Source organism: Candidatus Sordicultor fermentans (assembly GCF_012728195.1).
Taxonomy (GTDB): Bacteria; Atribacterota; Atribacteria; order Atribacterales; family Caldatribacteriaceae; genus Sordicultor; species Sordicultor fermentans.
Genome location: NZ_JAAYFP010000107.1, coordinates 1 through 57508 on the forward strand (window position 1 = coordinate 1; position 57508 = coordinate 57508).

At 41.8% G+C, this 57508-nt stretch carries 62 protein-coding genes and 1 tRNA gene (1 of these 63 cut by a window edge); 8 read left to right on the forward strand and 55 right to left on the reverse strand.

Going from position 1 to position 57508, the window contains the following annotated elements; translation table 11 throughout:
- Both GXZ17_RS04985 and GXZ17_RS04990 read left to right on the forward strand, forming a co-directional pair.
- On the forward strand, window positions 1-439 hold a 439-nt coding region (locus GXZ17_RS04985), incomplete at its 5' end, for an ABC transporter permease (protein WP_409376186.1).
- Window positions 439-1209 carry an ATP-binding cassette domain-containing protein gene (locus GXZ17_RS04990; RefSeq protein ID WP_409376187.1) on the forward strand — a complete coding sequence of 257 codons (771 nt, stop codon included), beginning with the start codon at window positions 439-441 and terminating at the stop codon, window positions 1207-1209. The genes GXZ17_RS04985 and GXZ17_RS04990, both read left to right, overlap by 1 nt.
- 3 nt (window positions 1210-1212) lie before the next feature.
- Here GXZ17_RS04990 and rd read toward each other — a convergent pair whose 3' ends face one another.
- The 3 genes from rd to GXZ17_RS05005 all read right to left on the reverse strand — a co-directional run bounded on the left by rd (window position 1213) and on the right by GXZ17_RS05005 (window position 3283).
- On the reverse strand, window positions 1213-1371 hold the full coding sequence (gene rd, locus GXZ17_RS04995) for a rubredoxin (protein WP_409376188.1): 159 nt from the start codon (window positions 1369-1371) through the stop codon (window positions 1213-1215).
- Between the two features lie 78 nt (window positions 1372-1449).
- Window positions 1450-2343 carry a 2-hydroxy-3-oxopropionate reductase gene (gene garR, locus GXZ17_RS05000; RefSeq protein WP_409376189.1) on the reverse strand — a complete coding sequence of 298 codons (894 nt, stop codon included), beginning with the start codon at window positions 2341-2343 and terminating at the stop codon, window positions 1450-1452.
- Window positions 2344-2356: 13 nt separating this feature from the next.
- Window positions 2357-3283 (reverse strand): ROK family protein, encoded by a 927-nt coding sequence (locus GXZ17_RS05005; protein ID WP_409376190.1) that lies wholly within the window; start codon window positions 3281-3283, stop codon window positions 2357-2359.
- An 808-nt stretch (window positions 3284-4091) separates the two neighbouring features.
- Between GXZ17_RS05005 and GXZ17_RS05010 the strand changes: the two genes are divergently transcribed.
- The gene (locus tag GXZ17_RS05010) at window positions 4092-4730 is read left to right on the forward strand and encodes an NAD(P)-dependent oxidoreductase (RefSeq protein WP_409376191.1); all 639 of its coding nucleotides are present in this window, start codon (window positions 4092-4094) and stop codon (window positions 4728-4730) included.
- A gap of 8 nt (window positions 4731-4738) precedes the next feature.
- On the opposite strand, the gene mscL is transcribed toward GXZ17_RS05010, so the two are convergent.
- The 10 genes from mscL to GXZ17_RS05060 form a co-directional block, all read right to left on the reverse strand.
- The gene (mscL, locus tag GXZ17_RS05015) at window positions 4739-5188 is read right to left on the reverse strand and encodes a large conductance mechanosensitive channel protein MscL (RefSeq protein WP_409376192.1); all 450 of its coding nucleotides are present in this window, start codon (window positions 5186-5188) and stop codon (window positions 4739-4741) included.
- A 304-nt stretch (window positions 5189-5492) separates the two neighbouring features.
- Window positions 5493-5669 carry a hypothetical protein gene (locus GXZ17_RS05020; protein ID WP_409376193.1) on the reverse strand — a complete coding sequence of 59 codons (177 nt, stop codon included), beginning with the start codon at window positions 5667-5669 and terminating at the stop codon, window positions 5493-5495.
- Window positions 5656-6612 (reverse strand): flotillin-like protein FloA, encoded by a 957-nt coding sequence (floA, locus tag GXZ17_RS05025; RefSeq protein ID WP_409376290.1) that lies wholly within the window; start codon window positions 6610-6612, stop codon window positions 5656-5658. The genes GXZ17_RS05020 and floA overlap by 14 nt, the downstream gene beginning before the upstream one ends.
- Window positions 6613-6642: 30 nt before the next feature.
- On the reverse strand, window positions 6643-7998 hold the full coding sequence (locus tag GXZ17_RS05030) for an NfeD family protein (protein ID WP_409376194.1): 1356 nt from the start codon (window positions 7996-7998) through the stop codon (window positions 6643-6645).
- 103 nt (window positions 7999-8101) lie between these two features.
- The gene (locus GXZ17_RS05035; protein WP_409376195.1) at window positions 8102-9058 is read right to left on the reverse strand and encodes a shikimate dehydrogenase family protein; all 957 of its coding nucleotides are present in this window, start codon (window positions 9056-9058) and stop codon (window positions 8102-8104) included.
- A gap of 1 nt (window position 9059) precedes the next feature.
- Window positions 9060-9623 (reverse strand): glucose-6-phosphate isomerase family protein, encoded by a 564-nt coding sequence (locus GXZ17_RS05040; protein WP_409376196.1) that lies wholly within the window; start codon window positions 9621-9623, stop codon window positions 9060-9062.
- 32 nt (window positions 9624-9655) lie between these two features.
- On the reverse strand, window positions 9656-10681 hold the full coding sequence (locus GXZ17_RS05045) for an alcohol dehydrogenase catalytic domain-containing protein (RefSeq protein WP_409376197.1): 1026 nt from the start codon (window positions 10679-10681) through the stop codon (window positions 9656-9658).
- Window positions 10682-10707: 26 nt separating this feature from the next.
- Entirely contained in the window at window positions 10708-12243 is a 1536-nt protein-coding gene (locus GXZ17_RS05050) for a xylulokinase (protein ID WP_409376198.1), read from the reverse strand.
- The gene (locus GXZ17_RS05055; RefSeq protein WP_409376199.1) at window positions 12237-13262 is read right to left on the reverse strand and encodes a Gfo/Idh/MocA family oxidoreductase; all 1026 of its coding nucleotides are present in this window, start codon (window positions 13260-13262) and stop codon (window positions 12237-12239) included. The genes GXZ17_RS05050 and GXZ17_RS05055 overlap by 7 nt, the downstream gene beginning before the upstream one ends.
- A gap of 210 nt (window positions 13263-13472) precedes the next feature.
- Window positions 13473-14216, reverse strand: coding sequence for a GntR family transcriptional regulator (locus GXZ17_RS05060; RefSeq protein WP_409376200.1), 744 nt, complete (start codon window positions 14214-14216; stop codon window positions 13473-13475).
- 330 nt (window positions 14217-14546) lie between these two features.
- Here GXZ17_RS05060 and GXZ17_RS05065 point away from each other — a divergent pair.
- Window positions 14547-14622 (forward strand) — tRNA-Lys (locus GXZ17_RS05065).
- 431 nt (window positions 14623-15053) lie between these two features.
- Complete coding sequence (locus GXZ17_RS05070) at window positions 15054-15329, forward strand: site-specific integrase (RefSeq protein ID WP_409376291.1); 276 nt, start codon at window positions 15054-15056, stop codon at window positions 15327-15329.
- Here the strand turns inward: GXZ17_RS05070 and GXZ17_RS05075 are convergent, their stop codons facing one another.
- The 18 genes from GXZ17_RS05075 to GXZ17_RS05160 form a co-directional block, all read right to left on the reverse strand.
- A complete protein-coding gene (locus tag GXZ17_RS05075; protein WP_409376201.1) occupies window positions 15330-15467 on the reverse strand; it encodes a hypothetical protein in 138 nt (45 codons plus the stop codon). It abuts the gene before it with no gap.
- Window positions 15468-15538: 71 nt separating this feature from the next.
- Window positions 15539-16366, reverse strand: a complete 828-nt coding sequence (locus tag GXZ17_RS05080; RefSeq protein ID WP_409376202.1) for a hypothetical protein — start codon at window positions 16364-16366, stop codon at window positions 15539-15541.
- Window positions 16367-16380: 14 nt separating this feature from the next.
- On the reverse strand, window positions 16381-17211 hold the full coding sequence (locus GXZ17_RS05085; RefSeq protein WP_409376203.1) for a hypothetical protein: 831 nt from the start codon (window positions 17209-17211) through the stop codon (window positions 16381-16383).
- 53 nt (window positions 17212-17264) lie between these two features.
- Window positions 17265-18065 (reverse strand): dihydropteroate synthase, encoded by an 801-nt coding sequence (locus GXZ17_RS05090; protein ID WP_409376204.1) that lies wholly within the window; start codon window positions 18063-18065, stop codon window positions 17265-17267.
- Window positions 18040-19392, reverse strand: coding sequence for a bifunctional folylpolyglutamate synthase/dihydrofolate synthase (locus GXZ17_RS05095; protein WP_409376205.1), 1353 nt, complete (start codon window positions 19390-19392; stop codon window positions 18040-18042). The genes GXZ17_RS05090 and GXZ17_RS05095 overlap by 26 nt, the downstream gene beginning before the upstream one ends.
- 15 nt (window positions 19393-19407) lie before the next feature.
- A complete protein-coding gene (locus tag GXZ17_RS05100) occupies window positions 19408-20250 on the reverse strand; it encodes an FAD/NAD(P)-binding protein (protein WP_409376206.1) in 843 nt (280 codons plus the stop codon).
- Entirely contained in the window at window positions 20231-21223 is a 993-nt protein-coding gene (locus tag GXZ17_RS05105) for a 4Fe-4S dicluster domain-containing protein (RefSeq protein ID WP_409376207.1), read from the reverse strand. The genes GXZ17_RS05100 and GXZ17_RS05105 overlap by 20 nt, the downstream gene beginning before the upstream one ends.
- On the reverse strand, window positions 21220-22158 hold the full coding sequence (locus GXZ17_RS05110; protein WP_409376208.1) for a 4Fe-4S ferredoxin: 939 nt from the start codon (window positions 22156-22158) through the stop codon (window positions 21220-21222). The genes GXZ17_RS05105 and GXZ17_RS05110 overlap by 4 nt, the downstream gene beginning before the upstream one ends.
- Window positions 22151-22585 (reverse strand): hydrogenase iron-sulfur subunit, encoded by a 435-nt coding sequence (locus GXZ17_RS05115; protein WP_409376209.1) that lies wholly within the window; start codon window positions 22583-22585, stop codon window positions 22151-22153. The genes GXZ17_RS05110 and GXZ17_RS05115 overlap by 8 nt, the downstream gene beginning before the upstream one ends.
- On the reverse strand, window positions 22582-26979 hold the full coding sequence (locus tag GXZ17_RS05120) for an FAD-dependent oxidoreductase (RefSeq protein WP_409376210.1): 4398 nt from the start codon (window positions 26977-26979) through the stop codon (window positions 22582-22584). Before GXZ17_RS05120 ends, GXZ17_RS05115 begins: the two co-directional genes overlap by 4 nt.
- On the reverse strand, window positions 26966-27457 hold the full coding sequence (locus tag GXZ17_RS05125; protein ID WP_409376211.1) for a 4Fe-4S dicluster domain-containing protein: 492 nt from the start codon (window positions 27455-27457) through the stop codon (window positions 26966-26968). Before GXZ17_RS05125 ends, GXZ17_RS05120 begins: the two co-directional genes overlap by 14 nt.
- Window positions 27458-27461: 4 nt before the next feature.
- The gene (locus GXZ17_RS05130; protein WP_409376212.1) at window positions 27462-28373 is read right to left on the reverse strand and encodes a methylenetetrahydrofolate reductase; all 912 of its coding nucleotides are present in this window, start codon (window positions 28371-28373) and stop codon (window positions 27462-27464) included.
- The gene (locus GXZ17_RS05135; protein ID WP_409376213.1) at window positions 28370-29020 is read right to left on the reverse strand and encodes a methylenetetrahydrofolate reductase C-terminal domain-containing protein; all 651 of its coding nucleotides are present in this window, start codon (window positions 29018-29020) and stop codon (window positions 28370-28372) included. Before GXZ17_RS05135 ends, GXZ17_RS05130 begins: the two co-directional genes overlap by 4 nt.
- Window positions 29017-29379 (reverse strand): hydrogenase iron-sulfur subunit, encoded by a 363-nt coding sequence (locus GXZ17_RS05140; RefSeq protein WP_409376214.1) that lies wholly within the window; start codon window positions 29377-29379, stop codon window positions 29017-29019. The genes GXZ17_RS05135 and GXZ17_RS05140 overlap by 4 nt, the downstream gene beginning before the upstream one ends.
- Window positions 29376-30761, reverse strand: coding sequence for an ATP-binding protein (locus tag GXZ17_RS05145; RefSeq protein WP_409376215.1), 1386 nt, complete (start codon window positions 30759-30761; stop codon window positions 29376-29378). The genes GXZ17_RS05140 and GXZ17_RS05145 overlap by 4 nt, the downstream gene beginning before the upstream one ends.
- A 2-nt stretch (window positions 30762-30763) precedes the next feature.
- On the reverse strand, window positions 30764-31744 hold the full coding sequence (locus GXZ17_RS05150; protein WP_409376216.1) for an FAD-dependent oxidoreductase: 981 nt from the start codon (window positions 31742-31744) through the stop codon (window positions 30764-30766).
- A 10-nt stretch (window positions 31745-31754) separates the two neighbouring features.
- Complete coding sequence (locus tag GXZ17_RS05155) at window positions 31755-33449, reverse strand: formate--tetrahydrofolate ligase (protein ID WP_409376217.1); 1695 nt, start codon at window positions 33447-33449, stop codon at window positions 31755-31757.
- 120 nt (window positions 33450-33569) lie between these two features.
- Window positions 33570-34211, reverse strand: a complete 642-nt coding sequence (locus tag GXZ17_RS05160; protein WP_409376218.1) for a corrinoid protein — start codon at window positions 34209-34211, stop codon at window positions 33570-33572.
- 128 nt (window positions 34212-34339) lie between these two features.
- Here GXZ17_RS05160 and GXZ17_RS05165 point away from each other — a divergent pair, with 128 nt between their 5' ends.
- Window positions 34340-35116: a formate/nitrite transporter family protein gene (locus tag GXZ17_RS05165; protein ID WP_409376219.1), complete on the forward strand. Its 777-nt coding sequence runs from the start codon at window positions 34340-34342 to the stop codon at window positions 35114-35116.
- Window positions 35117-35284: 168 nt separating this feature from the next.
- On the opposite strand, the gene tsaA is transcribed toward GXZ17_RS05165, so the two are convergent.
- Window positions 35285-35773, reverse strand: coding sequence for a tRNA (N6-threonylcarbamoyladenosine(37)-N6)-methyltransferase TrmO (tsaA, locus tag GXZ17_RS05170; RefSeq protein ID WP_409376220.1), 489 nt, complete (start codon window positions 35771-35773; stop codon window positions 35285-35287).
- A gap of 268 nt (window positions 35774-36041) precedes the next feature.
- Here tsaA and GXZ17_RS05175 point away from each other — a divergent pair, with 268 nt between their 5' ends.
- Window positions 36042-36674, forward strand: a complete 633-nt coding sequence (locus tag GXZ17_RS05175; protein WP_409376221.1) for an HD domain-containing protein — start codon at window positions 36042-36044, stop codon at window positions 36672-36674.
- A gap of 6 nt (window positions 36675-36680) precedes the next feature.
- Window positions 36681-36809: a hypothetical protein gene (locus GXZ17_RS05180; RefSeq protein WP_409376222.1), complete on the forward strand. Its 129-nt coding sequence runs from the start codon at window positions 36681-36683 to the stop codon at window positions 36807-36809.
- Between the two features lie 215 nt (window positions 36810-37024).
- Here GXZ17_RS05180 and GXZ17_RS05185 read toward each other — a convergent pair whose 3' ends face one another.
- From GXZ17_RS05185 to mrdA, 23 genes are all read right to left on the reverse strand, one after another.
- Window positions 37025-37885, reverse strand: a complete 861-nt coding sequence (locus GXZ17_RS05185; protein WP_409376223.1) for a PAC2 family protein — start codon at window positions 37883-37885, stop codon at window positions 37025-37027.
- Window positions 37886-38033: 148 nt separating this feature from the next.
- Window positions 38034-39353 (reverse strand): replicative DNA helicase, encoded by a 1320-nt coding sequence (dnaB, locus tag GXZ17_RS05190; RefSeq protein ID WP_409376292.1) that lies wholly within the window; start codon window positions 39351-39353, stop codon window positions 38034-38036.
- A complete protein-coding gene (gene rplI, locus GXZ17_RS05195) occupies window positions 39350-39826 on the reverse strand; it encodes a 50S ribosomal protein L9 (protein WP_409376224.1) in 477 nt (158 codons plus the stop codon). Before rplI ends, dnaB begins: the two co-directional genes overlap by 4 nt.
- An 11-nt stretch (window positions 39827-39837) precedes the next feature.
- Complete coding sequence (locus tag GXZ17_RS05200; RefSeq protein ID WP_409376225.1) at window positions 39838-40746, reverse strand: YybS family protein; 909 nt, start codon at window positions 40744-40746, stop codon at window positions 39838-39840.
- Between the two features lie 5 nt (window positions 40747-40751).
- Window positions 40752-41003 (reverse strand): 30S ribosomal protein S18, encoded by a 252-nt coding sequence (rpsR, locus tag GXZ17_RS05205; protein WP_409376226.1) that lies wholly within the window; start codon window positions 41001-41003, stop codon window positions 40752-40754.
- Window positions 40990-41364: a single-stranded DNA-binding protein gene (locus tag GXZ17_RS05210; RefSeq protein ID WP_409376227.1), complete on the reverse strand. Its 375-nt coding sequence runs from the start codon at window positions 41362-41364 to the stop codon at window positions 40990-40992. The genes rpsR and GXZ17_RS05210 overlap by 14 nt, the downstream gene beginning before the upstream one ends.
- Window positions 41345-41728, reverse strand: a complete 384-nt coding sequence (gene rpsF, locus GXZ17_RS05215) for a 30S ribosomal protein S6 (RefSeq protein ID WP_409376228.1) — start codon at window positions 41726-41728, stop codon at window positions 41345-41347. Before rpsF ends, GXZ17_RS05210 begins: the two co-directional genes overlap by 20 nt.
- A 58-nt stretch (window positions 41729-41786) precedes the next feature.
- Entirely contained in the window at window positions 41787-43043 is a 1257-nt protein-coding gene (gene ahcY, locus GXZ17_RS05220; protein ID WP_409376229.1) for an adenosylhomocysteinase, read from the reverse strand.
- A gap of 14 nt (window positions 43044-43057) precedes the next feature.
- Window positions 43058-44251 (reverse strand): methionine adenosyltransferase, encoded by a 1194-nt coding sequence (gene metK / locus GXZ17_RS05225; RefSeq protein WP_409376230.1) that lies wholly within the window; start codon window positions 44249-44251, stop codon window positions 43058-43060.
- Between the two features lie 120 nt (window positions 44252-44371).
- Complete coding sequence (rsfS, locus tag GXZ17_RS05230) at window positions 44372-44725, reverse strand: ribosome silencing factor (protein ID WP_409376231.1); 354 nt, start codon at window positions 44723-44725, stop codon at window positions 44372-44374.
- Window positions 44700-45641 (reverse strand): LCP family protein, encoded by a 942-nt coding sequence (locus GXZ17_RS05235; protein ID WP_409376232.1) that lies wholly within the window; start codon window positions 45639-45641, stop codon window positions 44700-44702. Before GXZ17_RS05235 ends, rsfS begins: the two co-directional genes overlap by 26 nt.
- Window positions 45638-46195: a bis(5'-nucleosyl)-tetraphosphatase (symmetrical) YqeK gene (yqeK, locus tag GXZ17_RS05240; RefSeq protein WP_409376233.1), complete on the reverse strand. Its 558-nt coding sequence runs from the start codon at window positions 46193-46195 to the stop codon at window positions 45638-45640. The genes GXZ17_RS05235 and yqeK overlap by 4 nt, the downstream gene beginning before the upstream one ends.
- Window positions 46176-46745, reverse strand: a complete 570-nt coding sequence (nadD, locus tag GXZ17_RS05245) for a nicotinate-nucleotide adenylyltransferase (RefSeq protein WP_409376234.1) — start codon at window positions 46743-46745, stop codon at window positions 46176-46178. Before nadD ends, yqeK begins: the two co-directional genes overlap by 20 nt.
- Window positions 46746-46769: 24 nt before the next feature.
- Window positions 46770-48020, reverse strand: coding sequence for a glutamate-5-semialdehyde dehydrogenase (locus GXZ17_RS05250; protein WP_409376235.1), 1251 nt, complete (start codon window positions 48018-48020; stop codon window positions 46770-46772).
- Window position 48021: 1 nt separating this feature from the next.
- Window positions 48022-49152, reverse strand: a complete 1131-nt coding sequence (gene proB, locus GXZ17_RS05255; protein ID WP_409376236.1) for a glutamate 5-kinase — start codon at window positions 49150-49152, stop codon at window positions 48022-48024.
- Window positions 49145-50413 (reverse strand): GTPase ObgE, encoded by a 1269-nt coding sequence (obgE, locus tag GXZ17_RS05260; protein ID WP_409376237.1) that lies wholly within the window; start codon window positions 50411-50413, stop codon window positions 49145-49147. The genes proB and obgE overlap by 8 nt, the downstream gene beginning before the upstream one ends.
- A 14-nt stretch (window positions 50414-50427) precedes the next feature.
- A complete protein-coding gene (gene rpmA, locus GXZ17_RS05265; RefSeq protein WP_409376238.1) occupies window positions 50428-50688 on the reverse strand; it encodes a 50S ribosomal protein L27 in 261 nt (86 codons plus the stop codon).
- A gap of 4 nt (window positions 50689-50692) precedes the next feature.
- The gene (rplU, locus tag GXZ17_RS05270; protein WP_409376239.1) at window positions 50693-51007 is read right to left on the reverse strand and encodes a 50S ribosomal protein L21; all 315 of its coding nucleotides are present in this window, start codon (window positions 51005-51007) and stop codon (window positions 50693-50695) included.
- A 53-nt stretch (window positions 51008-51060) separates the two neighbouring features.
- Complete coding sequence (locus GXZ17_RS05275; protein ID WP_409376240.1) at window positions 51061-52542, reverse strand: ribonuclease E/G; 1482 nt, start codon at window positions 52540-52542, stop codon at window positions 51061-51063.
- A gap of 16 nt (window positions 52543-52558) precedes the next feature.
- On the reverse strand, window positions 52559-53128 hold the full coding sequence (locus GXZ17_RS05280) for a TIGR03936 family radical SAM-associated protein (protein ID WP_409376241.1): 570 nt from the start codon (window positions 53126-53128) through the stop codon (window positions 52559-52561).
- A gap of 1 nt (window position 53129) precedes the next feature.
- Window positions 53130-54914: a TIGR03960 family B12-binding radical SAM protein gene (locus GXZ17_RS05285; protein WP_409376242.1), complete on the reverse strand. Its 1785-nt coding sequence runs from the start codon at window positions 54912-54914 to the stop codon at window positions 53130-53132.
- Window positions 54905-56005 (reverse strand): FtsW/RodA/SpoVE family cell cycle protein, encoded by a 1101-nt coding sequence (locus GXZ17_RS05290; protein ID WP_409376243.1) that lies wholly within the window; start codon window positions 56003-56005, stop codon window positions 54905-54907. The genes GXZ17_RS05285 and GXZ17_RS05290 overlap by 10 nt, the downstream gene beginning before the upstream one ends.
- A protein-coding gene (gene mrdA / locus GXZ17_RS05295) for a penicillin-binding protein 2 (protein ID WP_409376244.1) crosses the window boundary here: on the reverse strand, window positions 55995-57508 show its 3' portion. Its footprint extends 241 nt past the window's final position; the window shows 1514 of its 1755 coding nt (coding positions 242-1755); its start codon lies off the right edge, out of view; the stop codon is at window positions 55995-55997. The genes GXZ17_RS05290 and mrdA overlap by 11 nt, the downstream gene beginning before the upstream one ends.

Sequence of the window (57508 nt, forward strand, 5' to 3'; positions counted from 1 at the left end):
GATTTTTGCCTTTATTCTCTCTCGTACCCCTTTCGGACAGCACACCTATGCCATAGGGGGAAATATCGATGCTGCTCGCCGAGCTGGTATCCCTGTGGACCGTCATCTTATAAAAGTGTATATGATTTCTTCCTTTTTTGCTGCCCTAGGAGGAGTGATGTACACCTTACGCTTTGTTACCGGGAGAGCAGACGCCGGAGCTGCTCGTATGTTAGATTCCATTGCTGCAGTAGTAATTGGGGGAGCCAGTTTATATGGAGGAACCGGAAACATGATAGGCTCTTTACTTGGAACTCTAATAATTGGAGTTTTAGAAACGGGAATGGTAAATTTAGGTTTACCCACCCATAATAAATATGTCTATGTAGGGGTAATTTTGATTTTAGCGGTTCTTATAGATCAATTTTTTCCTGAATTTGTAGAGAAAGGAGGAATATAATGACGGATAAAAACACTCCTCTCCTGGAGGTAAAAGATATTGTGAAGCGATTTGGAGGGCTAGTAGCAGTTAACCGGGTGAGTATGGAAGTTTATCCAGGAGAGGTGGTTGGCCTTTTAGGAGATAACGGAGCAGGGAAATCTACTTTAATCAAAGTGGTTTCTGGAGTTTACCAGCCAGACGAGGGAGAAATCTATTTTGAGGGAGAAAAAGTAAAGATCAATAACCCCATGGATGCCATAAAGCTGGGAATCGAAACCCTATATCAAGATTTAGCTCTGGCCGAAAACCTCAATGTTTATTCCAACATTTTTTTGGGAAGAGAAAAGGTGAAAAATCTGCTGGGAGCGATTCCAGTGTTAGACCATGAGTATATGATGGAAGAATCCCGAAAAGTCTTAAGTCACCTGGGGATTGAAATTCCTTCTCTGAAAAACCGAATCAAAAACCTTTCCGGAGGACAACGTCAATCAGTGGCTATCTCTCGCTCGGTCTACTGGAACGCCAAGCTTCTCATTCTGGATGAACCTACTGCTGCTCTGGGAGTAACCGAACAGAAAAAGGTACTGGATCTGGTGCGAACTTTGAGTTCTCAAGGAGTAGCGGTAATCATAATCAGTCACCAACTCTACGATGTATTTCAAGTAGCACATCGCCTAGTAGTTTTGCGACGGGGGGAGAAAGTAGGGGAGCGCCTGACCAAAGAAACCAACCCTGATGAAATAGTAGGACTTATGGTAGGCGCCGAATTAGTAGAAGGGAGCAAGTAAAAATCACTCTTTTTCAAATTGATCTTTACTTGCTCCACAAACAGGACAAACCCAGTCTTCTGGCAACTGAGAAAAAGGAGTACCTGGTTCTATTCCAAAATCAGGATCTCCCTCTTCAGGGTCATAAACATATCCGCAGATTAAACAAACGTACCTCTCCATTTTTTTGCTCCTCTCCAAATAATTTGATGGAGAAATGATAGAAGACTATAACCGGTTAGTCAAGAATCATTCACCAAATTATTTTACTTCTACCTGACTCAATTCTTCCCAAAACTTTATTATCGCTCCGTGGTCTTTCTCTCCCTCTCCTTCCCCGGAGAGAGCCACCATCACTTGTTCCACCACTCCAGTAAAAGGAAGAGAAACTTTCATCCTCAGGGCGGTATTTAGAGCATTTTTTAAATCTTTGAGGTGGAGGTCAATTTTAAACCCTGGAGTAAAATCTCTTTCCTGAAACCGGGGAACTTTCATATCCATGACTTTACTTCCTGCCATTCCATCTCTTATGGCCTGATACATAGTCTCTGCTTTGAGCCCCGCTTTGGCCCCCAGGGTAAAAGCCTCAGAAAGAGCAGCTAAATTTAGAGCCACAATTATCTGATTAACTAATTTAGTCACTTCCCCACTTCCTAACTCTCCCATATAGGTGATAGTTTTCCCTAAAACCTGGAAAATAGGGAAGCATTTATCAAATATTTCTTTCTTACCTCCCACCATGATGGAAAGCTCTCCTTTGATTGCTCCTTCTTCACCTCCACTAACTGGGGCATCTAGCATTTCTACCTCTTTAAGAGAAAGAGCCTCTCCTATTTTTCGAGTAGAGAGAGGGTCGATAGAGCTCATATCAATTACTATTTTCCCTCTCTCTACTCCCTCTAATACCCCTTTCTCTCCTAAAATCACTTCTTCTACTTCGGGAGAATCGGGAAGCATGGTAATCACTACCTCACTTTTCTCTCCCACTTCCTTGGGATTCTTTGCTGCTTGTGCTCCCTCTTTCACCATCTCTTCTACCTTGGCCTTAGTCCGATTATAAACCACTAAAGGGTAGCCAGCTCGCAAGAGGTTGTAGCTCATAGGTTTTCCCATAATTCCCAAGCCAATAAATCCTATTACCGGTTTCGTTGTCAATGCAATCCCCCTCTCAATAAATTGACTGACTGTATTCTCCTCTTTTTTGAAGAATGGGCAACCCCGCCGCTCCCATAACACTTGCTCTACCTCGAAATTGTCCTAAAAGCAGTGGAGGGATAATAGGTGTCCAGAAAAACCGATTTTCATATCCCTCTCTAATCATCTCTAACCACCACTCCCCCGCTTCTGCTACTCCTCCCCCTAAGATAATAACTTCTGGATCAAATATTTGCACCAGATTAAATAATCCCAGGCCTAAAAAGCCACTCGCTCTTTTAACCACCTCTTGATAGGGAGAAACCCCCTCTTGCGCCCGCTCAAAAATTTCCTCTCCTTTCACATGTTTTCCGCTCAAGTGGAAAGCATCTCTCTCCATAGCACTACCTGAGGCCAATGCTTCCAAGCCTCCTATGTTCCCACATCGGCACAGAGGACCATTAGGCTCAACCACTATATGTCCCAACTCAGCAGAAGCTTCATGAGCACCTCGGATTATATTTCGTTTCCAAATCAGGCTCCCGGCAATTCCTGTTCCTACACTTACATAAAGAACATCCTGAAAAGGACGAGCAGCACCAAAATATACCTCTGCCACAGCTCCGCTACGCACATCGTGCTCCATAAAAAAAGGAAGGGATAGTTTTTCTTTTAGAAGAGGGATGACCGGCACGTTACGCCAGTTCAGGTTCTCAGAAAAAACTATACCTCCCCTTTCCCAGTCTAAAAGGCCAGGAAGAGCAAGGCCTACTCCCAAACAATCACCTTTCCCCTTTTTTTTGAAATTCCGGATAAGGAGCTCCATATCCCCTATAACTTTCTCTACCCTCTTTTCTCTGTCTACAGGAATTTTTTCTTCAGCAAGAATATTCAGTTCCTCATCCACAAGGACTCCAGCAAGAGTAGTTCCTCCCAAATCAATTCCAATAGAAAAAGCCAAAGCACATATCCCCCTTTCTTTTAGCTTTTTAAAAGCTCTTAATCATTGTGGAATAAAGATGACGGAATTTCAAGGCTTTTCATCGAGGAAGTTGCAAGTCTTTGTAATCATTATACAGTTTTAAACTAAAAGCAACCAATTCAGACATAATTAAAAAATTTTTTCAACACACTCCCTGGAAATAGTCTATGGAAATGTCGCCCAAAGGAGATGTTTTTGCTTCCATAAAATGTCACCTCCATAGATCGAGAGTTAAAACACACGCTTCCATAAGTACTCACCATCGCATACTAATCTGTAAGCTATAGAGTCTCTAAGATTTACGATCTTTCTTATAAAATACAGGAAAGGATGGTGAAAAGTGCTCTCTCCAGGACTCGCGGGTACCAAAATTTCTTTAGATCAGGAGCTTCCTTTTTTGGTGGCATCTTTTCTCCAAGTATTAGCTCATAAACAAGTACTACTATGCTGAACATTAACTCCTAATCGGGAACTATGGAAAAAGCATTACTACTACAAAAAAACGTCATTCCAAATATTCTCAAAATACAATGCTTTTGCTTACTCCGACGAATATCAGAAATTTTCCCCGGAGTGTTTTCCACCTCACTAAAAGATAATCTGCATGTTCCATTTTTGATGATATTTACCAGTAAAGGCTCAACAAAACTGGATACCACACCTCTTTTTACAGTAATTCTCTGAGAACTATTTTGATAATTTTACAAAAGCACTATAATATTAGTGAAAATAATCCTTGCAGAGAGCATACCCAAATACCTCATATTTCTAAAAGGAGGAGTGAACTATGAAAATTGCAGTTGTGTGTGCATCGGGAAGAGCAGGCAAGTTAATAGTAGAGGAGGCAATGTCGAGGGGTCATGAGGTTACAGCGGTTGTCCGTGATCCTGATAAGGCGCCTCAAGCCACAAAAGTCATTGTGAAGGATTTGTTCGACCTGACCTTTGACGATATCAAGGATTGTGAGGTAATCATTGATGCATTTGGTACGTGGACACCCGATACTCTCTCTCAGCACAGCACTTCTCTTAAACACCTCTGTGATATACTCAGCGGCAAGCCGAATCGTTTACTTGTTGTTGGTGGCGCAGGAAGTTTATATGTTGACCCTGAACATACCATTCGACTCATGGATACCAAAGATTTTCCCGATGCATTCAAGCCAGTTGCTTCAAGTATGGCCAAAGCACTCGACGAGCTCCGCAAAAGAAATGATGTGAGATGGACTTATATTAGTCCGGCAGCTGATTTCCGAGTAGATGGTCCTCGCACAGGTAAATACACCCTTGGTGGTGAAGAGTTAATTGTAAATTCAAAAGGCGAAAGCGTCATCAGCTATGCCGACTATGCAGTAGCCATAATTGATGAAGCCGAAAAAGGCAATCATATTGGCCAGCGTATTTCTGTGGTTGGGGAATATGATTGACCATATTCTCATAGCTGAGAAGTACAATTAGGACAACGAATGGCCTGAATAGGAATGATAGTATGACAATAAGGACATTCTTTAGTAGCAGGAAGAGGGGCTTCCTCTTTGTGTTGGAATTGACTAATTGTTTTCACTACTAAAAATAAGGTAAAGGCAATTATCAGAAAAGAAACCAGATGGTTGATGAATAACCCATAGTTAACGGTTACGGCTCCAGCCTCTTTAGCGCTGGCAAGAGTCAGGTAAGGACCCGGAGGGTTACCTGGTTTCAACACCACAAAAAGATTGGAAAAATCTATCTCTCCTAAAAGGATACCTATAGGTGGCATAATCAAATCGGAAACCAAAGATTGAACTAACACCCCAAAAGCGCTTCCTATAGCAATACCCACTGCTAAGTCAATAATACTTCCCCGGCTAGCAAATTCTTTAAACTCTTTCACTAATTTAGGCATAGAGTCATCCCTCCTCCTTTTTATTATACAGCTTAGAGAGTGCAAAAAAAAGTATAACTTATTAAGAAATTAGAATGATTATCCTGAGAAAAAAATAGGATTGTCTACGGTATAAGATTATAAGAAAGAGACTAAAAATATAAAAGAATAAAAAACTACAAGAAAGAAAAGGCGTCTTCCTCAATGTAAGAGAAGCACCCCTTACAATCTTCCCAATATTAAAAGTAAAAACTAAAACAATCACGGCGGAGCAAGAAGCACTCCAGCATAGGGGAGGAAAATATTACATATGACCTCTGATTAACTATTTAATTATAAATCTATCTCTCGCTTTAAAATAATAACGATTTATTTCCTGCAAATAAGGATGAAGGCGAAAAGATAAAGGTGGGGAGAGAAGCTCATGTCCCATATACCACCCAGCTGGATCTTTCGCCTCTTTTATTTTACCTTTCTCACTTGCTAGTTCAGGTTTTTTCATCTTCTCTCTTTTCTCCTTTCTCGCCAAAGCTCTTCCTCATCTGGGTATCAGCCTGCAGATTCTGGAGAGAATAATAATCAAAAACCCCCAATTTCCCCTCTCTTAAAGCCTGAGCTATAGCCCGAGGAATCTCTGCTTCTGCCTCCACTACTTTAGCTCGCATCTCTTGGGTATAAGCCTTCATCTCCTGTTCTCTGGCCACAGCCATAGCTCTTCTTTCTTCTGCTTTGGCCTGAGCCACTCTTTTATCTGCCTCAGCTTGATCGGCTTGCAGACGAGCTCCTATATTCTGACCTACGTCTATATCAGCAATATCGATAGAAAGAATTTCAAAAGCGGTTCCGGCATCTAACCCCTTTTCTAAAACAGTTTTAGAAATACTATCAGGGTTCTCCAGAACTTCCTTGTGAGACGCAGAAGAGCCAATGGTGGTAACTATTCCTTCTCCCACTCGGGCAATTACCGTAGCCTCAGTAGCACCTCCTACCAGCCGATCGATGTCAGCTCTAACTGTGACTCGGGCTTTTACTTTGAGCTCGATCCCATCCTTAGCCACCGCTGTAACTTCAGGAGTCTCAATCACCCGGGGAAGAACACTCATCTGAACCGCCTCCAGAACATTCCTTCCGGCAAGGTCGATAGCACAAGCCCGCTCAAAAGAAAGTGGAATACCCGCTCTCTCTGCTGCAATCAAAGCATTCACCACCCGGTCTACATTGCCCCCCGCCAGATAATGAGCTTCCAGCAATCCTACATCCAGATCCAGACCAGCTTTGGTAGCTTTAACCAAAGGGAGAATAATGGAGGCCGGCTCAACTCTCCGAAGTCGCATACCGATCAAAGTAGTAATACTTACCTTCACTCCGGCTGCTAGAGCAGAAATCCACAACCCCACCGGAACTAAATAAAAGAAAATCACCAGAGCCACTATTACAATGATCAAAGGAACTAAATAATTTAAAAACTGCAATTTTTACCCTCCTTCCTCAGATTTAACTACTATAGTATTCCCCCTCACTCCTTCCACTCTCACCTTAGTACCGGGAGAGATAAATTCTCCCTCGGTTATAGCATCCCACCGTTTTCCTTCAATCTCCACTATTCCGACAGGACGGAGCATGCTTTTAGCTATTCCCGCCTTCCCTACTACCGAGGGTTCAGAGCTTTTTTCTTCTATTTGATAAACTTTCCCGGTTATTTCTTTCTTTAGCCCCAATCTTTGCCATACTGGACTTTGGGGAAGAAAAGCAAGAAGAACCAGAAATACTCCACCCATAAGGGCAACATAAAAAAATAATTGGTAAACAGCTTCCTGCCAGAACAAAATACTGGTTTCTCGAAGAACAAGATAAATGGATAGAGCTAATGCTCCCATCCCCGAAATTCCTGCTATTCCAAAGCCAGGTAGGAAAAGCTCCACAATCAAAAGAGTTGCTCCCGCCAAGAAGAAAATGAGAGGCTCCCACCCCGCTAAACCGGCAAGATAGCGACCTCCAAAAAAAAGAGAAAACGAAACCAGGCCAACAATACCCGGGACTCCAAAACCAGGAGTTAAAATTTCCATTAAAATTCCTACTAAAGCCAGAGTAAGAAGAATAGGAACTACCACCGGATTAGTTACCAATCGAGCCAGGTTCTCTGACCAGGAGGGAGAGAGTTCACGAACTGTTCCTTCTAAACCTAATTTACTTAATAGTTCTTCCCGATTAGCGGCTATTAAATCTCCAGCCCCATACTCCAGGGCTTGAGAAGCCCGGAGAGTTAGAAGCTCTCCCTTTTTTACCAATCCATCGATTTCAACATTGCGATCTACCATAGAAGCAAAAACAAGTGGATCTCTTCCTCGAGCCTCAGCCAGGGCTTCAATTTGAGCTCGAATAGCTGATACAGTTTTGGGGTCAGGTTTATCTATCTCTTCCGGAGTACCACTACGTGGCTCAGCTGCTCCCATAGTGGCATCAGGAGCAAACACGATGGTTTCACAGGCCAGGGCAATGAAGGCTCCTGCTGACCAGGCTCGGTGATTAATGAACGCCACAGTAGGACAGGAAGAAGAAATGATGGCGTCTTTAATAAAAAGCATAGCGTCCACCCAGCCACCTGAGGTATCGATTTCCAGAATCACTGCCTGCGCTCCAGCATCTTCTGCTTCCCGAAGAGCTCGTTTCACAAAACTGGCCAAGCCCCAATCTACCATTCCTAAGTCTGGAACGTCTTTAACTGGAACCCAGAATATAACCTGCTCTTCACTCTGAGGAAAGGATAAACCGGTCATCAGGAAAAGAAGGAGCATCATTCCCACTAACCAGCATTTACAGATTTTTCGCATTCTTCTCTCCCCCTTTTCCTGATGGATGAACCGCAGATTCATTATTAATGCTAACTGGGAAAAAGATTCTTTATTCCCGGATTAATGACCAAAGATTATCTCTTCAGTAAAGTCGGGGGGGACGAAAATCCTGAGAGATTTCCTCAATGCGCTGGAAAAGTTCTTTGCCAATTTCAATGTGGAAAACTTGCGCTATTACCTGGGTCCAGCCATGAAGGAAGTATATCCAGCCATCTTCTATTTTCAAGTTCTTTTTTTCTTTTTGAGCTAAAGCCTGGTGAATGAATTTTAAATCTCCCCGATAATTGAGTTCCCATATTAAACTATGAGGAGGAAATTCACAATTATCAGTAAGAGGAGAACCAGGACGATCTTTACCCAAGCCCGTAGCATTAACCACCAAAGAATAAGGCTTAACTCTTTTCAAAACCTGATCGTTTATTTCCGGTTGAGGAGAATGAACGTATTCAGCATTAATATGGGGATTAATTTTTCTCAAGATTTCTTCCATACCATAAAGGCGAGGTGTGCTACGGTTAGAAACATAAAGTTTACTGGGCATGTTTCCCTCTTTTTTAGGATCAAAGAGATATGCAGCAATGGCTCGAGCGCTACCCCCCGCTCCCATAATGAAAACTTCTCCCCCATGTTCTTTCCAAAAATCAGGGGGGATAAAAGCTTCCATAGCCAAACCACAGGATATAGGGTCTTTGGCGTGACCCTCCAGCCGCCCATCTTTTTTAGAAATAGAAGATAGTTCTCCAAACAGCTGAGCATAAGGATCTAAATAGTCAAACAGATCTTTAGCTGCCTCATAAAGGTCAATTTTGTGAGTGGTGACCAGAGCTCCCAGGGAGAGAGGATCATTCTTAATGAAGCTTACCACCTCTCGATAAACTTCCCGAGGAGCATGTATTTCAATGTCAATCCCCTTGAGCACCGCATTATTTAAACCCAACTCCTTAGCCCACAGGGGAAAAAGCTTCATAATAGAGGACTGATGAGTGGTAACTCCAATAAAATACATGGTAGGCTGAGAAGCGCGTTCTGGCAACTTCATTTTACCTGCTCCTTTTGGGGTTATCTATCAACACTACCTCTCCTTTTTCTTCCACCACCAGTTTGGGAAACCCTTTTTCTTCGATGGTCGCGTAATCATGACCAGCATCAGCGTGGAAAATGCAGTAAAAAATGAGAGGCTCCTGCCCTACGTTTGCTGTACGGTGAGACCAAAAAGGAGGAATGTAAGAAGAAGAACCAGGAAACATATCTAAAGCAGCCCAGTCTCCATCAGTAGACTCCATAAGCAACTTCCCTTTTCCTCGTAAACAAAGATAAATCTCTGCCGTTCCCAGTTGCTCGTGAAGGTGCCCTTTAGTTAGAAAGAATTCCTTTCCTACTTTTCCCGGATAAATAATGGTAGTACAGTGACCTAAATGTCCCGCTTCTTCCGGGATATCGGCATAAATTACTTCATAAACCAGAGGGTCACCGTTTTTTATCATTTCCTCCGCTTTTTCCCTATCTAGGAACATATTCTTAACATCACTCACCCGGCGAACAGTCTTTTTCCCCGGGGACAATTCCCCGGTAGAAAAATCTATTACCACATTAAAAGGCTTCATAATATCATCCTTTCTATTTTTGTTTTTTGTTTTCATTCTGGAACTATAACTACTTTAAGAGACTGTTGTCTCTCCATAAGAGATAAGCCTTCTTCTATTCTTTCTAAGGGCAAAACGTGACTTACAAGATAAGAAAGGTCCAATTGCTCTTGCAATAACAAATCCAGAGCGCTCCGAAAGTGAAAGTTGTTAGATTTTGTAGTCCCGGTTACTACCAATTCTTTGTAGTGAATTAAATTACTGGGAAGGGCAACTTCTTTTACCTGAGGAGGTAAACCACCAAAGAAATTAATTCTTCCATAAATTCCAGCTATCTCTAAAGCTTCTTTTTGAGCGTCAGGAGAAGGAGCAGCTACTACCACCACTTCCGCTTCCTTTATTCTCTCTTTTACTTTCTCCTTCCCCACCACTATGGTTTTAGCTCCTCTTTCTTGGGCTACCTTTAGGCGGTCTTCACTTAAGTCTGCCATCCAGACTTCTTTTGCTCCCTGCAGTTGAGCTAATTCTAAAAACATTAACCCAATGGGGCCGGCTCCATATATAAGAACTCGATCTCGAAAGCCCACCCCGAGAGGAAGAAAACCATGCACTACACAAGCTAAAGCTTCCACAAAAGCAATAGAGACCAAATCAGTTTCCCCGGGCAGGGGAAAAACATTTCCCTGAGATACTGCTTTTTGAGGAACTACCATAAACTCGGTAAACCCGCCATTTTCCGTTATTCCCAGAGCTTTCCCTTCCGGACAATGATGAGTAAGACCCTGAATACAGTAATAACACTTTCCACATCCGTAATTGGGAGCTATAGCCACTTTCATGCCCGGGGCCAGGTCATCTACTCCTTTTCCTACCTCTTCAATCACCCCTACCACTTCATGTCCTAAAATACGCTTTTCTCCTTCCGAAATATCAGCATGTCCCCGCCGAGCGATACGCAAATCTGTGCCACACAAAGCCACCGCTTTCACCCGGATTAAAACCTCTCCTTCCCCAGGTTGGGGCTCAGGAACCTCTATCACCTTTATCCCAGGAGGATAAGAAAATACTGCTGCTTTCAAGGTTGATCACGTCCTTTTAATTTGTTTCAGCTAAAAAGCTCTTTATGAGAATCGAAAACTTTACCCATCTTTTCCAGAGTATCAAGATAAAAAGGGAAAAGATTATCGTAAAAAGCACTCCATTCCTCTTGAGGAAAATGAGTTTTAATTTTTTGTACTGAATGGATAGATTTTTCTTTGAGGTCAGAAAATAATCCCACTCCAAAACCAGCCAGTAACGCTGACCCCCAGATGGCAAACTCTTCTCTATCTAACTCCACATAAGGCATACGCAGGATGCTAGCTTTTATCCGATTCCAGAAAGATGACTTAGCTCCTCCTCCTATTACTCGCACTTCCTGGAAATTTATCTCCGGTAGGAGCTTTCTAATTATAGAAAGGTAATAGGCATATTCGAAAGCTATCCCCTCAAGTATGGCTCGAAACAGATGTTCCCTACGGTGGTCCCAGCTAAAACCGGCAAATACTCCCCGGAAATAGGGCTCGCCAGGACAGTTTCTACCCCGAAGATGAGGGAGAAAAACCAGAGAGGAAGGAGAAGAAACAATTTTCTCCACCTCTTCATCAATCAACTGAAAAGCATTAGGCAACTCTGCCCATTCTCGAAAAAATTCATCTTTAGCCCACTCTAAGTCTAATCCTCCTCCATTTATATAAGCCATGGGGTAATAATATCCCTCTAATACCGCTCGAGGAAAAAGAATAGTTTTGTGCTCTAAATCAGGAACAAATCTATCTACTGAAAGGCTAAAACAAGAAGCGGTGCCGGCTACATCAAAAGCTGTACCCCTTTCTACCACTCCAGCGCCCAAATTATTAGCTGCCTGGTCTCCACAACCAGCAACCACAGGAGTACCGGCAGGGATTCCCATCTTTTCTGCCCACTCTTTTTTAATCTTTCCCACCACTTGCCAAGGTTTAACTATCAGAGGAAACTTACTTTCTTCCACTTCAAAAATTTCCATCAACTCTCTATCCCAGCAACCATCTTCCAAATGAGAGAAGCAGGAAAAATGAAGATAAGTATAGTCTATAAACGTTTCCTCACCCCGGAGACCACATAGCTTCTGGCTGACCCAGCAAGAAGGAACAGTAAATTTGTCAATTTTCTGATAAACTTCTGGTTGCTCTTTCTTCCACCACAAAATTTTAGGGCCATGATTAATGCTGGGTGCCATACCTGATCGCTTAATAATTAACTCTTCAGCTTTTTCTCTCATTAGCTCCGCATAGGGAGCACATCTCACATCTAACCAGGAATCATAAGGGGTAGCTGCTTCTCCACTTTCATCTACTCCCATAATCCCTGCCATTTGACCATCAAGAGCAATAGCGAGAATAGAAGAGGGAGAAACTCCGCTTTTTTCTACTACCTCTTTTACAGTCTCCACCACCGAGCTCAACATCTCATAGGGATCCTGAACAACACTTCCGTCTTTACCATAGATCAAATTAGATTTTTGCCGAGCAAGTGCTATTAAATTTCCTTCTTCATCGAAAAGGCCGGTTTTGGTAGCCGTAGTTCCTAAATCACTACCAATGAGATAATGCAAATCTACCACTCTCCTTCCCAGAGAACTGGACTTTGCTGACCGAGAGACTTATGAGCAAGCTCCACCACCTTTACCACTCTCTTACCATCAATAATAGAAGGAGATGGGTTTTGATCTTCTAAAACAGAACGGATAAAAGACTTCATTTCCTCCAGGTATCCTTCCCGAAAACGATCCCGCCAACTGGATTGATTATCCCGCCAGGATTTTTTATCCGAAGTATAAAGAACTGGACCCCTTGCTTCTGTTTCTCCTACTTTAATCATTCCTTCTGTTCCTAAAATCTCTATCCGGGCATCATAGGCATAACCTACCGGACACCCTCCATCTATCATTCCTAAAGGCCCCTCAACAAAACTCATAGTTAAAACATAGTGATCGTAAAAATCGGGAAACTCTTCTCTTATTTCTTGTCCTTTGAAATTCTTAGCTTCCAGGTGGAGGTGATGAGGCTTTTTGTCAACAAACCACAAAACTGAATCTATATCATGAGAGGAAACTTCAGCTAACATCCCTCCGCTTTTTTCTCTATCAAAAATCCAGGGAGCAGGAAGGCCCGGGCCTCGACCAGTAGATTTAATGAGAACTATATCTCCGATTTTCCCCTCTCTCACCATCTCCCATGCTCTCCGTATCCCCGGGTCATATCGGCGCATAAAACCGATCTGGAACTTTACACCAGCTTTTTCCACAGCTTCCTGAATTTTTTCTGCTTCCTCTAAACTTTGAGCCAGAGGTTTTTCACAGAAAATGTGCTTTTTAGCTCCTGCCGCCTTTTCTATCATTTCCCGATGAGTAAAAGTTAAAGAAGCAATACAAACGGCGTCACAATCTTCCTTTTCCAGAGCCTCATCCAAAGTGGAGTAAAAAGATTTAACCCCCAGGCTTGCGCTGGTCTCTTCGGCCCTCTTTAAATCTACGTCTACTACAGCCTTTAGATCTCCTTCGGGGATGTAATGAACCAAATTTTGGCCATGAACCATACCTGCTCTTCCTGCTCCTACCAAAACAAAACGAAGCTTATTCAATGAAGAATCACTCCTTCTCAATTTATTTATTAGTTACAATTCTTCCTTCTTTTTCCTTCAAGCTTTAAGTATGCTTCAGCTCCTCCTGGAAAAAAACAAATAACTATACCTCTGTAAACCACAATTTTTACTCTATCTATATTAATTCCTGATGCTCAAGCTGCTTCTCGGTTCCCCTTTACTGCATAGAGGGATTAGCTAAAATGCTTTTTACCTCTCCTTATATACGTTCACTCTGACCTTTCCTTTATCCCCCCTAAATCGGGAACGGAAGAAATCGATTATTTGCCCTTCTTCGGTAAAAGTAACATTTTCCATGAGAAGCATAGGGGCCCCCTTCTCAATATCCAGAAGCTCAGAGTCTACTTCATTGGCTACGATGGGCTCCAGACTTATTTCCGCTCGATGAGGCTTGAGACCATATTTTTCCGCCATGATACGATAGAGAGATTGATCGGTTAAGTCTTCTTCCACCAACGCCGGGCAGAGAGCTAAAGGGATATGATTATTAACTCTTACTATTGGCTCATCTTCAATAAATCGCAGTCGATCGATAAAAATAATTTCCTCGTCTTCCCCTATTTGGAGAAACCGGGCAATTTCTTTTCCTGCTTTCCGAATTTCCTTATTAAGGATAACAGTACGTAGTGAATAACCTTTTTCCACCATATCATCATAAAAAGTGGTAAAGTGCTGGATAAAACCATAATCAATCTTCGGCTTAGAGATAAAAGTCCCTCTTCCTTTTTCTCTTGTTAGCCAGCCCTCATACACTAATTCCTTCAAAGCCTGTCTAACTGTCGGGCGACTGATTCCATATTTTTCAGAAAGTTCTCTTTCCGAAGGAATCGGATCTCCAGGCTTGAGCTTACCTTCCTCAATTTCTTCTTTTATGATTTCTTTCAGCTGGTAATAAAGGGGAACTGGTATCTTGCGATTTAATTTCTGCTCCAAAATAATCACTTCTCCTCCTTAATTTTATATTCTTAAGTAAGAATATTAAGTGGTATTAACCATCTAAGAATAGATTAAGCTTTTTCCATAGAATTGTCAAGAAGTGAGAGAGCTGTTTGGAAAATCCCCATACCCTGATTAAAAGAAGGACGAAATAATGTTTCCCGTATTCTATATCGAGACTCACCAAGTATGGAGGTTATGCCTTAAATACGCTGAGAATTGCAAAATTTTCTTCACAGAGCTTTAAATTCATCTTCTCTTCTGGTAGAATAATAACGCTGTTGACAAAAAAGTAGCTTTAGGATATATTGTCAAGCGCTGAAGAGTGGGCCGTTAGCTCAGAAGGTAGAGCACCGGACTTTTAATCCGGGTGTCGCAGGTTCGATTCCTGCACGGCTCACCAGAGCTCTACAGAGCCTCTCTTGCGGCTTCTCTCCCCTCTTTAAAAACCCCTGAGTCCGACGACTATAAAATCGACTCCCAGAAAGAGGCGATTTCTGTGGGGCAGGTAGTAAAACTTCCGCAACCTGATAGCTGGGAAAGTTTCTTAGAGTTGTTCCTCTTTGAAAGGAAAGCAGAAGTAAAGCTTCTCGCACTATTTCCGATTATAAGTTTCATGCACAATATTCTTTAAGCGCTTTCCTCGTGCTCTACACTCTGATAAAGAATTAAGAACTTCCATCCTTAAGTATTTTTCTGATGATATCAAGCCTGCTACTTTCAATCTTCGTCGAAAATATCTTAAAGCTTTCCTTGATTTTTTAGTGAGAGAACGTTATTGAGAAAAACCCTATTGACTTTAAAAAGAGGAAAGATGAAGAGAGAGCTAGAGCAATACCGCTTGAAGTATTAAAAGAGCTACTCGGCGCTCCAGATAAAAAGAGTTATACTGGCTTTCGTGATTACTGTCTTATCCTTTTTATGCTGGATACTGGTATCCGCTCCGGAGAGGCACTGAAGCTCAAGAAAGAAGACTTTAACTTTGCCTCATTTGAGGTAACTATTCCTGAAGATGTCGCCAAAACAAGAAAGAAAAGAACCCTCCCCCTCTCTCCCGTAGTTGCTAAAGAAATTAAAAAGCTCCTCTTTCTGCAACCTCTCGAGTGTTAACTATTTTGCTAAGTTGATCAGTGCTCGTCTTTGCAGTACCTGATAGGCTATTCTTACTTTCTCATCTGCTTCCTTATCACTCACCCAGAAGCCTGCTTTCTGTGCCACTGTTTTTAGAAAAGAGGCTTCTTCTCTCATAAATAAGAAGCATTACCACCATTTTTGTGGCTAACTGCTTGTAAAAATAAGAAATAAGGTCCTATCCAAAATTAGTTTTGGTTATCAATAAAGGGAAAAATATCGTGTTTTCTGAGGTATAGATATCTATCTGCCATAACGTTAAGAGGTTTTTTAGTGAAAGTAAAATTATCTGCCATCATAGTCAATACAGGACTCAATTCTTTTTCCTTAGCTATTTCGCTCTCGCTAGCTTTGTGATATAGCTCGCTTCCTTTTTTCTCCAAATCTTCCCCCTTGTTAGTCCAGGAAACCAACCGTCTATTTTTGGCCAGAGAATGAGATCGCTCTCCAACAAGTTGTTCAGGAAATATACCACTTAAGAATAAAGCCAGGTCTCCCGCTCGTTTCAGAAAGACAAAGCGATAAGGCTCATCTACTATTTCACTCATTTCTACCAGAAGGTCAAAATCCATATCAGATAAAACTTTTTTGAAATAAATGCCTCTACCCCGATTGAGATAAATGGTAAATTGATTAACCCGGATAAAAGAAACTAGCAGCTCCACCAGATAGTCTCTGATCTCGTCCTGGGAAAGGACCTCTAAAACTTTTCGGCTATCAAAAACCGGCACTCGAGTTTTGTAACCTACTTGCTCTAGTGTATATGCATCTCTTTTTATGTCCCGGATAGCTTGACGGAGAAGAAGTTCAAAATATAGATAAGGACTGATGCGGACAAAAACATCCTCACTCTGGATTACCTTCTTAAAAATTTCCTCTTCTTCCAGCACCAAATCTAAAGAATCAGGATCCCGGGTCACCAGATCGATAAAATAGGTCTTATCTTTATCCTCTCCCACTAAATCAGCTAAAAATTGAAAGTCTCTCGGTGAAAACTTACTAAAAACTTTCCTCATTGAAACTCACCTTCTCAATATATTACCTCAAACTTCTCCAGATAAAAGGAAGATACATCCTGAATCTCTTCCTTATTCTTTAAATCATAAACGTAACGATGCACCTTTTTCTTCCAGAACTCATCAGTATTCAGATTTCCTTTTCTCCACATATCAAAATCATAAGCTCTTACCTGAAAACTTAATACATACTCATTATCTAAGATAAGCTGAACTAAAAACCAGGATGATTGAGGAAAAACTCTTTTTAAAGATTCAAACCCTATACCAATCTGGTTCCACACTCGTTGGTCAAGGGTAGGAGCCACCATATTCATTCTTAAATAAGCTTGATTACTATCATCAACATTTAAATCCAGGACTTCGTATCCCAATTTTCTGATAACTACAACAGTTTTCTGAATAGCCTCTTCTAAAGTTTCACTTTCGCCGATATTGCTCTCCAGAAGAGTAAAAGGAAGCTCCAGATACTTTTCCCCATTGAGATAAAAATTTACTTTCCACTCTCCAGGAGGGATGGTATTACGATAAATGGCGAGAGACAGCTCCCCGGTAGCACCTACATATCGATTGTCCTCTTCCACTATTAAAATGCTTTCATATACTTCTCCCCGGGGTGGTTGAAATTCCCAACGCAACTCATCTCCCTTGTGAACTTCGCTCACAAATACCCAGCAAAGTATCTTTTCTTCCTCAGTAATAAATATATCCCGGCGCTCAAGAGGTAGCCCATCCTGGTCTAATCCTACGCATAAAGCGTAATCTAAAATTACATCTTCATTAGCCAAGACAGGGTAGACTAAAATAGCCAGCCAGATAACAACTAAAACTAATCTTTTAGACAAAAGACTGTACCTCCGGTCTTTTTACTAAAGGGGGGATAAATTTTGATACCAGTTCAACCTTCCAATTTACCTGACCGATAAGCTGATAAATAATTCATGCAAAACTCATCATAGCCCAAAAGAACCTCAGTAGCGTAGATGCTACTCATTAGCTCCTGATCCAGAGGATCAATGATAGAAGCGTCCAAACCATAACCTCGAGCTAGAATAAGAAAGGTACGGTTAAGCAACCTCCGATTGGGCATGCCATAAGAGATGTTGCTGAGGCCACAAATAGTTCTAACTTCATCATATTTTTCTTTTACTATTTTCACTGTTTCAAGAAAAACTTTACCCTGAGAGTGATCGGTGCCAATAGGTACTACCAGGGGGTCTACAAAAAGTTTATCTCTTCCAATCTTATAAGAATCTACCGCTTCTATCAGCGTATCCACCAATCTCAGGCGGTCTTCTGAAGACTGAGGGACTCCTCCTTTTCCCATAGCCAAACCCACTACCAGAGCATTATAATCTTTCGCTAAAGGTAAAATAGCTTTTATTCTCTCTTCTTCAGCAGTGAAAGAATTAATCATTACTTCTTTTTTATTGTAAACTCGTAGAGCCCGGGCTAAAGCCTCGTCGTTGGCCGAATCAAGAGAAAGAGGAATGCTTACCTCATCCTGAATTAATTCCACAAGCCACGGTAGATTTTCTATTTCCTGGCTGGCTTCAGTTCCAGCATTCACATCTATAAAGTGAGCCCCTGCTGCCTCCTGCTTTTTAGCTTCCTGAATAAAAAAATTTTCATCCTTTCTTTCCAGAGCTTCTCGAACAGGTTTTCGAGTAGCATTAATTCTTTCTGCTACTATCAACATAAGCTTTTTCCTCCTCTTGGGGTAAAAATAATTGTTGAGCAAAAAGTGGAGCGAGGTAAAAAGAACCCGCCGTAACTAAAGGCAACTTCTCTTCTTGAGCAAACTGAAAAGCCAGATCTCGTGCTTGAAAAAGGTCTTTAACTATTTCTACCTCTATACCTTCCCTCTTTAGGTAAGGGGAGATTATCTGGGGAAGAATAGCTTTAGGATTTAAAGGTAGAGTGAGGAAAACGCGCGAGGTAAATCCTTTTAGCTCCTGGGCTATACCTATATAGTCCTTTCCCTCTAAAAGACCGAGTAAAAATACTGCTTTTTCCATTCCCAAAAAATCCTGGAGAGTCTTAATCAACTGAGAAAAAGAAGCCTGATTATGGGCTACATCAAATACCACCAAAGGCTCCAGAGAGAGAATCTGAATCCTACCCGGCCAGTACAGGTCTTTTAGAGCTCTACTTAATTTTTGTTGATCGAAAGATAAACCCCATTCTCGAGCGGCGAGAAGTGCACTAAGAAAATTAACTACCTGGTGGTCTCCTAAAAGAGAAAGACTGCACACACCTTCTCCCCAATCACCTATCGAAAAAGAAAATAGCGAGCCACTTTTCTCTCGAGATAAAATTTGCCACCGGCATTCTTTTTCTACCTCACTAACTGGTGCACTTTTTTCTTGTGCTTCCTTCAAAATGGTTTTTCGAGCTTCTTCTTCTTGAGGTAAGAGAACTAATTTAATACCTTTTCTTAAAATTCCTGCTTTTTCTCGGGCAATGGCAGAAAGGGTATCTCCCAGAACATCGGTATGGTCAAAGCTGATAGGAGTGATAACAGTAAGCTGAGGTTCACAAACATTGGTAGCATCTAATCTTCCTCCTAACCCCACTTCTATTACTGCCACATCTACTTTCTTCCGAGAAAAATAAAGGAAAGCTAAAGCTACCGACACTTCAAAATAAGTAGGCCTTCCCCAGGGAGAGTTTCTCATTTCCTCTACCACCGGTTTTATCTCCTCAACAAGGTTCGCGAGATCCTGAGCAGGGATCAGATTACCCTCCAACCGTATTCTTTCCCGAAAAGTCAGAAGATGAGGTTTAGTATAAAAACCACACTTCCACCCCCAGGCTAAAAAGAGCCGCTCCAGAAAATAAGCAGTGCTACCTTTGCCTTTCGTTCCCGCTACAAGAATGGAGGGAAAATCATTCTGGGGATTACTTAATCTATTTACCAGTTCTCTCATTCTATCCAGTTTTAAATCAGAATAGGAAAAACTGATTTTTTCGTAATTGATCAAACCATAGAGATACTTTACCGCTTCCTCGTAAGTCAAAGCCACTCCTTCTTTCCCTCTTCAGTATTCTTCTGGTAAATTCTGCAATACTTCATAAGAAAAAACCGGTCCTTCCTGGCAAACGTAGAAAGGCCCGATATTGCACCGGCCACATTTCCCCAAACCACACTTCATTTTCATCTCTAAGGTAGTGATTATCTGAGAAGGGGAAAAACCCATCTCCAGAAGAGACTTAATGGTAAATTTTATCATAATCGGTGGACCACAAACTATACTTTTCCACTCCTCTGCCTTTATTTTTACCTCCTCTTTTAGCACTTGAGGAACCAACCCTACTCTTCCCCTCCAGGAACTATCTCCCCGGTCTACAGTAACGAGAAGATGGAGGTCTTCTCTTTCCTCCCATTTTTCTAACTCCCACTTAAAGACCAGATCTTCGGGACTTCTTGCCCCGTAAAGGATGAATATTTCTCCAAACTCTCCCCGGTGCTGAGGAGAAAGAACGTAGTTAATGAGAGAACGCAAAGGAGCCAGCCCGATCCCTCCTCCCACAAAGAGAAGATTATGGTTTTTTAGCTCCTCTATGGGGAAGCCATTTCCATAGGGACCTCGCACTCCTATCTCTTCTCCCTGGTTCATCCGATGCAGAGCAGTGGTTACCGTTCCTATCCTTTTAATGCTGAATTCTAAAATTTCTCCATCGGTAGGAGAAGAAGTTATAGAAAAGGGGGCTTCTCCTCTCCCCGGAACAAATACTTCAGCAAATTGCCCGGGAAGATAGGAAAAGATTGAGTTCCCTCGCAAGCGGAAAGTCTTAATATCTCTGGTTTCCTCGATAATTTCCGCTATAGGTAAAAGAAGAGGTAGATAAGGATTATTAATTTCAGGTTCTGAAGCGGTCAATTTTTTCCACCATCCTCTCAATAGCCTCTCGAATGTCCCAGTTTACCGGGCACTTCTCTACGCACACTCCACAACCTACGCAGGCAAAATTTCCTTCTCGCTCTGGAAAATAGGAAAATTTGTGCATCACTCGTTGCCTCACTCGCTCTTTTCCCGTAGGACGGGGATTATGAAAAGAAGCGTGAAGGGTAAATTTGGGAAACATACAGCTATCCCAGCTGCGGAGCTGAAACCCTTTTAGTTTCCCTTCTACGTTTAAATCAAAGCAATAACAGGTAGGGCATAAAAATGTGCAAGCACCACAGTTTATACAATGCCAGCTGAGCTCATTCCATTCTTCATCTTCAAAATAACGGTAGAGTTCTTGAGGAAAATAAGAAGGAAGAAGAGAAGGAAGCACACTTTCGGCTTTTTTTTGAAGAGCCTGAATTTCCTCTTTTATTTTTTCTTCCACCTCTTCACTAAAGGAAAAAAGTTCTCCTTCTCCCTGGATATAAATATCATCTTCCCGAGGAACTAAAAATAAAGCTCCTTCATCTCTCCAGAAAGGGCCTCCTCCTACTGAAGAACAAAAACAGGTGGGCTCAGGTTGTAAACAAGCCATAATTCCCAAAGAAAGCGATTTTCTCCTCAGCCAGTAGTTTTTATCTATCGGGTTATTTAAAAAAATTTTATCAGTAACCTCAATAATCGCTCGAGCTTCGCAGGGAAGAGAAAAAAGGAAAGCCGGAGAGGCACTAATCTCTCTTTCTTTTATTTTCCACTTCTCCCCTGTCCAGAAGTAACGGTAAACTTCCTCCCCGGGAGGGAGAAGGATTTCCTTTCCATTTTTAACTACTTTTACTTCCCGGGGAAACCACTTTCCATACCTGCTTTTAGCCCGTTCGGTTAAAAATACTCTGTCTTTTTTATCTTCCACCCACTCCCACCATTTTTCCTTAGCTATTAATCCTTCATTCATCGCTTTCCTCATTTTATGAACTCCCCGGGGTCAGTTTCTCTGTAAGTTAAAAGAGGGGCATCTTCTTCAAGTGACAGCCCGGCTTCAAAAGAGAAATTATTTTTTATTATCATTTCTACTTTTAAAGGTAAAAGTCCGATTTTTATCTCCTCCGGACAGGCCCGCTCACAAGCTCCACACTCTACGCACCTTCCTGCCAGATGCATGCTTCTACCTAAATGGAAAAACAAATTATCAGAAAGAGTGGGAACTCCACTCACCCAGCGAGGTAAATCACTTTCTGCAAAGCACTCCTTACAGTAGCACAGTGGACAGGCATTGCGGCAGGCATAACAGCGTATACAACGACTCAACTCTTCTTCCCAAAATTGCCATCTCTCTTCCTCCGATTGGCCATTTATTTTTTCTAAGTAATCGGTGCTGGAACTTCCCCAGGGCTCTCTTTTTTCCCCTATTAGCTCATCATAAAGGGGAGGATTAGGATATCGGCAGCGAGAGCAAGTGTCTTCTAAAAAAGGAAATATCTCCCATTTTTTACCTTGCCAGAGAAAAGTGTCTTTCTCAAAGGAGAAATCTTCTTCTTTTATTTCTCCCAGCTCTTTTTCTAACTTGGTTTTGCTAATCATTCCCGGGCACGGTAATCCTATTATATGAACTCTCTCCCGGGGGAATTGTTTTTCCTGAATCAAAACCATTACTGCTCGAGCATCGCACCCTTTGGCCAGAAGAGCAATCTTTTTAGAGCTATCCCGGTAGGGTAAAAGATAGCGAGCTAAATTGGGGCTCGAGAAGTGATTCCACACCAGTTGCTCTGTATCTTCAGGAGAGGAAATCAAAACTGGTCTGGCCTGAAAAGGTAAAGACCCGGAGGTATAGCCAATAACCATATCTACTGTTTTTGTTTCCAAAAGCTCTTCGGATTTTCTTCGTATTTCTTTTTCAAACATGGAAGGTAAACTCCTTCACCAACTTTTTAGCTGGACCCAATTTTTTCACTTTTTCTACCGTTTCTTCTACCACTTGAGAAAACTTTTGTCCTTCAGAAGCTGAAACCCAGGAAAACTGCACTCGATCTTTTTCTATTCCTACCCATTGTAATAATTCATGGAGAATAAAAAATTTACGCCGGGCAAAATAATTACCACTCAGGTAATGGCAATCACCAGGGTGACAACCAGAAACTAAAACTCCATCTGCCCCTTCTCGAAGAGCTTTCAAAATATAAAGAGGATTAACCGCTCCCGAACAGGGAACACGAATCACCCGGATGTTGGGAGGATATTGAATTCTGCTTATTCCTGCTAAATCAGCACCAGCATAACTACACCAGTGGCACAGAAAAGCTACAATTTTAGGTTCCCAGTTGTTTTTCATAGTATATACTCCATCTCCGAGACTATTTCTTCCGGAGCAAATCCCGGCACCCGGATAGCTCCACTTTTACAGGTAGCACTGCAAAGGCCGCACCCCTTGCACAAAGCGGCGTTAACCTCGGCTATCCTTTGCTCCTGGTCTACTTTTACTGCCTGATACTGACAGACTTTTTCACAATCACCACAGGCAGTGCATCGTTCCTTAATCACCTGGGCAATTTGAGCTTCAGATTGAATGGTGTCTTTACTTAAAACATTCATAAGCCGGGAAACACAAGCTTTGGCTTGCAAAATACTTTCTCGGGCTGGTTTGGGGCTATGAGCCAGGCCACAAACATAAACTCCATCGGTGGCAAAGTCTACCGGGCGGAGCTTTACATGAGCTTCTAAAAAGAAGCCATCCTGGTTAAGAGGCACTTTAAATAGCTGAGCTATTTTCTCGTTACTCCTCTGTGGTTCTATTCCGGTGCTCAAAACCACTAAATCGCTATGCAGGATAACTTCTTCTCCTAAGGAGCTCCTGAGGTGCAGAGCAATATCTTCCCCCAGAGATAGAGAGGGAGGAAGGTCATCGGGAAAGGGGATGAAAACCACTCCTTTCTCCCGAGCTTCTCGATAATAGCTTTCTGCGAGACCATAACTTCTCATATCCCGATAAAGAATGTATACCTCAGTCTGAGGAGAGAGTTTTTTAAGAGTCAGGGCATTTTTCAAAGCCGTAAAACAACAAACCTTACTGCAATAAGGATGCTCCTCATCTCTTGAACCTACACACTGAATCATAACCACTCGTTGAGGAGACGATGATAGCCCCTCGTTTAGCATTTTTTCCAGTTCAGTCTGGGTAATTATTCTCTCATCTTCCCCATAATGAAATTCTCGAGGCTGATGTTCTGTAGCACCGGTAGCGATAATTACCCCTCCGTGACGGATAACTTTTTCTTCCCCTTTTATTCGTAATTTGCTTTCAAAATTGCCCACAAAACCATTAACCTCTATCACTTCTGCTTCCCGAAAGGTCTCTATATCCAGGTGTTCACTTATATCTCTCTCTAAACTGTTTTTAAATTCTACTAAATCTTCACCTTCTAAGGTAAATCGGTGATTAAAACCCCGCAGCTGCCCTCCCAGCTCTTTCTCTTTCTCTACAAGGTACACCCGCAAGCCTTGCCTCTGGGCTTCTTTTGCCGCTACTAAGCCGGCAATCCCCCCTCCCACAATGAGAACCGATTTATCTACTGACAAAGAAACAGGCTGCAACGGCTCTAAAAAGGAAGCTTTAGCTACCGCCATAGCTACTAAGTCTTGTGCTTTTTTTGTGGCTTCCTCCGGCTGGAGCTGATGTACCCAAGAACATTGGTCCCGGATGTTGGCCATCTCAAAAAGATGAGGATTCAGTCCTGCTTCGCGGAGAGTTTCTTGAAAGAGAGGTTCATGAGTCCGAGGGGAGCAAGAAGCTACTACTATTCTATTCAAATGGTATTCCTCTATTTTTTCCTTTATTCTCTCCTGAGTATCCTGAGAGCAGGTATAAAGATTGGCTTCCACATAAGCTACCCCGGGAAGCTTTTTCGCTTTCTCCACTACTTCTTCTATCTTTACCACTCCAGCGATGTTTATTCCACAGTGGCAGATGAATACTCCAATACGTAATGGTTCAGACTCCACATTTCTCTCCAGAGGATATTCTTTTTCCTTCACCTCCTGGAACCGAGAAGAGTGGAGAAAAGAAGCTACCTCACAAGAAGCAGCACTGGCCTCTATCACTGTATCAGGAATATCTTTTGGTCCACCTAATGTCCCTGCTACCCATATTCCTTCTTTTAAAGAGCGAATGGGGAAAAGAGAATCGGTATAAGGAAATCCTTCCGGGCTTAAAGAAAAGCCTAATTTTTCTAACTCTTCTTTTTGTTTCTCCTCTATCTCTAAACCCACCGATAGCACCACCAAATCAAAAACTTCTTTTTCTACCCCTCCCTGGGGATTAGAATAATAAAGTTCTAAGTCCCCATTATCCAGCTCTTCAACTTTATCTACTTTGCTCTGGACAAAACGGATTCCCTCTTTTTTAGCCCGTTCATAATAGCGTTCAAAATCTTTTCCGTAAGAGCGAAGGTCGATATAGAAAATGGTAACCTGAAAATCTTTCTCTCCTTCCAGCAATAGATGTTCTTTAGCTACCAGAGCTTCTTTGATAGCATACATACAGCAAACTGAGGAACAGTAAGGTTTTCCTCTATCCGGGTCTCGAGAACCCACACACTGGATGAAAGCCACTTTTTGGGGAACTTTTCCATCTCCCGGTCTTATTACTTTCCCTCTAAAAGGACCAGAGGCATTGAGAATACGCTCAAAATCGAGGCTGGTGATCACATTGGGATATTTTTTATATTTTAGCTCTCGGTAAGCTGAAGAGGGGTCAAAGGCATGGGCTCCGGTAGTGTAAATTATTGCTCCTACCTGTATTTCTTCTTCCCTGTCCTCCTCTTTATGGTTTATAGCTCCTCTCTGACAGGCTAAAACACACTGCATACACTCTGCGCATCCTCCACAGGTAAGGCACCTTTCTGCTTCACTTTGCGCTTCTTCGGTGCTGTAGCCCAAGCTCACTTCCGAGAAATTTCTAATCCTCTCTTCTGCAGGAAGCTTTTTCACTTTTACTTGCGGCTTTCTTTCCCTGTTCCAGGGAATATTCAAAGGTGCAGGAGGTCTTTTTTCTTCTGAAAACTTTTCACCCTGTAGAAAGCTGGAAATGGAAAGAGCGGCTCTTTTCCCCTGAGCAATGGCCTCCACTAAAGTAGCAGGGCCTAAAACCACATCTCCCCCGGCAAAAACTCCCCCTCGAGAAGTATGTAGGGCATCATCGACCATTATCGTTCCATAGGAAGTGAGCTCTACTTCTCCTTCTGGTATATCTACTCTTTGCCCTGTAGCTACCAGGAAAAGGTCTCCCTCCACTTCAAAACCAGCCCCGGGAATAATTTCCGGTCTTCTTCTTCCCGACTCATCAGGAGCACATAACCTCATAACATAAGTCTCCATAAAAAGATGTCCGTCTCTTTCTTCGAATCGGCGGGGACTGGCACAAAAGTAAAACTCTACCCCTTCTTCTTGTGCTTCTTCAATTTCCTCAGCTCGGGCGGGCATTTCTTCCCGAGAGCGGCGATAATACACAGAGACACTTTTTGCCCCCTGGCGAAGAGCGCTGCGAGCACAATCTATGGCCACGTTGCCTCCTCCAATTACCACCACATTTTCAGCTTCAGGAACATCATCTCCCTGGTTGAGAGAAACGAGATACCGAAGACCATCCCATACTCGAGGGTGATCCTCTCCTTCTATCCCTAATTTCATCCCTTTCCAGGCTCCTGTGGCTATGTATATAGCAGAGAAGCCCTCCTCAAATAGAGTAGAAAGAGAGAAATCCCTGCCCCACTCCTGACCATAGATTATTTTCACTCCCAAATTTTCGATAACTTTTATCTCTTCTCCTACCACCTCTCGAGGCAGGCGATAGGGAGGAATGCCAAAGGTCATCATTCCTCCAGCTTTTTTTCGCTTTTCCAGCACTGTTACCTCGTAACCTTTCCAGCTCAAAAAATAGGCGCAGCTCAAACCGCTGGGTCCTGCTCCAATTATGGCCACTTTTTTATCTTTTTTCTCTTCTGGCTCGGGAAGTGGACAGATACCTTTTTCTCTTCCATAATCAGCTAAAAATCGCTTAAGGTAAGGTATCCCTAAGGGTTCATCCAGGATACCTCGCTGGCAGTGCTCCATACAGGGGTGATGGCAGACTCTTCCACAGATACCGGGAAAAGGATTATCCAGATAGATAGCTCGTAGAGCTTCCTCTAATTGTCCTTTTCGTAGAAGAGCGATGTATCCTTCTGCCTTTTGTTCTAAGGGACAATTTGCCTGACAGTTGGGGACTCCTTTTTTTTCAATGGTGAAAGCACCAGGGAAAGCCTGGGGAAAATAACGAAATATGGCTTTTCTGTTACTCAGCTCTCCTTCAAACTCGTTGGGTAAATCTATGGGACAAACTTCCTCGCAATCGCCGCAACCGGTACATTTATCTTCTTCTACAAATCGAGTCTTTCTTCTCACTTTTACAGTGAAATTTCCCGCTTCTCCCTCAATGGACTCTACTTCCGAATAAGAGAGAACTTCAATATTGAAGTGCCTTCCACATTCTACCAACTTAGGAGAGAGAATACACATAGCACAATCATTAGTGGGGAAAGTTTTATCCAGGCGGGCCATTAGCCCTCCAATGGAAGGAGAAGACTCCACAATATACACTTTGAAACCAGAATTAGCTAAATCGAGAGCGGACTGGATACCCGCTATTCCTCCTCCCACCACCAATACTTTACCCACTTTATTTTCGGTCATTCTCTTTTTCTCCTTGTTCTCTCACCCAGGAGAGCTTCCGGACTTCCTCCTGGTACAAATCTACATATTCTTGAAAGGAGGGAATTTTCTCTTCCCACAGGTAATCAATCAAATCTCGGCGTAGTTTCTGGGTCTTTCGGTCTATATCCTCTACCATTTTTATCCAGTGGGTATCTACATAACCTTCTTCGGCGGCCATTTCTCGTAAAACTTTCAAAATATTCGTGAACTCTACATCTTGAGGGCAATGGGCAGTGCAGCGATAGCATCCCACGCACATCCAGATAAATTTGGACCGCAAAACACCTTCTCTCTCTCCTAAAAGCACCTGGTGAATTATACGCCGGGGATTAAAACCTTCTTCTACCTCTGCTACCGGACACCCGGCAGTGCAGATACCGCAGGAAAAGCAAACTAATAATCCTTCCCCTCCCGGGCGATTTGCTACCTGGTATTTAAATTGATAATCTACGACCATTATCTCAGCTCCTCTCCGGGCGAGGATACAGATTGGCCTCTTTTACTATTTCTGGAACTATGCTTTCCCAGGATATAGCCATAATATGCACTCCCCTCACTCCCTCTATCTTTTTCAGCTGTTCAATGGTTTCCGCGCAAATTCTTACTCCTTCCTCCTTGGGGTCTTTAGCTTTTTTCATTCTCTCTACTAAAGAATCGGGAACCACCACTCCCGGAACTTCATTTTGCATGTAACGCAGAGCAGAAAGAGATTTAACCGGAATCACCCCCGCTAAAATAGCAGCTTTTTTATCCAGGCCCGCTTTTCTTACCTCTTCCATAAACCGGGAGAAAATTTCCAGGTCAAAAACTGCCTGAGTTTGAATAAATTGTGCCCCGGCGGAGATTTTTTTAGCTAAGCGAATCACCCGGAATTCCAGAGGGTCAGCAAAAGGGTTGGCTCCTGCTCCTAAAAAAGCCTTTATTTCCCCTTTTAGGGGTTCCCCATTCTGGAAAACTTTTTCGTCTCTCATATTTTTTAAAATCTGGAGAAGCTGTATAGAATCCACATCAAAGACATTTTTGGACTGAGGGTGATTTCCCATACTCTGGTGGTCTCCGCTGAGGCAGAGAAAATTCTCCACTCCCCAGGCACAAGCACCCAAAAAATCACTTTGTAGAGCAATGCGATTTCTATCTCTGCAGACCATTTGCATCACAGGCTCTATCCCCTTATCTTTAGCTATCAGACAACTGGCAAAACTGGAGAGACGAACAATGGCAGTCTGGTTATCGGTGATATTCACCGCATCCACAAAACCACGGAGCCCATCACATTTTTTCTCTATTACCTCTCGATTTACCCCTTTGGGAGGCCCAACTTCCGCCGTAACAGCAAATTCTCCCCGACGAAGGATTTCTTGCAAAGCGCTCATAACCGGACATCCTCTCGTATCATCTTTCTCTGTCCTCCGTAGTGAGAAGTAGACCAATCCCGAGGAGGCTGAATGGCATAGAGGACTTCCAGTTTATTTTCTTTCTTCAGCCGATCGTAGATAAGCTGCCAGGCACAATCTCTATCAGGTTTTATTTCACATTTGCCACTTTTCGAGCCTCCACAGGGTCCATTCAAAAGACTTTTAGCACAACGAGTAACCGGGCAGATATAGCCGAAAAGATGTACGGTACAATTCCCACAACCCCAGCATCGCTCTTCCCACAGACCCTGTTCTTTGGGCATACCCATAAAGGTAGTATTGAGGCCCGGAAAAATCTTTTTCTCCGGAAAGTACTCAGCTAAAGTCTGTACCCCCACTCCACAGGCCAGAGAAATTATCGTATCCGCGTGTGTTATTTCTTCTTTGGCTTTCAGATTAAACTCCGGCTCACATTGTCTCTCTATAGTGGAATCTTCTGCTTCCCATCCCTTGAGATGCAAAAGAGAAGAAAGCTCCCGAGCTTCTTTTTCTCCTCCCGACATGCAGACTGTAACGCAAGTCCCGCAACCCAGAACTAATACTTTCTCTCCTGGCACTAAAAATGAAAAAATTTCTTTTATCGGCTTTCGTTCAGCTATGATCATTTTTCCCTCCAGATAAACTCCTCACTTACTTTTTCTATTTCTCCAACTTTACCGGAAGTGACAAAGGCTATGGCCACTTTTTTGGAAATATCAGCTTCCTGTAAAAGAGAATTTACTCTTTTTGTTTTGAGATAAGCTCCTCGGCTTCCTTTTTGATTGTGACAACTATCTAAGGGGCAACCAGCTAAAAGCAGGGCATCACTATTTTCCAGAATTTGAAAAATCATTTCCTCAGTTACCAAACCCAGACAGGGGATAGAAAAGACCTCTACCTCCTCAAAAGGTAGCAACTCTTTTTCTCCCCATCGAAGAAGAGCAGGGTATCCACTTTTATCGCAACCCAAAGCTACTACTTTCATCTTTTTCCTCCTAAAGAGATCACAGATATCCAGTCCTCAAGAGATAAACCCTTTGCTTCGATGGCATGAGCGGGGCAGAAAGAGGTACAGAGTCCACAGAGGTGGCAGAGTTCCCAGTTTATCCTGGTTTTCTTTTTTTGTTCTTCTATTTCTATAGCCCCCCAGGGGCAAGTGCGCAAACAAGTAAGACACAGAACACACTTTTCCTCATCTACCTCTATTCTACCTATCTCTCTTACCATTCCCTTTCTCAAGTATTGTTCTACTACTTGAGAAAACTTCTCCTCTTCTCCGGGAAGAGAAATAAAAATCCCTTCTATTCCCGAAGAAAAAGGAGAAATATTGGGGTTTTCAAGGGGCAAGATTTCTCCTTCTATTTTATCTCCCCGAAAGAAAGGAGCCAGATCAAAAGGAAGAATATTCCTCTCAGGCAGGAAAACCAGCCAATTAGCCGTTATTCTTTGCCTCAGTTTATCTCGCTCAGTAGTGAGCTCTACTTCTATCCCTCGCATGTCTAAAGTAGGTTGGGTAAGGAGATTTGAAAAATCTACTTTTTCAAAAATAACCCCGGAAGAGCGCGCTATTCGGTATTCTTTTTCTAAGCCTTCTCCGGCTACTAAAACTTCTTCTACTAAAACTAAAACCTCCGCTCTGTCTCTTTGCGCTAAAAGCCAGGAGAGATGGAATACCTGAGACCATTCTTCCTCACTTACGCCCTTTTTGGGGAGAATGAAAATGATGGTCTCTCCTGTAAATCTATTTTCTTCTACTTGCTTTTTCATAAACTCCAGGTTCACCAATCGCCGAGTATCCTGAATTTGCGAAGAAAAAGAAACTGGAGGTTTTTTTTCTTCAGAAGGCAACACTATCACTGCCCCGACACTTTCCCCGGAGGGAGAAAGATAAAAATTTACTCCCTCTCGCCGGAGAGAAAAAGAAGGAGGAGGAATTATTGTATCTATACCTCTCTCTTTTAAAGATTTTTCCAGTGCTGGAGATGCTTGAGGCAAAACTAAAACTCTATTTTCTGGTACTACCATCCGTGCTTCAAGAGGAAAAAGGGGTTGCGACAGAGACCGAACGATAAATTTTTCGAGGATAGAGAGAAAAGACTCCGGGAAAATAATTCTAACTTCTTCTCCGGGGAAAACTTGAATTCTGGAAGGATTAACTCCCCACTCCCAGGAAAGCAAAGATAACCTTTCTTGAGGAAAGGAAAGACTGTTCCCCAGGATGAAGATCCTATCGTAGTCGATAAAACTATCGGGTTTGTTTTCCCAATATCTTACCTCTATCTTCCAACCATTATTTCTCTCCATTTCCTCTATTAGAAAATCAGGAAAAGGGAGAGCATCATCTATTAACCAGAGAAGTTTACTCAAAGTTATCCTCTCCACACCCGCCAGATTTCTTCTGCTACCATTTGTGCTTCTTCCCGGGTGGTTTCAATGTCTTTAGGACCACAAGCTGTACCGCATACAAAAACTCCCTTGCAAGAGGTGTGTCCCTCACCGTAAGATTTTATAAAACCAGTAGAATCAAAGTTGAGCCCTAACCACCTTCCTATTTCTTTAGTGCCAGAGGAAGGAATCATTCCCACTGAAAGAATCACAGCATCGTAATCTTTTCTTTCCACTCCCTGTTCTTCAAAAACTAAAGACAATTTTCCCTCCCTCTCTTTTACCTCATAAGGTAGATGACGAATTAAATTAACTTTATCGGCTATTTCCCATAATTTTCCCTTTTTCTTTCCCAAAATTTGTAAATCCATATAATAAAAATCGATGTTAATTTGAGGATAGGAAAATTTCAGATTTTCCGCTATACGCAAAGCATAACGACAGCAAACTTGAGAACAATAACCCCGTTTCTCTTTGAAATTTCGAGATCCAGCACACTGGATAAAAGCTAAAGACGAGAAATCTCGAAAAGAGGAAATAATACCTTCGTTTAAGCCTCTTTCTATATCCCAGCCACTATAAACCCGGGGAAATTTCCCTCCCCCTAAAAGAGGGAGACTTTCAATCTCCAGAGGAGAAGCACCAGTTGCTACTACGAGCAATTGACTGGTAATTCTTTCTCCTTTTTCGGTCTTGATTTGAAACTCCCTACCGGATTTATCCAGAAAAGTTATTTTTCTGCCTTCTAAAACATCAAATTTTTTAAAGAAAAGCTCCTTTTGTAGATTAATAAACTGGCAAACTCCGCAATAAAGGCACTCATCAGTAGCCTTACAACCTAAATCAGTTGATAGCCCTCCCAGAGATGATTCTTCTATCACTAAAACTTTCAACCTATCCTGCAAAGTTTGAGCAAGAGTTAATCCCGCCACTCCTCCCCCAATTATTACTAAATCGTAAGTCATTTTTCCTCCCTTAAAAAAGACCTACTACTCTCCCCTGATGGTCAATATCCACTTTATTTCCTGCCGGTTCTGACGGCAGGCCAGGCATAGTGCTCATTTCTCCACAAAGAGGATAGAGAAATCCAGCACCAATAGAGGGGCGAATATCCCGGATGGGAAGCTTAAATCCTCGGGGTCTACCCTTTAACTTAGGGTCATGAGAGAGAGAAAGATGAGTCTTAGCCATACAGATGGGAAGTTTATCCCAGCCCAGATCGGTAAATCTTTTAATCCCTTCTTCTGCTTTTGGTTCATAGATTACTCCATCAGCACCATAAATTTTGGTAGCTATGATTTCAATTTTTTCTTTAATAGGAATATCTAAAGGGTAAAGAAAGCGAAAATCTTGAGGCTCATCACAGGCTCTTACTACTGCTTCTGCCAGGTTTCTTCCTCCTTCTCCTCCTTTTTCCCATACCTCAGATACTTCTGCAGCAAAAGCTCCATTTTCTAGAGCAATTCTCCTTACTGTTTCCACTTCTCTATCGGTATCAGAAGCAAAAAGATTGATAGTCACCACTACCGGTACTCCAAAAAGACGAGCATTTTCAATCTGCTTTATCATATTCTCCGAACCTTTTTCTACCGCTTCTACGTCTTCAGAAGTAAGCCCCGGGTCCAGAGGCCTACCAGCAACTACTTTATACTTTCCGCTGTGCATTTTCAAGGCCCGGATAGAGGTAACCATTACCACACAACTGGGAATTAAGCCACTGTAGCGACATTTGATATCCATAAATTTTTCCATCCCACAATCTGCACCAAAACCGCTCTCTGTAACCACGTAATCACTCAAACGGAGAGCAATCTGGTCAGCAATAATAGAGCTATTTCCATGGGCAATGTTAGCAAAAGGACCAGCATGAACAAAGCAAGGAGTATTCTCCAGAGTTTGCAAAAGATTAGGTTTAATAGCTTCTTTCATAAGAACAGTCATCGCTCCAGCACACTGTAAATCTTCAGCAGTAACTGGTTTTTTGTCCTTATTATAACCGATAACTATTCGTCCCAGTCGCGCTCGCAGGTCAAAAATATCAGTAGTCAGAGCTAAAATAGCCATTACCTCAGAAGCTACGGCAATATCAAAGCTACTTTCTCGAGGAACTCCATTAGTTTTTCCTCCCAAACCGATGACTATTTTTCGCAATGCCCGATCACTGATATCTACTACTCGAGGCCAGCTGATAGTAAAAGGATCGATATTCAATTTGTTGCCATGATGAAGATGATTATCGATGAAAGCAGCCAATAAGTTATTAGCAGCAGCCACAGCATGCGTATCGCCGGTGAGATGAAGATTAAAATCCTCCATAGGGACTACCTGCGAGTACCCACCTCCTGCTGCTCCTCCTTTAATCCCAAAAACCGGACCTAATGATGGCTGACGAATACAAACTATACTTTTTTTACCGATTTTATTAAGAGCCTGGGAAAGGCCAATAGTGGTTACTGTTTTACCTTCCCCCAGAGGCGTGGGAGTAATAGCGGTGACGTCAATGTATTTACTCTGGGGTTTTTCAGAAAAATTTTCTAACACTTCTAAAGAAACTTTTGCTTTATATTTACCATAGAGATCGATATCATCAGAAGATAATCCCAGACTTTGTGCTATTTCAGTAATAGGCTTCATTTGTGCTTTTTGAGCAATTTCTAAATCACTTAACATTTCTACCCTCCTAAATTTAAAAGTTAAATTATTTATTAATTAAAATAATTAATTAAGTTGATAACGACCAAGAGAAGAAAAGTATTTTCTCTTGGTCGTTAGAATAGAAAGCTATACAGCTCAGCTAATACCCAGTAATTCTTTAGCTTTATCCACAGCTGAGGCAGCATCAGGAGCATAACCATCTGCTCCCACTTCATCAGCAAATTTTTGAGTTACCGGAGCTCCTCCAATCATAACTTTTACCTGGTCTCTGATGCTTGCTTCCTGAAAAGCTTTAATGTTCTCTCGAATTTGTATCATAGTAGTAGTCAAAAGAGCAGACATTCCTACCAGCTGGGGCTGATATTCTTCTATGGCTTGAATAAACTTCTCCGCCGGCACATCTATACCTAAATCAATTACCTCAAAACCGGCTCCCTCCATCATCATGGCCACTAAATTCTTACCAATATCGTGAAGGTCTCCTTTTACCGTCCCAATGATCATCTTGCCCACCGGTTCTACTCCAGTTTCTGCCAGTTTGGGTTTGAGAATTTCCATCCCTGCTTTCATGGCCCGAGCAGCAATCAAAACCTCTGGAACATAAATCTCATTGGCTTTAAACTTTACCCCCACTTCGTTCATGCCTTTTATCATACCTTCATTTAAAATCTCTTGAGGAGAAAACCCCTCACTGAGAGCTTTTTGAGTAAGCTCTGCTACAGCTTTAGCATTACCGGCAAAAAGCTCTTTTGCTATTTGATCTAAAATTTCCGCCATTTTAGACCCTCCCTCTCTTAATTTTTTGCTATATTAGCATAAGATAATAGAAAAATCTATAACTATGCTATATAATTTTTCCATAAAATTAATTTTAGCTTTTATTTAATTTATAAGGAGGGTTAAAAATGAATCAGGAAAGAACGATCATCCAGAGATGGTGTGAAGAAAAAACTGAAAAAAGAAGAGGAATAATTATCTTTATCGCAGCTATATTGGCTGGAGCATATATCGGGTTTGCTGCTCAACTCTTCACCCTGGTTACCACTTCCTCTCTACCATTAGGGCTTAACCAGCTTTTAGGAGGGTTAGCTTTTTCGGTGGGATTGATTATGGTAATTCTGGGGAAAACAGAACTCTTTACCGGCAATTGCCTTTTAGCCTACCGATGTTTCGACTCTCCCCATCGGTGGCGGGAAACTTTAATTAACTGGCTGGTGGTCTACGCTGGAAACTTTTCAGGAGCACTATTATTACTTCTTCTCTACTACCTATCAGGGCTATTCTCCATGGGTAACTTTCTCATAGCAGAAAGAGCCTATGCCATACTAGAAGCCAAAGTAAGTCTGACCTTTTCCCAGGCTTTTTTCCGGGGTATTCTCTGCAACTGGTTAGTGTGTCTTGCGGTTTTACTTTCCTTATTTTCAGAAAATAACCTTACCAGACTTTTGGTAATACCCATTCCTATCACTACTTTTGTGGCTTTAGGGTATGAACACAGTATCGCTAATATGTATTTTCTACCGGCAGGAATGATAGCCCAGAATTTCATAGAAGGAGCAAAAAATATAAGCTGGGGAGCGATATTTATAAAAAATCTAATTCCTGTTACCATGGGAAACATCATAGGAGGAAGCCTGTTAGTAGGATTTCTTTACTGGATTATGACCAGTAGGGAAGAGTAAAAAAGCCGGGCTAAAAAGATAAATCGGAGGCCTACACTACACAGGAATCTGGAGCAATGTGTATTTTTTTATTTTTCTAAAGGAGTCAGGTCTAAGGTTCGAAATATCTGAGTATTATAATTCTCTTTAGCTATATTCGCTAAAAAACCTCTGGCGGGAGAGTAATATTCAGCTCTCGGCAAAACGACCATCGTCACGAGCATAAGGTAGATTGGAAAGCTTCTCTTCCAGCCATCCTCGTTTTTCCACTGGTGGAGAATCAAAATCAGGTAAATAGGGCTTAATATCTAAAAGAGGAGTTCCATCCAGAATATCTAATTCCTGGATAGAAAGGAGATTGTTCTCTACTTTCAGTAGTTTTACCACCGAAAGACCAATAGGATTGGGTCGGGAAGGAGCCCTGGTGGCGAACACTCCTCTCAGCTTCTGGTCTAAAAAGGGCTTAACTTTAAGGCTACCAGGCCTGGCCAGATGAAAATGATAAATAAGGATGATGTGAGAAAACCCCTCCAGGTCTTGTAATCCTTCCACATATTGGTCGAATATTTCCACTGTCCCTGATACCCCACCAGCAGTTCGGGGCTGAATAGGAGTTCCCTCCGGTTTTAGATAAGGAGAGTGAATAATTCCAATTGGTTGATAACAAATTTGCATCATCTTTTCCCCCGTCTCAATTTTAGCTCCAGATAATTATACTCTTTAAAGGGAGAAAAGATAACCGATTATGGGAAAATGATAAGACTTGTCATATAATAGATACTCGAATCATTACAGTTTGAAAATACGAGAGGACACAGCGCAAAATTCATTAAAAAACGTATTTAGCGGTTTTTCAAGCCGGAGTTAGAAATTCAGGTTTCTCTGGTGAATGAGCGCGTTAGACAATTGCTTGTATAAATAAAAACTGAGGAGTTTGAGGCTGGAAATGAGTTTAATTGCTTTTGAGCAAAACAAAAGATTAGAAAAACAGATTAACTTTATAATCGAAATAGATAAAGTTAAAAATGTCATCCGAAAATCGTTATTATTCGATGGTAGTCGGTTTGAAAATGTGGCAGAACATTCCTGGACCGTATCTATAATGGCAATTTTATTGAAAGAATACGCCAACTTTAAAGTAGATATAGAAAAAGTGCTATTTATGCTGCTAATTCACGATATCGTGGAAGTTGATGCTGGTGACACATTTTTATATTCTGACGAGAGAAAAAACGCTCATTTCAATGAACAGAGAGCCGCAGAAAGAATATTCGGGATACTGGAGCCTGACCAGAAAAAGATGTTCATTGATACCTGGAAAGAATATGAAGAAGGGAAAACAAACGAAGCTAAATTTGCTCTGGTATTCGATAGATTACAGCCCATTACCCAGAATTACGTATGTAAAGGTATCACCTGGAAAAAGCATAATGTTACTTATGAACAAGTTGTAGAAGAAAATAAATGTATCAAAGAGGGCTCAGAGGAAATATGGAGCTTTGTAGAATACATTTTACAGAAATCAGTTGAAAAAGGTTATTTGGCCAAAAACCAACCCCCGAGGGAGGGAGGGAAATAAATCAAATTGTACTGGAAAGCAATTATCGCCATGCACGCCGGGACGTGTTTTCCAGGAATAGTTCTTTATCTTTTTGTCTCTTTGTTTTATGTTTACACCGGAGCACTGAGGAAATTGTTTTTCTTTCCTCAATAGCTTTTTATATTTTGCCTTTTTTGTGTATTTGGAAAATAACAAAGGGGAGTTTTTTCTCTATAATTCTGGATTCCTGATAGAGCCTCTCGGGGACAACGGATGAGAAAGAGGGTTATAGGGGACAAAGCCCCCTTATAACCATAAGTCATAACAGATTTTGCGTTTTGCGGGATGCTGTGATGAGATGTACTACCTTTTTTTCAGCTTTATCTTTCTCAAATTTTATCAATACCGTGCCTTCTGAGCCATTCTCGAAAATTCTGGTCGTCTTCTAAAATTTCTCGATCGTAATTCTCCTCTAATTTTTTGATTCGCTCTACTAAGTCAGGATACTTCTTTACTAACTGTTCTACGTTTCTATCAAATTCTTCACTCATGTTTACCAGGTCTTCTCCTACTAAAGGCAAGTTAAGAAGAGAAGAAAGAATTCCTAAAGCAGAAGAAATACCTTTGGGATTAGTAGCCTGGATATACATAGGTATTTCCACCACCAAGTTAATCATCTCTACTCCTTTTTGAGGAGCCATAAGAGTGAGAAGGGTGGTAATACTGGCTGGACCTTCGTAATCATTGAAATAAAGGTTATAGCCTTCCAGTTCTTTTTTTAATCTTTCATCAGAAACGGAACAAGTTACCCGCGGTTCTCGAGTATGGGGAATCAACCCACTAACACTACCTATGAAATAAATTCTCTTCACTCCAAATTCTTTTCCCAAAAAAAAGATATTCTCTACATACTCATTCCACTTCATGTTAGGTTCTTTACCCAGAAAGAGAAGAAGGTTTTCCTTTGAAGCACAGAAAAATTGGTTCTGGGGATAGTGAAATTCGGTTATTATTCCCTCTTTAATCAAAGTGTAAGGGCGAAACTGGGCTACCTCTTCCATGCTTCCAGGAAAATTAAACAGATAAAACTCCTGGGGGTCAATTTCTGCTATCATTTCTGCTGCAAATTTTTTTTGGAGATAGGCCACCGAACCGCTGGAAACATCTCCTCCATCCATCCAACCAGTAAACCCTACTAAAAGAGAAGGATTTGATAATAAAGGTCTTTGATATATAGTGAGCTTGTCCATTTCCCACCCTCCCAATCTTAATATTCTGTTGAACCCCGGAGCGTTCTTTAACTAAGGAGGGGGTTTAAAGAGGGAAACACTCCGAGGTTCAACCTTTTTATATCCAGAGTTTAATAAATAGTTCCTTTTTTACCCTATTTTTTGAAAATTATCGGGCCAGATTTTCAAAGCGAGCATAGTCTTTCTGAAACATCAGCTCTACCGTTCCTATGGGGCCATTGCGCTGTTTAGCTACAATAACTTCAGCAATTCCCTTTTTAGGGGTGTTAGGATTATAATAATCTTCCCGGTAAATAAAAAGAACTAAATCAGCATCCTGCTCTATAGCCCCGCTTTCCCGTAAATCAGAAAGCTGAGGCCTCTTAGGAGTTCTCTGTTCCACTGCTCTACTAAGCTGAGAAACTGCTATGACAGGCACATTTAATTCCCTCGCCATGGCTTTCAAGGAACGGGAAATTTCCGAAATTTCCTGCTGCCGATTCTCCGGGCGACCGTATCCTCTCATAAGCTGGAGATAATCAACTATAACTAAACCTAAACCTTTCTCTGCTTTAAGACGTCGAGCTTTAGCTCTCAACTCCAGAACGGAAATACTGGGAGTGTCATCAACAAAAATATTTGCTTCAGCTAATCTCCCTGCCGCTCGGGCCAATTCCGGCCATTCCCTCTCCGCTATAAATCCCTTTCTCACTTTTGCCGCGTCAATTCGAGCTTCGCTACAGAGCATTCTCTGAGCAACTTGATCCTTGGACATCTCCAGACTAAAAATAGCCACAGAGATGTCTTTTTTGGTCCCTACATATTGAGCAATATTCAAGCATAAACTGGTTTTACCCATACCAGGACGGGCTGCTACTACTACAAAATCAGAAGGCTGAAAACCAGCAGTAATCAAGTCTAAATCTACAAAACCAGAAGGAACTCCAGTAACGTGCTCATCTCGATGATACAACTCCTCAATTCGATCAAAAGCCTCGTTAATTATGACCTTGAGAGGCACAAAATCATAGCGAATCTTCTTTTGAGAAAGTTGTAAAATCCAGTTCTGGGCTCGGTCTAAAAGTTCTTTAGCATCCAGGTCTGCATCATAGCTTTCCCGGATGATTCTGGTACAAAGGTTAATTACTGAGCGAAATATGGATTTCTCTTCTACAATATGAGCATAATACTCAGCGTTAGCAGCTGTAGGCACAATGTTTACCAGTTGAGTTAAATAATCTATGCCCCCTACAGCCTCCAGCTGATTCTTTTGCCTTAATTTGGCAACCAGAGTTACAATGTCACAGGCCTGGTCTTCTTCAAAAAGCTCCGCAATGCTTTCAAAAATAATGCGATGATTATCCCTGTAAAAGTCTTCCGGTTGCAAAATATCTAACACCCGTAGAAGAGCTTCTTTATCAAGAAGCATCGACCCCAGAGTAGCTTGTTCTGCCTCGAGGTCATGGGGCGGAACCCTCTCGATACTCAGGACTCTTCCGCCTCCTCCTCCTCCACTTCTTCTCCCTGAACTTTTACTTGAACTGTAGCGTAAATGCCTTTACCCAGGTTAACTTTCACCGGATACTCACCTATTTCTTTGAGAGCTTCTCCCAGTTCCAGATATTTTCGATCTAAATTTATGCCCACAACCTGAGAAATCTTCTCCGCTATTTCCCGGGAGGTAACCGATCCGTAGAGTTTTCCCGTTTTCCCTGCTTTCTTTTCGAACTCAAGAACCAAACCATCTATTCTTTCCTGTAGTATTTTAGCCTCTTCTAACTCCTTAGCCTCTCGAATAGCTCTTTTCTTTTTCAGTGCTTCTATCTGGGTAATATTACCCTTGCTAGCCTCTATAGCTAATTTTCGAGGCAAAAGATAATTACGAGCATAACCGTTCTTTACTTCTACCATGTCTCCTTCTTTTCCTAAATTTTCCACTTCCTGCAAAAGTATCACTTTCATATATATCCTCCTCACTTCCCTCTAATTTTCCGCAAATCAAAACAAAAATCAAAAACTCCCACCCAGCTCAATATGGTAGAAAGCAGTGGCTGCAAAGCCACAAAAACTACTATAATTGTTAACCAGAATCGAGAACGAATATACTTACCCAGAAAATAGTATACCACGGATGCCCCTTGAACTAAAAAAAGCACCTGGGTAACCATTCGTAAATTTAGACCAATCTTGCCCCAAAAAGTAGCTCCTCCAAACAGAACGAAAAGCCATCCCAGAGCAAAAGCCCAAAAAATAGATCTGGGCAGTTGCAAATTCTCAAAAGGAGGAAAGGGAGGAAATTTAATATCCAATCTCTTTCCTATCCAGCTACCTAAAATAAAATTGAGTACCGTGTCAAAAAGAGAGGCAATAAAAACTGCAGCAGGTAAAACCATATGGATAAAACTGGCTATCATCTCTACATCTATACCTCCCTCCTGAGGAAAAAAAGATAGGCCCTTTTTCAAACCTTCTTCCAAAAAAGACAGAGTTTCTGAAAGAGGGTTTTGACCCATGATTAAAAATACTAAGCCAATTAATAACAACTTAGAGGAAATAGAAACCAGAGTATTTATCCCTATTACTTCTATAAAGTTATAACCTCTTTTGATGGTAAGACCCATAATTAATCCCAAAAAAGTAAACCCTACAAAACAGGTTAAAGCAGATATGGCGCCGGCAAAGATAAAAACTATAAAACTAGCCACCAAAGCCGCCAGCAACCCCGCTTTCATATCCCAGCGAATGGTTAAAAACATAATTGGAAGAGGACAGAGAAAGCTCAATAAAAAACCTAAAACAGGGATATATATCGAAGATAAATAAAAAATAACGGTGAGGGCAGCCAGAAAAGCTCCCTCCACCGTGGATCTGGCTTGTCTCATCAATCCTAATCTACTGCATAAGGCAAAAGAGCAAGCTCTCTCGCTCTTTTTATAGCCCGAGCAACTTTCCGCTGATGTTTAGCGCAAGTGCCCGTAACTCGACGAGGAACAATCTTGCCTCTTTCACTTAAAAACCTCTGAAGAAAATCAGCGTTCTTATAATCTATTTTTGCCTTACCCAAACAAAACATGCAAGGTCTCCTTTTCCTACGAAAGAATTTCTTCCGTCCCGAGTATTCATCTCTATCTACTGCCATTTTCAGTTACCTCCTCTCTTTTTCTATTCTTCGGATATGATAAAAGTTTCACCTCTGAAGCTACAATTTCATAAGCTTTTCTTTTTTTACCCTCTGAGCTTTCATAAGCTCTTACCTGAATCCTTCCTTCTACAAAAACCCAGTCTCCTCTTTTTAGATTTTCCCCGCAGAAAAGAGCTAGGTCTCGCCAAGCTATTATGTTGAGATAATCTATCCATTCTTTTTCTTCTTCAGAGGAAAAAGTTCGGTATACTGCCAGCGAAAAATTAACCACTGGTATACCGGATGGAACATAGCGCACTACTGGACTGTGAGGTAAAAACCCGATTAAAAAAACTCGATTAAGACTGAGATGAGACATCACCAGCCGCGTCTTCGCTCACTGCCTCTTCTGAAATCTCCTCTTCCGGAGAAGAAGATGAAGAAACAGAAGTTTCCTCTTTTTCATCTTCTTTAACCAAAAGATGGCGGATAACTTCCTCGTTTAAACCCATCCATCTTTTGAGTTCCGCCACTTCTGAAGGGGGAAACTTAAAATTGAAGAATACATAATAACCTTCCTGATATTTTTGAATAGGGTAAGCAAGCTTTCTTCTTCCCCACAAATCTACTTTTACCACCTCGCCTCTCTCTTCGATAAAATTCTTCAGTTTTTCTACTGCTGAATTTACTTCTTCCTCAGAAAGAGTAGGTCGGAGTATCACTCCCAGTTCGTAATTATTCATGTTCATTCCTCCCTCTGGACTTTTTTTGGTTTCACTTTTGGTGAAACAGGGAAATTTATTAAGTACCTTCTTGCCAGGAAGAAAGATATTCCCTCTGGCGAGAAGTCAATTTTTCAATTTCTAAACCGAGGGATTGAAGCTTCAGGGAAGCTATCTCCCGGTCTATCTCTTCAGGAACTCGATAAACTTTTTTCTCGAGATGAGAAGCATTTTCCTTTAAATATTTTACTGACAGAGCCTGATTGGCAAAACTCATATCCATAACTGTAGGAGGGTGCCCTTCCGCACAGGTCAGATTGACTAGACGTCCCTCTCCCAGAAGATATACTTTTTTTCCATTACCCAAAGTGTATTCCTCCACTAAAGGACGTACTTCTCTTTTGTTTACACTTATTTCTTCCAGCTCTTTCACATCAATCTCCACATTAAAATGACCAGCATTAGCTAAAATAGCTCCATCTGGAAGAGATAAGAAATGTTCTCCTCGAATAACTGAAGTATTTCCGGTAGCAGTGATAAAAACTTCTCCCCAGGAAGCAGCTTTTTTCATAGATAATACATCATTACCATCCATCAACGCTTCCAGTGCTCTTACAGGATCCACTTCTACCACTGCTACTCGAGCTCCCATGCCTTTAGCTCGAGCAGCAATTCCCCTCCCACACCATCCATAACCTGCTACCACCACTTTTTTACCAGCTAATAAAATGTGAGTAGCTCGTAAAATAGCTTCGATAGTGCTTTGCCCTGTTCCATAGCGATTATCAAAAAGGTGCTTGGTGAGAGCATCATTTACAGCAATAACCGGGTAACCCAGTTCTCCATTTTTCTCCAGACTCCTCAGTCGAATAACTCCGGTGGTTGTCTCTTCTGTCCCACCTTTAACTTCAGAAAGAAGATCTCTTTTGTGAACATGTACAAAGGAAACCAGGTCTGCCCCATCATCCATCGTAATATGAGGTTTGAATTCCAGTACTTTTTGAATATGTTGATAATAAGTATCGTGATCTTCTCCTCTAATGGCAAAAACAGAAATACCATAATCCTTTACCAGGGAAGCTGCTACTTCATCCTGGGTACTTAAAGGATTAGAAGCACAGAGTCGCACTTCTGCGCCTCCTGCCTGTAAAGCTCTCACTAAAACTGCAGTTTCAGCGGTAACATGGAGACAGGCAGCTATTCTTAAGTTCTGAAGAGGCAAAACATCTTTCCATGAAGAAGCAATGTTGGTAACCACCGGCATCTCTCGTTCTGTCCACTCTATTTTCTTTTTTCCCTCACTGGCTAAATCTAAATCAGCTACTTCAAATTCCATACTCCCTCCTCCTCTCATAATCCCGCTTTTTCTTTTAAAACATCGGCTTTATCAGTTTTTTCCCAGCTGAAGTCAGGGTCATTACGTCCAAAATGACCATAGGCAGCAGTCTTTTTGTAAATAGGTCGCCGAAGTTTAAGATTTTTAATTATAGCTCCAGGGCGGAGATCAAAAACCTCCTTCACCAGGCGAAGAATTTCATCATCAGGAATTTTCCCCGTTCCTTTAGTATCTATGCTCATAGAAACTGGACGAGCCACACCTATAGCATAAGCTAACTGGAATTCACACCTATCAGCTAAACCGGCAGCTACCACATTTTTAGCTACATAACGAGCGGCATAACTACCAGAACGGTCTACTTTAGTGGGATCCTTACCAGAGAAACATCCTCCTCCGTGTTTGCTAATGCCTCCATAGGTGTCAACAATTATCTTCCTTCCCGTAAGACCAGTATCCCCCTGTGGTCCCCCAATAACAAACCTACCTGTCGGGTTAACTAAAACCTGGGTTTTATCGTCTCTATAAGAAGAAGGAACCCCTGGATTTATTACTTCTCTCAATATGTCTTCCCGCAAAGTATCTAAAGAAATGTCAGGATGATGTTGAGCAGAAACCACTATATTATCAATCCTTACTGGTTTATCATTCACATAATCCACAGTAACCTGTGTTTTCCCATCAGGTCTTAAGTAAGAAAGAACTCCCTTTTTTCTTACTTCTGCCAGGCGAAAAGCCAGGCGGTGAGCCAGAACAATGGGAAAAGGCATAAGTTCCGGAGTTTCATTACAAGCATAACCATACATCATACCCTGGTCTCCAGCACCTAAAGAAAGCTCTTCATCCTCTACTTCTTCTCCCATTTTCACTTCCAGCGAACGATTAACTCCCAGAGCAATATCTGGAGACTGCTCATCTATAGCAGTTAAAACTGCACAGGTTTCAAAGTCAAAACCATATTTAGCCCGGGTATAACCTATATCTCTTACTGTGCTTCGAGCAACATGAGGAATATCTACATAAGAACTGGTGCTGACTTGACCGGCAATTAAAATTAAGCCCGTAGCTACCAGCGTTTCTACTGCTACTCTTCCCTGGGGGTCTTGAGCTAATATAGCATCCAGGATGGCATCAGAAACCTGATCCGAGATTTTATCTGGATGACCTTCAGTAACTGATTCAGAAGTAATTTGATATCTCTTCTCCAATATAATGTTACCTCCCTTCCATCGCCAGAAAAGATTTTATTAATTTAATTCCTCTTCTAGAGAATTAGTTCGTTTAAAACCAAACTTTTACATTAAACCACAATAGAGAAAGAAATTCAATCAATCTTTAATTTCCTCCAAAAGATTTAAACCTTCTTTTTCTGAATAAAGAAGGGGAGCTCTATGCCACAATCTTTCCAGTTGATAAAATAACCGTTCTCCTTCTCGAAAAATATGAATCATTAAATCACCATAGTCAATGAGAATCCATTCTCCCTCCTCCATCCCTTCGAGGTGAGAAGGCCGCAATTGACACTCTTCCATCTCTTTCAGGACTTCCTCCGCCACTGCTTTAGTCTGAATAGCAGAAGAACCGCTGCAAATGAGCCAGTAATCGGAAAAAGGGAATAATCCCCGTAAATCAAGAATAACGAGATCGAAGGCTTTTTTACTCTCCGCCGCTCTCTTGGCCAATACTATCTTCTCTTGAATTCTCAATATCCTCCCTCCGAGCAAAGAAAAATTTCTGAACTATCTCTCGAGAAGTCTCGAGATCTGGTTCCCAATAGCTTACTCCATTTACATATATTGACTCCCCAGGCATCGTTTCCATTTTTATTATTCGCTCATTCAATCCTTGAAACCACATAATCAACTGTTTGAGATAATCACCAGTCAAATTAGTAGTCAGGGCTCCCCGGGTACTTTCTATTAATTGAGGAAGCCGAGCCAGCAAAAGAGGATCGTTGTCTACCTTAGAGAGAAGAGCCTGTAGAAATTCTTGTTGCCTTTTGATTCTTCCAATGTCTCCCAGAGGGTCATACCTGAAGCGCACGTACTGTAACGCTTTTTCCCCATCGAGCAATTGTTCCCCTGCGGGAATGTCTATATAAAGATCTTGAGCTCTGTCTACATATTTAAGAGGTTTTTCCACTTCTATCTCTACTCCCCCCAGAGCATCGATAACTTTTTCAAACCCTTCATAATCTACCTCCACAAAATAGGGAATTTTTATCCCTAGAGCGCTCTCCAAGGTTTGACGGAGAAGCCCTATCCCCCCTTGAGCATAAGAATGATTGACTTTATCATATCCCCTTCCGGGTACCAAAAGACGAGAATCCCGAGGAATAGAGAAAAGAAGGATTTCATCTATCTGGGAATTAATACCCACTAAAATTATAGTATCACTCCTCCGGGGCTCAATACTATCCTGTCCCACTACTAAAATGAAAGCATTTTCTGGTTCACTATAACCCATCACTTCCTTTATTACCGTCCAGCGCAGAGGTATCCTGAATCCCAGAAGAGTAGATAAAAAAAGAAGAAAAAGTCCTAAAAAAAAGCCCAAGATAATATAAAAGATTTTCCAGCCTTTTTTATTAGTTTTCATTTTATTTTATTCCAGGCCTTCCAGGTAGCGGAATAAATTGGAAAATTATGAGCAAGGAGAAAAAATAATTTATCCTTCAAAACCCGCCGGTAAGCCTCCTCCCAGTCTTTTTCTGCTATCTTTCTTATCAAATTTGCTTCAGGAAATTCTCGACCAGGTTCACAAAAATCAGAAATAAATAAAATTTTATCAAACCTGGACATCATATCACAGGACGTAGCATGCCAGCGTATGGCATGCCAGATTTTATAGTCTTTAATTCCAAATTCCCTATCTACTATCGCAGGCCCGGCTAAAGCATGAAAAATAGCGGGAATAGAATAAACCTCCTCTCCCAGATAAGAAGGTAAAAGAGGAATCAATTCCTGATAGGGTAAATCTCGAGCACAATCATGTAAAAGACCGGCAATGTATAGCTTGCTCTCCTCTTCTCCCCAGCGGGAAGCTAAACGTTGAGCTTCTTCTGCTACTCGCAAACAGTGATAAAATCGGGCCTCGGTAAGCATATTCTTTAAAGTAAAAATTATTTGATCTTTAATTTCTATATAATCCATTTTTGTAAATATAATTCTCTACTGTTTCTGGTACTAGATACTTGATTGATTCGCCTCTTTTTACTCTCCATCGTATCTCAGAAGAAGAAATAGCTAAAGCAGAGACCTCGATAGTTTTTACCCTTCCTTGGTATTTCTTCTCCACCCCTAACAATCGGTAACCCGGACGAGAAGCAGCTACAAAAGTACAGAGTTCCAGCAATTCTTCCGGATTATTCCAGCTGGAAATCTGAGAAAAAGCGTCAGCTCCGGTTATAAAAAAAATCTCTGTTTTCTCTCCCCATAAATCTTTAAAGTAACGAACTGTATCTATGGAATAAGAAGGACCAGGTCTCTCTATCTCAGCCCGAGAAACTTGAAAATAAGGATTGGTAACAGTAGCTAAAACAACCATAAGGTAGCGATGCTCGGGGTCACTCACTTCTTGCCCTATTTTGTGAGGAGGACGAGCAGAAGGAACGAAAACTACTTCATCTAAGTCAAAGTAGTCTCTCACTTCCTCTGCAGTAACCAAATGGCCGTGATGGATAGGATCAAAAGTTCCTCCCATAATTCCTTTTTTATCCGTAGAATATCACTCCCGTATTTGTCCTGTTCCCCAAACCATATATTTAACAGTAGTAAGCTCTCTCAAGCCCATAGGGCCTCGAGCATGGAGCTTTTGATTGCTTATACCAATTTCTGCTCCCATTCCAAATTCTCCTCCATCGGTAAAACGAGTAGAGGCATTGACGTAAACCGCCGCAGCATCCACCTCTTCCAGAAACTTTCTTGCTACCGTATAATCCTGAGTCACGATGGCTTCTGAGTGATGAGAACCATAGCTATTTATGTGTTTTATAGCTTCCTCTATGCCTCCCACCACTTTAACTGCCAAAATTAAATCCAGGTATTCTGCATACCAGTCTTCTTCCGTTGCTAATTTAACTTCTTTCACTAATTCTCTCGTTTTTTCACACCCTCTTATTTCTACTTCTCTTTCCTCCAGAGCATGAATCATCCGGGGAAGAAATTGAGGAGCAATTTTATTATCCACTAAAAGAGTTTCGCAGGCATTGCAAACACTGGGACGCTGGGTTTTAGCATTAATAACTATTTTTTCTGCCATTTCCCAATCAGCACTCCCATCCACATAGACATGGCAATTTCCTACCCCTGTTTCTATTACTGGAACTTGAGAATTTTCTACCACCAATTTTATTAAATCAGCTCCTCCCCGGGGAATAATCACATCTATATAATCCCGGAGAGTTAAAAGTTCTTGCACTTCTTCATGGCTCTTACACTCCAGCAAATTAACCACATCAGGCGGAAAACCACATTGAGATAAAGTCTCTTTGGTTTTACCCACCAAAACTTGATTGGAATGAATGGCTGAGCTACTACCTCGAAGAAGAAGAGCGTTACCCGATTTTATACCCAGACCCACGCTATCTATCGTTACATTAGGACGAGCCTCATAAATAATAGCTAACACACCCAAGGGCACCCTCATTTTGGTGATCAAAAGGCCATTGGGTCTTTTAGAGCCTTCTATCACTTCCCCCACCGGATCAGGAAAGTTAGCTACTTCCCGCAGACCTGAAGCCATGGCTTTTATGCGGGAATAAGACAGTTCCAGACGATCCAGAAGCGAAGGCTTCATCCCCATGTCTTTAGCCCTTTCTAAATCTTTTCTATTTTCCTCTTTTATCTCTTCTTCATCTCTTTCTAAATTATCAGCCAGCTGTAAAAGAAACTGATCTTTATGGAAAGAAGAAATATTAGCAAGAAAATAGGAAGCCTCTTTAGTTTTCCGGGCAACATCTTTCAAGTTTTTTTCCATATCACTCTCCTCCCAGAAGTACTAAGTTATCAGTATGAACCACTTCTTCATCAAAATCTTTCCCTCCTAAAACTTCCCTCACTTCATCAGTATGCAAGCCTAATATTTTTTTTAGCTCCTCCGAAGAATAATTAGTTATTCCTCTTCCCACCAATTCTCGAGAGGGACCTAAAATTTCTACGCAATCTCCCAGATCAAAGTTTCCTTCTACTGCAATCACTCCAGCAGGAAGGAGACTCTTCTGATCTAAAATAGCCTTTTTAGCTCCTTTGTCTATCAAAACACTACCCCGGGGTATCATGGCAAAAGCAATCCACCTTTTCTTTCCCGGAAGATGCTTTTCTTCGGGCCAGAAGAAAGTGCCCCGTTTTTTTCCTTCTCCAATCTCTTGCAGAACCGAGAAATCTTTACCCGAAGCGATTATCACTCCTATCCCGGAAAGAGTGGCCATTCGAGCAGCTATTATTTTACTCTTCATCCCCCCGGTAGAAAAGTAATTACCTTCTCCCCCGGCCATTTCTTCTATCTCCAGATCGATCTTTTTTACTTCCTCCACTAACGAGGCCTGAGACGAAAGACGAGGGTCAGCAGTAAAGAGGCCTTCTACATCAGAGAGAATAACCAAAAGGTCTGCACCTATTAAGGAAGCCACCAGAGCTGAAAGACGATCGTTGTCGCCAAACTTGATTTCTGCTACCGCCACCGAGTCGTTTTCATTAACCACAGGAAGAACTCCCAAATGGAGAAGGGCTTCAAAAGTATTACGGGCATTCAGGTATTTAACTCGATTATGAGTGTCCTCAGGTGCCAGAAGTATCTGAGCTACCTGTATCCCCAATGGGGAGAAAGCTTCGCGGTAAGCTTGCATCAAAACGCTTTGTCCGATGGCTGACATAGCTTGTTTAAACGGAATGCCTCCTCGCTTTTTAGTAAAACCCATAACGCTCATCCCGCAGGCTACTGCTCCAGAGGAAACCAGAATAACTTTTTTCCCTTTTTCTTTTAAGCGGGCTATATTATGAGCTAATTCTCTGACTTTATCTAATTGTAAAGCACCCCCATCCACAAGAAGCGAGGACCCCACTTTTACTACTATCAAATTGCTATTTTTTTGAAACTCTTCTCTATTCATCAGCTAAAAACTTCAACCTTTTCTCCTTCCAAACTAACTTTCTTTCTCCCACTTCTATTACACTTGAGGATTTTAAAGATAATAAATAACGCTTAAACCCGGACTTTTCTAATTCCCGATTTAAAAACTCCTCTTCCTCTCCGGGGTAAAGGTCTGCCTCCTGAAGCAGCTTCTCCAAATAGGTGGAAGAAAAACGATAAATCGTTGGAGAAATATCTTTTTCTTTTATTTCCGCCTTTGCTACTATTGCCTCCCCTTTCCCTCTCTCCTCTTTTAATATTTCTCTTATTCGCTCGAGAAGCTCAACCACTCCTTCCCCCGAGAGAGCTGATATTCCCCATCCCTCTATTCTCTCTCTTTCTATGGTTTTTTTAAAGCTATCCCAATTTTCTCGAGCTCCGGGAAGGTCTAACTTGTTAGCCACTACAAGAAAAGGTTTCTCCTCAAGAAGAGAATTATATTTTCTTAACTCCTCCCGTAAAATCCTTAAATCTTCCCGGGGATTAGTTCCCGAAAAAGAAGAAGATAAATCAATTACATATAAAAGGAGATATGCCCTCTCTAAATGGCGAAGAAATTCACTCCCTAATCCCTTTCCCTCGCTTGCTCCCTCTACAATTGCCGGGATATCCAGCAAAACAAATTTTTCTTCACCTTCGCCCACTGTCCCTAAAAATGGTTCCCGGGTAGAGAAAGGATAAGGAGCTACGGGAGACTTCGCTTTGCTCATTCGGGAAAGGAGAGTGGATTTACCAGCATTAGGCAATCCCACTAAACCCACATCGGCAAACAACTTTAATTCCAGGCGAAGCTCTCGCTCCTCCCCCTCTTCTCCTTTTTGCGCCATTCGAGGAGTCCGATTATCGGGAGAAGCAAAAGAAACGTTCCCTTTCCCTCCTCTTCCTCCTCGGGCAACCATTACTTCCATTCCCGGATAAAGAAGGTCGGCAATTAATTCTCCTGTCTGGTTATCAAAAACCTGCGTTCCTCGGGGAACCTCAATCACTAAATCTTCGCCTTTTCTACCTTCTTGCTTTCTACCCTTACCTCCTTCTCCAGAAGGAGCCTGGTATAAAGGAGAAAAAGCTAAACCCCGGAGAGTCTCTCTGTGAGAAGAGGCACGGAGAAAAACTCTTCCTCCTTCTCCTCCTTTTCCGCCATCTGGCCCGCCCCGAGGAATATATTTCTCCCGCCGAAAGCTAATCGCTCCGTCTCCTCCCCTGCCTCCCTGCACCCTGATAACAACTCTATCTACAAACAATTACTCTCCTCGCCTTAACTCATACTTTCAGAAAAAACGGAGACCTGCTTTCTATTTTTCCTATCCTCAAAAACCACATATCCATCACAGAGAGCAAAAAGAGTATCGTCTTTACCTCTACCTACATTAACTCCAGGATGAATTCTAGTGCCTCGCTGGCGAACAATAATCCCCCCGGCTTTAACGAATTGTCCGCCATAAACCTTTACTCCCAAACGTTTGGAATTACTATCTCTACCATTACGCGCGCTTCCTCCCGCTTTTTTACGAGCCATAGTTTCACTCCCCTTCTATTTTTTCAATACGCACCAAAGTAATAGGCTGACGATGACCGGTTTTTTTCCGATAATTCACCTTAGGTTTATATTTAAACACCACTACCTTTTTATCCTTGCCTCTTCTAAGAACTTTTCCGGTTACTCTTGCTCCTTCTACGTAAGGCTTTCCCACTTCCAGTGCATCATCTTTTTTCCACATAAGCACTCGATCAAAAACCACCTCTTCCTCTTCCTGTGGCAACCAGCTATCCAGCTTAATTATACTTCCTTCTTGCACCTTGTACTGTTTTCCCTGCGCCTCAATAATAGCAAACATGATCCTCACCTCCAGAGAACGATAAAGAATTTACCATAGAAATTGGAATTTAGTCAAATAACCTTCTCCATTTTTTCCCGAATCTCTTCACTGCCAACCCCGATGATGTTATACCGGCGAGGAGCAAGAGATGGGTCTATTTTCCACAGTATTTCCTTACCGTATAATTTTTTTAAATTGTCCAGAAACTTTTGCCCCTCTTCCTGGAGATACTCTCCCAATTCCTCTCCTACTGAAAATGCCAGTGTAGAAGAAGAGGTATTGCTGCATATTTCCTCCAGCTTTCGCAAAAAATTAACTGCTATAGTTTCCAGAGACAATATTCTTCCCTCTCCCTCGCAGAAAGAACAAGGCTCTCGTAAAAAGGAATCTATCTCTTTTCTCAATCTTTTTCTGGTCATTTCTACCAGACCCAATTCACTCATCTCTACCACTGTGCAGCGGCTTCTATCCTTCAAGAGGGCTTCCTCTAATTTTCTCACCACCTGTCGGCGGTGTTCCTTTTTTTCCATATCAATAAAATCAACGAGAATTATACCTCCTATATCTCGCAATCTCACCTGACGGGCAATTTCTTCTGCCGCCTCCATATTGGTCTTAAAAATGGTCTCTTGCAAGTTTCCCTTTCCCACAAACTTACCAGTGTTTACATCCACAACGGTCATAGCTTCAGCTCGATCAAAAACTAAATATCCTCCACTTTTCAACCAAACTCTCCGGCTTAAAGCCTTCTCTATTTCTCGATTAAGCCCGAAGTGCTCAAATATATTCTCCCGACCTTCAAAAAGCTTAACCCGGTTGCTCAAAGAGGGAGCGATGGAATCCACAAAGTCCTTTATCTTCTGGTAACCAAAAAAAGAATTAATCCAGACACTCTCCACTTCTTCATCCAGCACATCCCGAACCAAAGTATAGACGAGACTGGCTTCTTCATAAAGAGCACAGGGCGCAGACATAATTTCAGCTTTTTTTAAAATTCTATCCCACAGTCGAAGCAGACTATCTATATCCTCTTTCAGCTTTTCAGGACTTATCCCCTCTGCCGCTGTCCGTGCTATTATGCCTACATCCACCGGTCTCAACCTTTCTAATGCTTTTTTCAATCTTTCTCGCTCTTCTGCTGACCCTATTCGATGGGAAATCCCTACCGTATCTATACCGGGCATCAAAACCACGTATCTCCCAGGTAAAGAAATTTTAGTGCTTATCCGCGCTCCTTTAGTTCCCATAGGTTCTTTGGTCACTTGCACTACTATTTCTTCGCCAGAGCGTACCAGCTCTTCAACCTTCTGCGCTTTATTCTTATCATCCAGAAGCATATCGCCAACGAAAAGAAAAGCATTCTTATCCAAACCAATATTCACAAAAGCTGATTGAATGCCGGGAAGAACATTTTCTACTACTCCCTTGAAGATATTGCCAACCAAGCGAGATTGAGTGGCTCGATCGAAAAAAAATTCAACTACTTTTCCCTCCTCTAAGAGAGCTGCTCTTGTTTCTATCTCCGACATATCAATTACGATTTCTTTCTTCAATTATTCAACCTCCGTTCTACCATAAAACCTCTTCTTTAACTATCTTTACAGGGCTTTCACCCCATTCTTTTCTTAGTATTTCTGCCCATTTCGCGGGGCTATATAATATCTTTTCTTCTTTAAAAAGGAATAATACCACAAATAATTCCCCAACCACTTCTCTTTTTTCTTCTTCTATCCCCATCTCCGGGCTCAACCCTGCTTTCTCCTCTATTGATTGAGAAAAATAATAGGAGTAACGCACTCCCTTCGTAGACCGGCTAATAGAAGGGAAAGATAGAGGAAGAATATCTGCTTCCTCGGCTTTTAGTTCAGAAAGCACTTCTCTATTCAAAATCATTAACATCTCCTCCGGAGATAGTTCTCGATAGAGAAAAACATCCCAGTATTCTGCCCTGCTCTCTACCCCTAAGGGCAGCGCCGGACCAAAAGAAAGAAGAGGGCGAGGATTAAAGCCTTGAGAATAAGCAACTGGAAGCCCTGCCCGGCGGAAAGCTCTACTCCATAGACGACTCAAATCTAACTGAGAAATAAAATGGAAAGGAGCTATTTTTTGATGTTTCACTCGATAGCGAAATTTATCCATATCAGCAAACTCCACAATTATAGCAATTCTTTCCTTCCTGACAGGGAGGAGTTATTTTTTCTTCTTGAGATAACTGATATTCTTTCCATAGAAAATCTTTACTCACTCCCGGGGAAAGATGTTCCCACGGGAAAATTTCTTCTCTATCTCGTTCCCGGTGAGTATAAAAATCTAAATCCAATCCTTCCTCTTCAAACCCTTCTTGCCACCGCCGGAGAGAAAAAAACTCTCTCCAGTTGTCCATCACACCGCCTTTTCGATACACCCGTTCGATAACCGAAGAAATTCGCCGGTCTCCCCGGCTCAGCGCTCCCTCTACCAGATTCACCTCGAAATCTGACCAATTATAACGAACTCGGCGACCCAGAGGGCGTAAAAGAGAATGAAGAATAGCCATTTTTTCCTCCAGAGATTTTATCTCCTCCTGTTTTGTCCATTGAAAAGGAGTATGAGATTTAGGAATAAAGGCAGAGATACCGAGATGCACTCCTTTTTTCTTTCCCCGACCTAAAATCTCTTTTACTAAATTAGCGATATCTCTTATGTCCTCTTCCCTTTCTCCGGGAAGACCAATCATGAAATAGAGTTTTACTTCCCTCCATCCCGAAGAAAAAGTTTTTTCTACCGTTTGAAAAATGTCCTCATCAGTCAAGCCTTTATTAATAACTCGCCGCAGTCTTTCGCTACCCGCTTCAGGAGCGAAGGTTAAGCCACTGCGACGTACCTCTTGCAAAGACTGAGCTACTTCCACGGAAAAAGCATCCATTCGCAGCGAGGGAAGAGAAACATTTACTTTAGACTCTTTTAATCTAAAAGACAAATCTCTAACCAGATATTCAATAGCTGAATAGTCAGTACTGCTCAAAGAAAGGAGAGAAACTTCTTCATATCCGGTGCTTTTTACCAGTTTTTCTGCTAATTCTATCACCTTCTCAGGGGAACGCTCCCGGTGAGGACGATAAATCATTCCCGCCTGGCAGAAACGGCATCCCCGAGTGCAACCTCGAGCTATTTCCAGAGGAATCCGGTCATGGACAATATTAAGATAAGGAACTATGATTTTTTGAGGATAAGGAGCGCCATCAAGATTTTTCACCCATCTTTTTCTCACCACTCGGGAAGGAGAAATATTTTTTATTTTTCCATCAGGATGATAAGAAACTGAATAAAGGAGGGGAACATAACAACCCTCTATTTTAGCTAACTCTGACAAAACATCGCTTCGCTTCTCACCCTTCATAACCCTTAATATTTCCACTATTTCCACTATCGCTTCTTCTCCTTCTCCAAGCAAAAAGACATCAAAAAAAGGAGATACAGGTTCAGGGTTAAAAGCACAAGGTCCTCCTCCTAAAATTAGAGGAAATTCTTCTCCTCGTTCTTCACTCCGCAGAGGTATGCCAGCCAGATCCAGAAGATATAAAACATTAGTATAATTCAATTCATGTTGCAAGCTTATCCCTACCGCGTCAAAGTTACGAAGAGGAATTTTGTTTTCTAAAGAGTAAAGAGGAATGTTTTTTTCTTTCATCATTTTTCCCATATCCGGCCAGGGAGCAAAAGCTCTCTCTGCCCTGACTCCAGGAAGAGAATTGAGAATATAGTAAAGGATTTTCAGTCCCAGGTGAGACATTCCTATCTCATAAAGGTCGGGAAAAGCTAAAGCCACAGATATTTCAACATCTTCCTTTTTTTTCAGACTTATATTCCATTCTCTCCCTATATAGCGTGCCGGTTTACTAATAGAGAGCATTTCCTGCCGTGATAGGGTTTTTTCTAAATCCACAATTTCCAGCTTTCCTTACCTCCACTTTTACTAATATTATAAACCAGACCAGCCGAGGCTAAATTTACCACCAGCGAGCTTCCTCCATAGCTTATAAAAGGCAGAGCAATGCCGGTAACTGGCATAACTCCCAGGTTTATACCTATATTCACTGTCCACTGAAAAATAAGGCTTATTCCCAGAAGAGAAGCTAAAATCTTTCCTTCTAAATTAGGAGAGCGGAGAGCTACAACCAGAAAAAGATAGGATAGGAGCCCCAGTAAAAATATTATTACCATTCCTCCTAAAAATCCCAGTTGTTCACACCAGGAAGCAAAAATGAAATCAGTGTGCCGGGCAGGCAAGAAATACAGTTGACTCTGAGTGCCAGAAAGCCAGCCTTGCCCGGTAAAACCCCCTGCTCCAATGGCAATTTGTGACTGTAAAATATGGTATCCGCTACCTAAAGGGTCTCTCCCTGGATCAATAAAAGAGAGCAACCTATCTTTTTGGTAATCCTCCAAGAAAACCCAGGAAAGAGGTAAAAGCCCCCCTCCTATTCCTCCTATTACTGCCCATTTCTTAGCACTAAAACCACAAACAAACAACGCTCCTAACCAGATAACCAGTAAAACCAGAGAAGACCCTAAATCCGGCTCCTCAAAAATAAGCACCAGAGGGATAAAAGAAAGTATTCCACTTTTAATGAGAAGCGGCCAGAAGTCAAAGCTTTCCCTCTGCTCAGAAAAATAATGAGCCAGAAATAAAGCCAGGGCGACTTTCGCTCCTTCTGAAGGTTGTACCGATTGAGAAAAAAGCCACCGACGAGAACCTGTTTCATCGCCTTCTCCAAAAATTAGAACTGCTCCCAGAGATAAAACCATTAAAAAATACCAGAGCCATCCTCTTTTTACCAATTGATAGTAGTCTATCTGACTGAAGAAGAGAAAGGCTACCCAGCCAATTAAGTTCCAGATAATTTGTCTACTAAATAAGCTTTCTCCCCATCCCTCTCCTCGCAAGGGGTCAACACTATATACTGCCAATACCCCAATGAGGGAAAGAGCAATAAGAACTAAAACCATGGCTTTATCTTCCACTTTATTTTCCACTTTTTCCTCCTCGATTTTCTTCCCACCATTCAATCAATTTCCTAGCCGTTTGTGCCGCCTCACCACTTCCATCTCCTCCATGTTCTATCAATACTAAAAAAGCTACTTGAGGATGAGAAGAAGGAAAAAACCCCGAAAACCAGGAATGATCCTCTCCTTGAGGATTTTGAGCCGTACCGGTTTTCGCTGCCAGTTTAACCGGTAAACCTCGGCAAACCCGGCCGGTTCCACTATTCACCACTTTTTCCATCCCTCGGATGAGAGACTCCCAGGTCTCATTTCTCAACTCTATTCTATCCTGTAAAACCGGAGCAACCTCTCTAACTACTTCCCTTTTACTATTTAGCACTTTTTTAAGTACATGAGGCTTGTAAACTTCTCCTCGGGTAGCAATGCTACTTACCACTCGATACATTTCGAGAGGAGTGACCAAAAGATACCCCTGTCCGATGGACAAATTAATAGTATCACCAGGATACCACATCTCTTTAAGCTGTCTTTTCTTCCATTCTGGAGTAGGCAAAAAACCGTTCTTCTCTCCTGGTAAATCTATGCCCGAAGGTTGACCCACTCCCAGCTTGTTAGCCCAGTTTATAATTTTGTCCGGTCCCAGTTCCAAGCCCAGGGTATAAAAAGTAACGTTACAAGACTGGGCAATAGCCTCTTCTATACCAACAGACCCGTGCCCTCCTCTTCTCCAGCAAGGGTACCGCCATTCATTATAATCTAGAAAACCAGGGCAAAAAATTTTCCGATTTCTGCCTGTTAGTCCCTCTTCTAAAGCTCCAGTAACTATCACTAATTTAAAAAGAGAGCCAGGAGGATAGAGAGCCTGAAGAGGGCGATTAGTAAGAGGTCTGTCTTTATTTTGAGATAAAGTATTCCATTCCTCAGCGCTCATCCCCCAGCTTAAGAGCTGAGGGTCAAAACTCGGTTTACTTACCAAAGCAAAAAGCTCTCCCGTATAGGGGTCTCCTACTATGATCACTCCATTTTTATTACTCAGCAAATCATAACTATATTCCTGAAGCTCTCTATCTAAAGTCAATACTACCGAATTTTTAAAGTAAGGAGGTCTATAATCCAGAACTCCTACTACCTTTCCTAAAGCGTTGACTTCTATTCTTCGGTATCCTTTTTCTCCTCGAAGAAGAGATTCATATTCCAGCTCTACTCCTGTCTTTCCTATTCTGTCTTCCATCTCATAGCCTTCAGAGCGCAGCATTTTAAACTCCTCGGCATTTATCTTTCCTACGTAACCCACTGCATGGGCAAATGGTTCACCACAAGGATAATGACGAACCGGATAACTTTCCACTATCACTCCAGGCAATTCATTCTGGGCCTCCTCTATTTTAACCACCTCTTCCATGCTCAGTTGGTCAACCAAGATTATTTCTCCTACTGCTCTTTCCGGAAAAGGGGGAGAAAGCTCTCTTCCTAAAATTCTTTCCACTCTTTTTTCTATTTCTTCCACTTCTACTCCTCCTTTTTCAAAAATCA

What these genes read in the sequence shown, in the direction of transcription:
- GXZ17_RS04990 (WP_409376187.1), top strand. Translation starts at nt 439, where the DNA reads ATGACGGATAAAAACACTCCTCTCCTGGAGGTAAAAGATATTGTGAAG.
- rd (WP_409376188.1), bottom strand. Translation starts at nt 1,371, where the DNA reads ATGGAGAGGTACGTTTGTTTAATCTGCGGATATGTTTATGACCCTGAA.
- GXZ17_RS05010 (WP_409376191.1), top strand. Translation starts at nt 4,092, where the DNA reads ATGAAAATTGCAGTTGTGTGTGCATCGGGAAGAGCAGGCAAGTTAATA.
- mscL (WP_409376192.1), bottom strand. Translation starts at nt 5,188, where the DNA reads ATGCCTAAATTAGTGAAAGAGTTTAAAGAATTTGCTAGCCGGGGAAGT.
- GXZ17_RS05020 (WP_409376193.1), bottom strand. Translation starts at nt 5,669, where the DNA reads ATGAAAAAACCTGAACTAGCAAGTGAGAAAGGTAAAATAAAAGAGGCG.
- GXZ17_RS05030 (WP_409376194.1), bottom strand. Translation starts at nt 7,998, where the DNA reads ATGCGAAAAATCTGTAAATGCTGGTTAGTGGGAATGATGCTCCTTCTT.
- GXZ17_RS05035 (WP_409376195.1), bottom strand. Translation starts at nt 9,058, where the DNA reads ATGAAGTTGCCAGAACGCGCTTCTCAGCCTACCATGTATTTTATTGGA.
- GXZ17_RS05040 (WP_409376196.1), bottom strand. Translation starts at nt 9,623, where the DNA reads ATGAAGCCTTTTAATGTGGTAATAGATTTTTCTACCGGGGAATTGTCC.
- GXZ17_RS05075 (WP_409376201.1), bottom strand. Translation starts at nt 15,467, where the DNA reads ATGAGAGAAGAAGCCTCTTTTCTAAAAACAGTGGCACAGAAAGCAGGC.
- GXZ17_RS05080 (WP_409376202.1), bottom strand. Translation starts at nt 16,366, where the DNA reads ATGAGGAAAGTTTTTAGTAAGTTTTCACCGAGAGACTTTCAATTTTTA.
- GXZ17_RS05090 (WP_409376204.1), bottom strand. Translation starts at nt 18,065, where the DNA reads ATGTTGATAGTAGCAGAAAGAATTAATGCTACTCGAAAACCTGTTCGA.
- GXZ17_RS05105 (WP_409376207.1), bottom strand. Translation starts at nt 21,223, where the DNA reads ATGAGGAAAGCGATGAATGAAGGATTAATAGCTAAGGAAAAATGGTGG.
- GXZ17_RS05110 (WP_409376208.1), bottom strand. Translation starts at nt 22,158, where the DNA reads ATGTTTGAAAAAGAAATACGAAGAAAATCCGAAGAGCTTTTGGAAACA.
- GXZ17_RS05115 (WP_409376209.1), bottom strand. Translation starts at nt 22,585, where the DNA reads ATGAAAAACAACTGGGAACCTAAAATTGTAGCTTTTCTGTGCCACTGG.
- GXZ17_RS05120 (WP_409376210.1), bottom strand. Translation starts at nt 26,979, where the DNA reads ATGACCGAAAATAAAGTGGGTAAAGTATTGGTGGTGGGAGGAGGAATA.
- GXZ17_RS05125 (WP_409376211.1), bottom strand. Translation starts at nt 27,457, where the DNA reads ATGGTCGTAGATTATCAATTTAAATACCAGGTAGCAAATCGCCCGGGA.
- GXZ17_RS05130 (WP_409376212.1), bottom strand. Translation starts at nt 28,373, where the DNA reads ATGAGCGCTTTGCAAGAAATCCTTCGTCGGGGAGAATTTGCTGTTACG.
- GXZ17_RS05135 (WP_409376213.1), bottom strand. Translation starts at nt 29,020, where the DNA reads ATGATCATAGCTGAACGAAAGCCGATAAAAGAAATTTTTTCATTTTTA.
- GXZ17_RS05140 (WP_409376214.1), bottom strand. Translation starts at nt 29,379, where the DNA reads ATGAAAGTAGTAGCTTTGGGTTGCGATAAAAGTGGATACCCTGCTCTT.
- GXZ17_RS05150 (WP_409376216.1), bottom strand. Translation starts at nt 31,744, where the DNA reads ATGACTTACGATTTAGTAATAATTGGGGGAGGAGTGGCGGGATTAACT.
- GXZ17_RS05155 (WP_409376217.1), bottom strand. Translation starts at nt 33,449, where the DNA reads ATGTTAAGTGATTTAGAAATTGCTCAAAAAGCACAAATGAAGCCTATT.
- GXZ17_RS05160 (WP_409376218.1), bottom strand. Translation starts at nt 34,211, where the DNA reads ATGGCGGAAATTTTAGATCAAATAGCAAAAGAGCTTTTTGCCGGTAAT.
- GXZ17_RS05165 (WP_409376219.1), top strand. Translation starts at nt 34,340, where the DNA reads ATGAATCAGGAAAGAACGATCATCCAGAGATGGTGTGAAGAAAAAACT.
- tsaA (WP_409376220.1), bottom strand. Translation starts at nt 35,773, where the DNA reads ATGATGCAAATTTGTTATCAACCAATTGGAATTATTCACTCTCCTTAT.
- GXZ17_RS05175 (WP_409376221.1), top strand. Translation starts at nt 36,042, where the DNA reads ATGAGTTTAATTGCTTTTGAGCAAAACAAAAGATTAGAAAAACAGATT.
- GXZ17_RS05185 (WP_409376223.1), bottom strand. Translation starts at nt 37,885, where the DNA reads ATGGACAAGCTCACTATATATCAAAGACCTTTATTATCAAATCCTTCT.
- rplI (WP_409376224.1), bottom strand. Translation starts at nt 39,826, where the DNA reads ATGAAAGTGATACTTTTGCAGGAAGTGGAAAATTTAGGAAAAGAAGGA.
- GXZ17_RS05200 (WP_409376225.1), bottom strand. Translation starts at nt 40,746, where the DNA reads ATGAGACAAGCCAGATCCACGGTGGAGGGAGCTTTTCTGGCTGCCCTC.
- rpsR (WP_409376226.1), bottom strand. Translation starts at nt 41,003, where the DNA reads ATGGCAGTAGATAGAGATGAATACTCGGGACGGAAGAAATTCTTTCGT.
- GXZ17_RS05210 (WP_409376227.1), bottom strand. Translation starts at nt 41,364, where the DNA reads ATGTCTCATCTCAGTCTTAATCGAGTTTTTTTAATCGGGTTTTTACCT.
- rpsF (WP_409376228.1), bottom strand. Translation starts at nt 41,728, where the DNA reads ATGAATAATTACGAACTGGGAGTGATACTCCGACCTACTCTTTCTGAG.
- ahcY (WP_409376229.1), bottom strand. Translation starts at nt 43,043, where the DNA reads ATGGAATTTGAAGTAGCTGATTTAGATTTAGCCAGTGAGGGAAAAAAG.
- GXZ17_RS05235 (WP_409376232.1), bottom strand. Translation starts at nt 45,641, where the DNA reads ATGAAAACTAATAAAAAAGGCTGGAAAATCTTTTATATTATCTTGGGC.
- yqeK (WP_409376233.1), bottom strand. Translation starts at nt 46,195, where the DNA reads ATGGATTATATAGAAATTAAAGATCAAATAATTTTTACTTTAAAGAAT.
- nadD (WP_409376234.1), bottom strand. Translation starts at nt 46,745, where the DNA reads ATGGGAGGAACTTTTGATCCTATCCATCACGGCCATTTGGTTACTGCA.
- GXZ17_RS05250 (WP_409376235.1), bottom strand. Translation starts at nt 48,020, where the DNA reads ATGGAAAAAAACTTGAAAGATGTTGCCCGGAAAACTAAAGAGGCTTCC.
- proB (WP_409376236.1), bottom strand. Translation starts at nt 49,152, where the DNA reads ATGAATAGAGAAGAGTTTCAAAAAAATAGCAATTTGATAGTAGTAAAA.
- rpmA (WP_409376238.1), bottom strand. Translation starts at nt 50,688, where the DNA reads ATGGCTCGTAAAAAAGCGGGAGGAAGCGCGCGTAATGGTAGAGATAGT.
- rplU (WP_409376239.1), bottom strand. Translation starts at nt 51,007, where the DNA reads ATGTTTGCTATTATTGAGGCGCAGGGAAAACAGTACAAGGTGCAAGAA.
- GXZ17_RS05280 (WP_409376241.1), bottom strand. Translation starts at nt 53,128, where the DNA reads ATGGATAAATTTCGCTATCGAGTGAAACATCAAAAAATAGCTCCTTTC.